Below are 57,671 nucleotides of genomic sequence, written 5' to 3'. Positions count from 1 at the left end.
CTTAGAAATTTTGCAACCTGCTATTTGGAAGCAATTATTTAAGAAAGAAGCACCGATCTTTACGAAAGTAAAAGATGAACCACCAACTCGTTACCTGAAGGGTGCAGCCGTGAAAAATACAATGATTGCAAACGGCAGTATTATTGAAGGAGAAGTAGAAAATAGTGTTATCTCCCGTTCTGTTAAAATTGGAAAAGGCTCAATTGTTCGTAATAGCATTATTATGCAAAAGAGCAAAATTGGAGATAATTGTATAATAGACGGTGTTATTATTGATAAAGACGTGAAAATTGGTGACGGTGTTGTACTAAAAGGAAACGCCGATGAGCCATATGTTGTAGAAAAAGGAAGCATTCAAAACAGTACGATTAATAGTTATTCTTAAAAGAATCAGTGGGGGTTTTTCCTCCACTGATTAAAGCATTCATTCAAATGAAAACTCGAAGGGAGGAAGCTGCAAGGGAAGTCGTATAAGCTTTTCGTGCAGTGGGACAACAAGTGAATATTTTATTTGCAGTATCAGAATGTGTACCATTTGTTAAATCGGGAGGATTAGCTGATGTAGCAGGTGCGCTCCCAAAAGAGCTAAAAAAACTAGGCGTGGACGTTCGCATTATACTTCCAAATTATAGTCTTATTCCGCAAAAATTAAGGGATGGATGTACGTTACATAAAGTAATTAACGTCCCGCTTGGGTGGAGAAATCAATATTGCGGAATTTTAAAAGGTGAGCAAGACGGGATTACGTATTACTTAATAGATAATGAATATTATTTTAAGAGAGATTCTCTATATGGTCATTATGATGACGGAGAGCGTTTTTCTTATTTTTCGAAAGCAGTTTTAGAGTGTATTCCGCATCTTGATTTTGAAGTGGATGTTCTTCATAGCCACGATTGGCATACAGCTATGGTGAATTTCTTACTGCGTGAAAAGTATCAAGATAATCCATTATATGAGCATATTAAAACGGTGTATACGATTCATAATTTGCAGTTCCAAGGTGTATTTCCTCCTGAAGTGATGTACGACTTGTTAGAACTTGGTGATGAATATTTTCATAGTGAGCAGCTAGAGTTTTATGGAAATGTGAACTTTATGAAGGGCGGAATTATTGCTTCTGATCAAATTACAGCGGTTAGCCCGACATACAAAGAGGAAATTCAATATGAGTTTTTCGGTGAGAAGTTAGATGGGTTGTTACGAAAAAATAATGGTAAGCTTAGCGGCATCGTAAATGGAATTGATACGAGCGTATATAATCCAGAAACAGATTCGTATATTACTGCTCAGTATGAGGCAGAGTCATTAGAGGAAAAGAATGAAAATAAACGCGCCTTGCAGCGTTATTTTGGTTTGCCAGAAAAAGAAGATACGCCAATTATTTCGATGGTAACGAGATTAACGAAGCAAAAAGGTCTTGATTTAGTACGTACTGTATTCCGCGAAATAATGGAGGAAGATGTGCAATGTATTATTTTAGGATCAGGTGATTCTGAATATGAACAATTCTTTGAGTGGATGGCATACGAGTATCCTGAGAAGGTAAAAGTGTATATCGGATTTAATGAAGAACTAGCCCACCAAGTGTATGCGGGAAGTGATTTATTCTTAATGCCATCACTATTTGAACCGTGTGGACTTGGACAACTTATCGCATTAGCGTACGGTACAATCCCGATTGTAAGAGAGACAGGCGGATTAAATGATACTGTACAATCTTATGACGAAGAAACTGGAGAAGGAAATGGTTTCAGTTTCACGAACTTTAATGCGCATGACATGTTGCACACGGTTCTTCGTGCGATTGAATTTTATCATGATAAACCGGTATGGGAGCAGCTTGTAAAACAAGCGATGACTGAAGATTATAGCTGGGAGAAATCAGCTCTTGCCTATAAGAAATTGTATAAAAGTCTCATGGAATAACATGTAGGTGGTGAAGAAATGTTTACTCATGTTGAAAGTTTCAAATCAGCTTTTCTAGAAAAGTTAGAGACGATGTATGGTAAAAGTTTTAAAGACTCTACAACTCGTGATCAATACAATACGCTTGGGTACATGGTACGTGAGTATATGAATAGTCAATGGATTGCAACGAACGAAAGTTATCGGTCTGGAGAGCAAAAGCAAATGTATTACTTATCCATTGAGTTTTTACTTGGGCGTTTGCTTGGAAGTAACATATTAAATTTAGGCATCAGGGATGTATGTGAGCAAGGACTTTCTGAGCTTGGGATTTCTTTGCAACAGTTAGAAGAGGTGGAAGCAGATGCAGGTCTTGGAAATGGTGGACTTGGACGATTAGCAGCCTGTTTCCTTGATTCACTTGCATCTTTAAACTTACCAGGTCATGGCTGTGGAATTCGTTACAAGCACGGCTTATTTGATCAAAAAATTGTTGATGGTTATCAAGTTGAATTTCCAGAGCAGTGGCTTCTTCATGAAAACGTATGGGAAGTAAGGAGGCATGATCAAGCTGTAGAAGTAAGTTATTTCGGCAATGTTGAACCGCTATACATTGACGGGCGTTTAGAGTTCAGGCATACGAATGCAGAAGTGATTATGGCAGTACCATATGACGTTCCAGTAGTAGGTTATGAGACGAGTACTGTAAATACACTCAGACTTTGGAATGCTGAACCAGTTCCTTTCCCGCAAAATTGCAAAGATATTTTGAAATATAAGCGTGAAACAGAGGCGGTATCGGAGTTTTTATATCCAGATGATACGCATGATGAGGGGAAAATACTTCGTTTGAAGCAACAGTATTTCCTCGTATCAGCAAGTTTGCAAAATATCGTTCGTATGCATAGAGAAAGATATGGTGACCTTCGTCAATTACATGAGAAAATTGCGATTCATATTAATGATACACATCCAGTTTTGGCGATTCCAGAACTAATGCGTATTTTATTAGATGAAGAAAAACTAGCATGGGAAGAAGCTTGGCACATAATAACACAAACGATTTCTTATACGAATCATACGACGTTATCAGAAGCGCTTGAGAAGTGGCCAATTCACATTTTTAAACCGTTATTACCGAGAATTTATATGATTATTGAAGAGATTAATGAACGTTTCTGTCATGAACTTTGGGAACGTTATCCATATGAATGGCATCGTATTGAAGAGATGGCGATTATTGCGCATGATCTTGTGAAAATGGCTCATTTAGCAATTGTCGGTAGCCATAGCGTAAATGGTGTAGCAAAAATTCATACGGAAATTTTAAAGCAACGCGAAATGCGATTGTTTTATGAGTTTTATCCAGATAAGTTTAATAATAAAACGAATGGAATCGCTCATAGACGCTGGTTAATGAAGGCGAATCCGCAGCTGACGAACCTTATTTCGGAGGCGATTGGAACAGAGTGGAAGAAAGAACCGATTAAGCTTCAAGAGCTACAATTAGTTCAATATGATGCGAGTTTTCAAGAGAAATTTGCAGAGGTAAAACAAGAGCGTAAAGAGATTTTAGCGGAGCGTATTCATAATAAAATGGGGATTACAATTGATCCTAATTCTATTTTTGATGTGCAAGTAAAAAGACTACATGCTTACAAACGACAACTATTAAACGTTCTTCATATTTTATATTTGTATAACCGTTTGAAAGAGGATGCTAGTTTTACATTTTATCCGCGTACTTTTATCTTTGGAGCGAAAGCATCACCTGGCTATTACTATGCGAAAAAAATTATTAAATTAATCAATGAACTCGCAAGGAAAGTGAATAATGATCCGTACGTAAGCCAATATATGAAAGTTATCTTTCTAGAAAACTATCGAGTGTCTTTAGCGGAAGATATATTCCCAGCTGCGGATGTGAGTGAGCAAATTTCAACTGCGAGTAAAGAAGCATCAGGAACAGGGAATATGAAATTTATGATGAATGGTGCGATTACACTCGGAACGTTAGACGGAGCTAATGTTGAAATAAAAGACCGGGTCGGTGATGATAACTGTTTCATTTTTGGCTTAACAGCGGAAGAGGTTCTTCATTACTATCAAAATGGTGGATATCGTGCAAGTGATTATTATCACCACAATATGCATATTAAAAAAGTAGTAGATCAGTTAACGAATGGTTTCTTTGCACAGTCGGGAGCTGAATTTGAAGCGATTTATGATTCTCTCGTAATTCAAAATGATGAATACTTCGTTCTGCGAGATTTTGGTCCATATGCGGAAAGGCAAGAAGCTGTTGGTAGAGCGTATGAAAACCGAACGAAGTGGCTAGAAATGTCGATTTTAAATATTGCACAGTCTGGTCATTTTGCGAGTGATCGAACGATTTTACAGTATAGTAATGAGATTTGGAGTATTGGTAATGCGGTTACACAGTATTAAGTGAAAGTCCCTTTTGAAGGGACTTTTATTCATGGAGACAAAGTGTATTCACTTTTAAAAGAGGAATATAAACGTTTGAAAAACCGAGCTTAATCTTATTAAGCTCGGTTTTCTTTTTTGGCTTAAGAAAGAAATGGGATGGCAGTATACATGATACCTGTTCCATCATATTCTCCAGTCGCAAAGTATGAAAATGTAAAGAAACCCGTAAACGTAAAAATTACAATGAGAAAAAGTGCAAAGATAAATTTTAGCATGTAAGGTCCCCTCATCCCAAAATAACTTCATATATTATTATAGTATAAGGATATATGATTTCCAAATGTTTACTGGTTAAAAATGAGAAGTCAGACATGTTTTGTATGTTGTCATGGCATGATTATTTGTAATAGATTTTGTGTTTTTTGTAAAAGTCATGTTGTGATGAACATGTGCATATTCCCAGTCTTGTTCATTAAAATGGACATTGCGCGGAGGGAGAAGAGGAACGACATCAAATAAATTAACGAAGCGAAAGCTACTAGCTACTTGTAGTTTATAATAATTACGAAATGCAATATCGCCCACTTTGGGAGAGGCAAATGTATAAAGACCGTACTGTGCGAAGGCGGTGTTGATACGCGCATCGAGTATATGTAGTGTGGCGAGCGCGCCACCTAAGCTATGACCTGTTGCAAGAAGTTTTTTATGGGCTGGTAGTGATACGAGCATATCCATAATAGAATCTCGACAAGATTCATAAATGGAAAGAAAGCCGTTATGGACATTCCCGCTGTTTAAAGCATATGGGTATGGTTTTTGGTTAACGAGTAAATCGATAATCCAGTCTGTATCTGTTTGTGTCCCGCGAAAAGCTACAATAATCGTATCCTCAGATTCTAGTATGAATCCGAACCATTCTGTCGTTTGAATGGTTTTTCCTTGAAAGCCTTGTACATATTGAAAACCATCCGGTATTTCGAAAATCCCATTTTGTTTATATTGTTCATACGTTAACTCACAACAAGAAGCTAACAATATGGCAGTATCTTTATCGAAGGATAAAGGAGTACGCATTAAGGAAGCCCTCCTTAAGAAAAGGTATAGTTCAATATATGCAGTGAGGGACTTGATTCATTCTTTTGGATAGGGCAAATAGTTTGTATCGCGTATTTAAATTAGTGGATGAAATTATAGTGACTTATGGACGAATCATGCCAAAATAAAACAGCACCCCATAAGGGCACTGTTTACTCTTTTCCATCTAATAAACGTCCAAGTCCGCCTAAAACGCTGCCTTCACCGCTGTTTTGAGCTGCTGGGCTTGTAAGGCGTGCTGCTAAACGGCTAAGTGTTAAGGACTGAATCCAAACCGTTCCAGGACCTTCTAACGTTGCGAAGAATAAACCTTCGCCGCCAAATAGAGCTGTTTTTACTTTTCCAACGAACTCGATATCGTAGTTAACGTCTTTTGTCATGGCAACGAGACAACCTGTATCGATGCGAAGTCTTTCGCCAGGTTTTAATTCACGCTTATATACAGTTCCTCCTGCATGCATGAAAGCGAGTCCATCACCTTCAAGTTTCTGCATGATGAAACCTTCACCACCGAAGAAACCAGTTCCAATTTTTTTCGTAAACTCAATTCCGATAGAAACGCCCTTTGCTGCACAAAGAAACGCGTCTTTTTGACAAACGACTTTCCCTTGATATTGTGTTAAATCAACAGGGATGATTTTTCCTGGATAAGGAGCGGCGAATGATACGTGGCGCTTGCCATGACCTGTATTTGTAAAGACAGTCATAAACATACTTTCACCTGTAACAAGACGCTTACCAGCGCCCATTAATTTACCGAATAGACCACTAGATGGGCCAGAACCATCACCGAAAATGGTTTCCATCTCGATATGATCTTCCATCATCATCATTGCGCCAGCCTCTGCGATAACGCTTTCTTCTGGATCTAATTCAATTTCAACAAACTGCATATCATCGCCATATAATTTATATTCGATTTCATGTGCTTGCATTTTTTCACCTCATCATATGTAGTAATTATATTGTACAGAAATCAAAGGAATTAGAATACTGTAGATTTGTTAATTTTTTAATAAAAATAGAATGAAAATTTAAGGTTATACTAGGATTATAAAAAACGATGGGTTGAAAGTGTTCTCATTTGACGTTTTCGACATAGCATGATATAGTGAAAACACTATTGAGCTACATAATGTGGTACGGAAATAAAGCACGTTGTATTAAAGGCTGTAAGCTTGTTATACATTCATGTCCTTTATATCCACCTTTTCATGTGGATTCATAGTTTCATTTTTATTTAGGAGGTACATGACATGCAAACAGGTAAAGTTAAATGGTTTAACGGCGAAAAAGGTTTTGGCTTCATCGAAGTTGAAGGCGGAGAAGACGTATTCGTACATTTCTCAGCTATCCAAGGCGACGGCTTCAAAACTTTAGAAGAAGGTCAAGAAGTTTCTTTCGAAATCGTTGAAGGAAACCGCGGACCACAAGCAGCTAACGTTACAAAAAACTAATTAGCTAGCGAAAAAAAGCATTCCGAATTTCGGAATGCTTTTTTTATTCTTTGGAGCTAGATTCATTTGAAGATAACTCGCCTTTGAAAGTACGCTCTTCAAAGTCATCAAGCATTTGTTCATACTCTTCATGTTCTTCTGTGGCGAAAACTTGAGGATTTTTGCCATACATGTCTGTTCCTATAAAATTTTCGAAATCCTCTACATACCCAACATTTTCTTCACTATTTACGTACATGCCATTATAGTTTTTGGAATCCTGTCTTTCTAAATCGGACGGTGTTTCTGATGTCCCATAATTTGCGACATCTTGCCATGCATCTTCAGCATCGTATTCTACAGAATGATCTTCGTCGTGCTTGTGAAAAGAAGGAGCCAACACCTCTTCTTCAACTGGTCGCGTGTTCATATTTAATTTATTTGTAGTGTGCTGAATACATGTTGTAGCGGTTGGCATTGCCTCTAATCTTTCAAACGGAATTTCTTCGCCAGATACTTCGCAAATTCCATACGTACCTTCTTCAATTTTTTGCAGGGCATGTTTTGTATCTTCTAGCTGCTTATGCCAAAATTCGATGAGCCCGAAATCTTTCTCACGTTCGTACAATTCTGTAGCCATATCACCTGGATGATTGTCATAGCTAGATAATTCTCCAACAGAATCGCGTTCAGAAGCACGATCTGTATTCTCATGAGTTTGTATTGCTTGTTCAACTTCTTGCTGTTGTTTTTCTAAAATAGATTTAAATTGATTTATTTGTTGTGGAGTTAACATAGTCGTCCACCTTCCTACAATTCAGTTTCTTTACATAGTATGAGCGTTGAGAGTAGGAATTATGAGCTGAAATTGGTATATGAAAAAGGAGCCACGTCAGCAGCTCCTTTTTATCCCGCATTAACGGGCAGTTGATTAAAGTTTCACTTTATAGGAAATATCCAAGCAATAATCCGATTCCCATGAGGAGACCGAAGATTGTATTTGTTTTTGCTGTTGCAATCATCGCAGGTACCATTTCCATTGGAATACTTTTGCCGATAAAGCCTTTCGTCGCTTTCAATGCTTTCGGTGCACTTAAAAATACGATAAGCATCCATGGTGATACGATGTTAACGATAATCAGAGCGATTGTCCAAATATAAGAAACGATGAACATAGAAGCAAGTACACCAACGGCTCTTTCGCGTCCAACGAGAATTGCTAACGTTTTACGACCGTTTTCTTTATCGCCATCTAAGTCACGAATGTTATTAGCTAGTAAAATGGCACCAATTAAAATGGAGCTTGGAATAGATAATAAAATGACTTCTGATGTTACAGTTCCAGTTTGAATAAAGAATGAAATCCCAATAATAATGACACCCATAAATAATCCGGCTGTTAACTCTCCAAATGGTGTATAGGGAATTGGAAGTGGGCCACCTGTATAAAGGTAAGCAACGGCCATACAAACAAGACCGATTGCAGCAAGCCACCAGCTAGAATTCATACAAATATAAACACCTAATAGTATTGCGATCCCGAAAAATCCAAATGCTAAGTTAAGCACCGTTTTTGGCTGAATGCCATCGCGAACGATAGCGCCGCCGATACCAACTGACCCTTCGTGATCGAGTCCTCTTTTATAATCAAAGTATTCATTAAACATGTTTGTTGCTGCTTGAATGAGAAGACAAGCGAGAAGCATCATAAGGAAAAGAGGGAGATGTATTTGATTTATACCTCCGACCTGCATCGCATAGGCTGTTCCGATGAAAACAGGAACGAAAGCTGCTGTTAATGTATGGGGACGTAGTAAACTCCACCAAATGCGCCAGCCGGTTTGCTTACTTGGCTTTGGCGCCGTAGGAGAGGAATTCGTTTCGACGTTCATTTCCATGTTGAATCCTCCTTTGGTCACATATTGTACACAACTAAGTGTAGAAAAAGCATCATTTAGTGTCAACGTTTATTTTCTAGGAAGAGAAGGTGAATTTCTCAGAAATGCTAAACGTTGACAGGCCTTTCGTTTGAGGTGTATCTTAAAATCAAGCGTAATTATGACTATTTTTCGCCCATAGGGGGGAGACAATTGTGATTCAAACGAAACAAATAGGCTTGCAAGAAGTTCTTAGTGCAGCCATTAAGCGTGCAACTGATGAAAAAATATTGGTTAGCTTCGTAAAACAAATAGACTGGATAGATCCGCTTCTGTTTTATGCAGCAGGAAAAAGGATTTCATTCGAAAATAGATGTTATTTTGCAGACCCAGCTCAGCATGTAATATTTGCTGGAATTGGCTCTGTTTTCACTATAGCAACTTCTTCTAACAAACGCTTTCAAACGGCCCGTGACGAGTGGGATAAAGTAAAAGAGAAAGCATTTGTACAAAGAGAAAGATACGAATTTGGAACAGGTCCTCTTTTATTTGGTGGATTTTCATTTGACCAAGAAAAAGAGAAAACCGACTTATGGAAAGAATTTGATGATACGACATTTTCACTACCAGCATTTTTATTAACTGTAAAAAATGAAAAAGCATGGTTAACAATGAATACATTCGTTTCAGCAACTGATTGTGCAGAAACTCTTTATAACGAAATTGTTTCTTTAGAAGAGAAAATTTTTGGGGAGAGTAAACGTGCACTCGAAGGATTGAAATTAACAGTTACTTCTAAAGTAGAAGTAGATCCGAAAGGCTGGATGAAGGCCATTGAGAAAGTGCAAGATGAGATGAAGCAGGGGAACGTGCAGAAGGTTGTATTAGCGAGGGAGCTAAAAGTAGAAATGGATCATCATATTGATTCTGCTCTTGTTTTAGAAGCACTTCGCATTGGGCAACCAGATTGTTACGTATTTTCTTTTGATTATAAAGGAGCATGCTTCTTAGGAGCCACGCCAGAGAGATTAATTCGCAAAGAAGATGAGAAGTTTACTTCGATGTGTCTTGCTGGTTCAACTGGTCATGGTCAATCTATAGAAGAAAGTAAACGAAATAGTAATGCGCTTCTTCATGATGAAAAGAATTTAGCTGAACACGGTTATGTTGTGAACATGATTCGAGGAGTACTAAATGAGCACTGCGAATCTGTTAATATTCCGGAAAGTCCGGGCTTATTAACAACGAAAAACTTAATTCATTTATATACGCCTGTAGAGGCAAAAGGCGATGCAAGTCTTTTAACAATGGTAGAAGAATTACACCCAACACCAGCTCTTGGCGGGACACCTCGTTTGGAAGCGATGAAACTGATTCGTGATGTTGAATTGTTAGACAGAGGGTTATATGGTGCACCGATTGGCTGGATAGATGATGAAGGAAATGGTGAATTTGCGGTTGCACTTCGCTGCGGATTATTAAATGGCGCGAAAGCATCCTTATTTGCTGGGTGCGGGATTGTAATTGATTCAGTACCGCAACTTGAATATGAAGAAACAAGCTTGAAGTTTAGACCGATGCTTGGTGCTTTGGAGGAATTAATGAAATGAACAATCATATAGAAGCATTATCATATTATTTAGGCGCGTTCGTGGATGAACTGACGCGTCTAAATGTATGTGATGTTGTCATTAGTCCAGGCTCACGGTCAACACCGATTGCTCTACTAATGGAACAACATGAAGGAATGAACACATATTTACATGTAGATGAAAGATCAGCGGGATTTTTTGCGCTCGGTATCGCAAAAGCAAAAAAACGCCCTGTTGCATTATTATGTACGTCAGGAACGGCAGCAGCAAACTATTATCCAGCTGTATGTGAAGCTTTTCATTCACGAGTGCCGCTTATCGTCTTAACGGCAGATAGACCGCATGAATTAAGAGATGTTGGTGCGCCACAAGCGATGAATCAATTCAATTTATACGGTACATTTGTGAAGCAATTTACAGAGATGGCACTTCCAGAAGCGAGTGAAGCGATGTATCATTATGCTCGCATGACGACGCAGCGCACGATAGCAAGCGCACTTCTAGCGCCGCAAGGACCTGTTCATCTTAATTTTCCAGTTCGCGAGCCGCTTATCCCAGATTTCTCATTAGAAAGTTTATGGGATAAAGGACGCGGGGAATATACAGGAGTAGTTCAGCAAGGGAACGTGATGATGCCGAGTGAATATGTAGATTCTCTTGTAGGGCGCCTTTCACATATGGAAAAGGGGCTTATTATTTGTGGAGATGATAGTCATTCAGAAATCGCAGCGTTTGCGGCAGAACTAGCTGAGAAAACGGGATATCCAATATTAGCGGATCCACTTTCTAAAATTCGTAGCGGACATCACGATAAAACGATGGTAATCGACTGTTACGATACATTTTTACGAAATGAGCTGTTAAAAGAAACGTGGAAGCCAGAAGTTATGATTCGTTTTGGTGGGATGCCTGTTTCGAAAGCATTAACGCAATTCATCAAAAAACAGACGAAAGCTGTTCATATCGTTGTTGACGAATCTGGACAATGGAGAGATCCAGCTCTCGTTGCGACAGAAGTTGTCCAAGCAAGTGATATTGCATTTTGCAGTGCATTAATAGAAAAACTGCCAGTTATGAAAAAGAATGATTGGTTCGGAATGTGGCAACATATAAACGAAAAAACGAAGGAAACGCTTCGTGAAATGGAAACATATGAAACTGCATTTGAAGGGAAAGTTATTACGGATATCGTCCGCGTACTACCAGAAGGGGCAACATTATTTGCGAGTAATAGTATGCCAATTCGTGATACAGATTCATTCTTCTTCACATCGGATAAAAATATCCAAGTGATGGCAAACCGTGGTGTAAATGGGATTGATGGCATCATTTCGACAGCTTTAGGAGCGAGTATTATTTGCGATCCGCTCGTATTAGTTATTGGTGATTTATCATTCTATCACGATTTAAACGGATTATTAGCCGCAAAATTACATGAATTAAATATAACGATTGTCGTTGTAAACAATGATGGTGGCGGTATTTTCTCATTCTTACCACAATATGAGAAAAAGGAACATTTCGAATCATTATTTGGAACGCCAATTGGACTTGATTATGAGCATGTTGTCAAAATGTACGGCGGTTCATTTAGCCGTGTAAATGGTTGGGAGCAATTCCGAGAAGAGGTACAAAAAGGAACGACGACGGAAGGTTTACACGTTGTAGAAATTTGTACGAACCGTGATGAAAACTTAACATTGCACCGTAAATTATGGGCAAAAACGCAGGACGTAATTACTACATCGTTGCAAGGTGAATCAAAATGAACGTAACGCTGCAAGGTGTATCGTATGAATATGAAGTAGTCGGAAGCGGGGAACCACTTCTACTTCTTCATGGTTTTACGGGAAGCATGGAAACGTGGCGTTCCTTCGTTCCTTCTTGGAGTGAGCAGTTTCAAGTCATTTTAGTAGACATTGTGGGGCACGGAAAAACGGAAAGTCCTGAAGATGTAACTCACTATGATATTCGAAATGTAGCATTGCAAATGAAAGAACTATTAGATTACCTTCATATTGAAAGAGCGCACATACTTGGCTATTCAATGGGTGGTAGACTGGCGATTACGATGGCATGTCTATATCCAGAATATGTACATTCTCTTTTATTAGAAAATTGTACAGCTGGGCTCAAAAGGGAAGATGAGAGAGAAGAACGTCGTGAAAAAGATGAGCGACTTGCCGATAAAATTGAGCGAGAAGGCATCAATAGTTTTGTAACGATGTGGGAAAATATTCCGCTGTTTGAAACGCAAAAACGTTTAGCACAAAACGTACAAGAAGCAGTGCGAAAAGAAAGACTTGCTAACAATCCAAAAGGAATTGCAAATAGCTTGCGCGGCATGGGAACAGGGGCTCAGCCTTCATGGTGGAACGAGCTGCAAAACTTAAAAATACCTGTTCTTTTAATGAACGGGGAGCATGATGAAAAGTTCTTTCGCATATTAAAAAACATCGAAAAATGCATCTCTGACGCGAAATTTGTGAAAATTGATGGTGCTGGCCATGCAATTCATGTGGAACAACCGGAAAAGTTTGATACAATAGTAAAGGGATTTCTAAAAACTATGCAGTGATGCTTGTTCATCTAAGAAGGAAGCTACACTTATAGAGGAGATCAGAAATATACAAGGAGGTAGTTGTAATGGCTATTGAATGGGTAAAAGAAGGCAATTACGAAGATATTATTTATTCAACATACAATGGTATCGCAAAGATTTCGATTAACCGTCCTGAAGTACATAACGCATTCCGTCCTAAAACGGTAATGGAGTTAATCAACGCTTTTGCACACGCTCGTGATGATGCAAATGTTGGCGTTATCATTTTAACAGGTGAAGGTGGACGTGCATTCTGTTCTGGCGGCGACCAAAAAGTTCGCGGTCATGGTGGATATGTAGGTGACGACCAAATCCCTCGTTTAAACGTATTAGACTTACAACGTCTAATTCGCGCAATTCCTAAACCAGTTATCGCAATGGTAGCAGGTTATGCAATCGGTGGTGGACACGTACTTCATATCGTATGTGACTTAACAATCGCTGCAGACAACGCTGTATTCGGACAAACAGGTCCTAAAGTAGGAAGCTTTGACGGTGGATACGGAGCTGGTTACTTAGCTCGTATGGTAGGCCACAAGAAAGCTCGCGAAATTTGGTACCTATGCCGTCAATACAGCGCACAGGAAGCGCTTGATATGGGCTTAGTAAACACAGTAGTACCATTAGAAGAGCTTGAAGCAGAAACAGTACAATGGGCACAAGAAATCTTAGCAAACAGCCCAATGGCACTTCGTTTCCTAAAAGCTGCATTCAACGCAGACACAGACGGTCTAGCTGGTATTCAACAACTAGCTGGAGATGCAACGTTATTGTACTACACAACTGACGAAGCAAAAGAAGGTCGTGACGCGTTCAAAGAAAAACGCAGTCCGGACTTCGGTCAATTCCCTCGTTTCCCTTGATCAAACCAAAAGCGGAGCCGACTGTTTAGCCTCGTAGGCTAAGGTTCTTTCGCACAGAAAGTGTTTTTTACTTTCTCGTGCGGAAGGTTCTTAGACGGAAGGGGCTAGGAGGCACAGCTAGATGAGATCAACCGGAAACAAAACAACTAAGAGACTTGATGTCATATCAAGTCTCTTTCTTTCATGAAAGGAGAATGTATGATGGAGACGATGCCAAATTGGTTAAAGCAACGTGCATTTTTAACACCAGATCGCACTGCAATTGAAATAGAGGAAGAGAAAGTTACTTTTATGCAGCTGCATGAAAAAGTAGTATCTGTTTGTGAACACCTCACGCATGTAGGAGTGAAGCGTGGGCAAAAGGTGGCTGTTCTGATGAAAAATGGTATGGAGATGATTACAGTTATTCACGCCCTATCTTACGTAGGTGCAGTAGCTGTGCTTTTAAATACGCGTCTTTCAAGAGAAGAGCTACTTTGGCAAATGGATGATGCTGAAGTTGTTTGTTTAGTGACGGATCAAGATTTTGAGGCTAAAGATGTTCCTGTATATTCGTTCACCGAAGTGATGAATGGACCGAAGGCGGAAGCCTCTATACAAGAAGAATTCTTTTTAGAAGAAGCGATGACAATTATTTATACGTCTGGGACGACAGGGAAACCGAAAGGCGTTATTTTAACGTACGGCAATCACTGGGCAAGCGCGGTTGGCTCTTCGCTTAATTTAGGGCTTCGTGATGATGATTGCTGGTTAGCTTGTATGCCGATGTTCCACGTTGGTGGGTTATCTCTTCTAATGAAAAATATTATGTACGGCATGCGCATTTTACTTGTTCCGAAATATGATGCTGATTTTATTCATAAAGCACTTCAAACGAGAGGCGTAACGATTATTTCTGTCGTTTCTAAAATGTTAACAGATCTATTAGAGAGACTAGGAGAAGAGACATATCCATCTTCTTTACGATGCATGTTACTTGGCGGAGGACCAGCGCCGAAACCGTTACTTGAAATATGTGTAGAAAAAGGAATTCCTGTGTATCAAACGTACGGTATGACAGAAACGTCGTCGCAAATTTGTACGTTATCAGCAGATTACATGTTAACGAAAGTAGGATCAGCCGGGAAACCACTATTTCAGTGCCAACTTCGTATTGAAAAAGATGGCGTAGTAGTGCCGCCGTTTGCAGAAGGCGAGATCGTAGTAAAAGGACCAAACGTAACAGGCGGTTATTTTAACCGTGAAGATGCGACGCGCGAAACAATTCAAAACGGATGGCTTCATACTGGTGACCTCGGTTATTTAGACGAAGAAGGATTTTTATATGTATTAGATCGCCGCAGTGATTTAATTATTTCTGGCGGAGAGAATATATATCCGGCTCAAATTGAAGAAGTGTTGCTTTCTCATCCGATGGTAGCAGAAGCCGGTGTTGTCGGTATGACTGACGATAAATGGGGACAAGTACCCGCTGCTTTTGTTGTAAAAAGTGGAGAGGTAACAGAAGAAGAAATCCTTCATTTTTGCGAGGAGAAATTAGCGAAATATAAAGTGCCGAAGAAAGCGTATTTCTTAGAGGAATTACCACGAAATGCTTCGAAAAAATTGTTAAGACGAGAGTTAAGACAATTAGTGGAGGAGATGTAAGTGGAAATAAAAAAAGCGACACTTCATATAACGGAAATGCCACTCGTAATCCCGTTTGCTGCAAGCTACGGAACGTATGAAAAGCGTGAGAGTATCGTCATTGAATTAGAAGATACAGACGGGCACATTGGATTTGGCGAAGTCGTTGCATTCTCTGAGCCATGGTATACGGAAGAAACGGTGAAGACAGCGCTGCATGTGTTACCGGATTTTTTAATACCGGATTTATTAAAGGCGGAAATTTCTCATCCGAATGAAATACCAAATTTGTTCAAGCATATAAAGAGAAACAGAATGGCAAAGGCCGGAATTGAAGGGGCTGTTTGGGACTTATATGCAAAGCGTCAAAAGAAGTCATTAGCGACATTACTTGGCGGAACTAGGACTGAAATTGAAGTAGGCGTTGTGATTGGAATTAATACAATTCCGGTTATGTTAAAACAAATCGAGAAGTATGCAGAAGAAGGATATGAGCGTTTTAAAGTGAAAATAAAGCCAGAGCACGACTACGAGTTATTGAAAGAAATTCGTAAAGAGTTTCCAAGCATCCCGTTAATGGCTGATGCAAATTCAGCGTATACATTAGCGGATACGGAGAAACTGAAACGATTAGATGAATTTCAATTGATGATGATTGAACAACCGCTAGCGGATTACGATTTTCTTGATCATGCACAACTGCAAAAGAAAATGGAAACGCCGATTTGTTTAGACGAAAGCATCCATAGTTTAGAAGACGCGCGTGTTGCGATTACGCTTGGCAGTTGCCGCATCGTTAATATTAAACCAGGGCGAGTGGGCGGATTAACAGAATCTATTCAAATCCATAATTATTGTATGGAGCACAACATACCCGTTTGGTGCGGCGGTATGGTAGAGATGGGGATTTCACGAGCGCAAAATGTCGCGCTTGCTTCGTTACCGAACTTTACGATTCCAGGAGATATATCTGCCTCTAGTAGACATTGGGAGAGGGATATTATTTCACCGGAAGTAATGCTTGAGAGCGGAAAAGTGATTGTACCGCAAAGTGTTGAAGCTGGGTGTGAAGTAGACCGCGGAAGGCTGGCGGAAATCACGAAGCAGCGGATAGTTTTGGAGCGGTGAATTTAATCAGGATGCCCGCAAATAGCGGTAGGATTTTGTTGTTAATTGTCGGTAAGTCGATATATTGCAATAATCGTCGATATAATTTCATTTACAAAGGTTACTCCTGTGAGTAACCTTTTCGTATTGTACAAATTGGATAGACTAGTTTACAATCGAGCGTATACAAGGGGGAGTAAAATGAAGAACATTTCAATTTTAATAGCGGATGATGAGGCAGAAATTGCTGATTTAATTGAGATACATTTAGAAAAAGAAGGTTACCACGTCGTGAAAGCAGCTGATGGAGAAGAGGCAATTCATGTTATTGAAACGCAGCCAATCGATTTAGTGGTTTTAGATATTATGATGCCAAAAATGGATGGTTATGAAGTGACGCGCCAAATTCGCGCGAAGCATCACATGCCAATCATTTTCTTAAGTGCGAAAACGTCTGATTTTGATAAGGTGACAGGTTTAGTATTAGGTGCAGATGATTATATGACGAAACCATTTACACCGATTGAATTAGTCGCACGTGTAAATGCACAATTACGCCGATTTCTTACACTAAATCAGCCGAAGGTAGCGGAGAATAAATCTGCTTTAGAGGTAGGTGGAGTCGTTATCGATCCTGAGCGAAGAACAGTAAATGTGTACGGAGAACAAGTTGAATTAACACCGAAAGAGTTTGATATTTTATATTTATTAGCGAGCCATCCGAAGAAAGTGTACAATGTGGAAAATATTTTTCAGCAAGTATGGGCAGATGATTATTATGAAGGCGGAAATACGGTTATGGTACATATTCGTACGTTGCGGAAAAAACTTGGGGAAGATAAAAGAAAGAATAAGTTAATAAAAACAGTTTGGGGAGTAGGGTATACTTTCAATGGCTAAAAAGATGAGAAGCTTTCGCTCGAAGATGGTTATGCTATTTGCGTTAAGTATGATATTTGCTGGTGGCGTAACGTATATCATTTATGAAGGATTACGGATTTATTATAAATTAGTCGTTCGTTTTGAGGATCCGTTAGCTCAATTTCGTTCCATGGTAAGACAAATTGGGGATGTTAATTTCTTTTTGATTATTTTCATTCCTCTATCCATTATGTTTTTCTTCTTCCTTACTAGGCCGTATTTAAAATATTTTGATGAGATTTCAAACGGAATTCATCATTTGGCAAACGGTGATTTTACAAATGAAGTGCGCGTTTCATCTAATGATGAGTTTGGATATATCGCACGTGAAATAAATGTGGCGAGTGAAAAATTAAAGGAAGCGGTTGAACGAGGAGACTTTGCGGAAAGTAGTAAAGACCAGCTCATTGTTAATTTAGCTCACGATTTAAGAACGCCGTTAACATCTGTTTTAGGTTATTTAGATTTAATTCTTAAAGATGAGAATTTGACGAAAGAACAAATTAAACATTTTTCCACAATTGCTTTTACGAAATCCGAAAGGCTGGAAAGTTTAATTGATGAATTATTTGAAATTACGAGAATGAATTATGGGATGTTGCAGCTGGACAAAAGACCAATTGATATAAGTGAATTGCTTATACAGTTAGAGGAAGAATTGTATCCGTTATTAGAGAAAAAGGGTTTAGAAGCGAGATTGAACATGGATTCTTATTTACCTATTAGCGGTGATGGAAAATTATTAGCGAGGGTATTTGAAAATCTTTTAACGAACGCGATTCGTTACGGGTATGATGGAAAGTTTGTCGATGTGAACGGATATATTGAGAGTGAAGAGGTAGTCGTACAAATTATTAATTACGGAGATAGCATTCCGGAAGAAGATTTACCGTATCTTTTTGATATGTTTTATACAGGTGATAAAGCAAGGTCAGAGCAACAAGGTAGTACAGGCCTTGGTTTATTTATCGCGAAAAATATTGTTGAACAGCATGATGGGAAGATTTCTGCTGAAAGTAATGTAATTAGAACGATATTTGAAGTGAGATTGCCAAAAGAAGAGAGCGAAGCAATTTAATAAAAATTTAAACTTTACCCCACTTTTTATTTTAATAGTTTTTTCTATTCTATACGTAAGTTACGTTAAGGAGGAACTAGAAATGAAAAAGTGGGTATTTATTTCTCTATTTATAGCATGCACAATCTGCGTAGGCGTTTATATATCACCATTATTTCAAAAAGAGATCGATGTTAAAATTGCAGACAAAGATAATACGGTCAGAGCTGCGAATACGGAAAAGATAGAAGTTACAAAAGAAGAAATTTATAAAGGGGACCTATTATTAGTTAATAAAGATTACCCAGTTAAAAAAGATAGTATTAGGTCTGATATTATAAATGTAAATCATAGTAGTGAATTAGTAAGAGGTTACGTCATATTTGATAGAAATCTTCGTTTATCTAAGGATGTTGTAAAAAAGTTTTTAAACGTTGTCGATGCAGCTGGAAAAGATGGCGTACAGCATTTCTTAATGAGTAGCGGATATCGAGGTTTTAAAGAGCAAAGTAAATTGTATAAAGAAATGGGATCTGATTATGCACTTCCAGCAGGATATAGTGAACATAATTTAGGATTATCACTCGACATTGGATCTACGCAAAAGAAAATGGAGAGAGCCCCTGAAGGAAAGTGGATTGAAGATAACGTATGGAAGCATGGCTTTGTGTTACGTTATCCAAAAAATAAAAGTCATATTACAGGCATTCAATATGAGCCGTGGCACATACGTTATGTAGGCTTACCGCATAGTGCCATTATGCAAAAGGAGAAAATTACATTAGAGGAATATTTGGACTTCTTAAAAGAGAAAAAAGAAATCACAACCGATGTGGAAGGTAAGAAATATACGGTTTCTTATCATAAAGTGTCTGGGAACAGGAACGTGAATGTTCCAGCGAATAAGCAGTATGAAATTTCGGGGAATAATATGGATGGGGTTATTGTGACGGTGCAGGAATAGAAAAAGAGGTTGTTCCGTTTTGGAGCAGCCTTTTCTTATATAAGAAAGGGATCGACGTTTTTTGTCGGTAAATCGATATTCCTTGTCGAATCGTTGATATAATTTCCTGTACTATTAGCATTTTGAGTAGCATCTTTTTATTTACTTTTAAACATTATAACGTTATATTTACTTCTCCCTTTTTTTGTGTTACGCTAAACGTGTGAAAGACATATAAAATGAAATTTTAATGTAAGCGTATTCTTATGGCTTCTTATAGAAAAGGGTGGAAGTACAATGACAGAACGATTCGTACTACGTAATGTGAAACGTGTGAACGGGGAAGAGATTGACATTGTAATTGAAAATAATAAAATCGCACAGGTGACGAAAGCTGGTGCTGGCGAGGGTGGAAAGGTTCTTGATTACTCAGGTACTTACGTATCGAGTGGCTGGATTGATTTACACGTTCATGCTTTTCCAGAGTTTGATCCGTATGGCGATGAGGTGGATGAAATTGGCGTTAAGCAAGGGGTAACGACAATTGTTGATGCGGGTAGCTGCGGAGCTGATCGTATTGCAGATTTAGTAAAAAGTAGAGAGCAGGCGAAAACGAATTTATTTGCCTTTTTAAATATTTCTCGCATCGGTTTGAAACGAATTGATGAATTATCCAACATGGGATGGATAGATAAAGAGAAAGTAATAGAAGCAGTAGAAAAGTATAAAGATGTAATCGTTGGGTTAAAGGCGAGAATGAGTAAAAGTGTCGTTTGTGATAGTGGAATTGAACCGCTTCATGTTGCACGCTCTTTATCTCGTGAAACATCATTACCGATTATGGTACATATCGGTTCAGCACCTCCTCGCATTGAGGAAGTTGTACCTCTTTTAGAAAAAGATGATGTCATTACACATTACTTAAACGGGAAAGAAAATAATTTATTTGATGAAGAAGGCAAACCGCTACCTGTGTTACTAGATGCAGTGAATCGCGGTGTGCATTTAGATGTTGGGCATGGTAATGCTAGTTTTTCTTTTAAAGTAGCAGAAGCGGCGAAGCGTCACGATATTGCTTTTAATACAATTAGTACAGACATTTACCGGAAGAATCGTATACACGGTCCAGTGTATAGTATGGCTCACGTTCTTTCGAAATTCCTTTACTTAGGGTATCCGCTAGAAGAAGTAATAAATGCGGTGACGAAAAATGCGGCAGAGTGGCTGAAAAAACCAGAGCTTGGCCGTATTCAAGAAGGCGATATTGCAAATTTAACTTTATTTACGGTGAAAGATGAACCGATTACGTTAATTGATTCAGAAGGGGATCAGCGCATTGCTGAAAGAAGAATTGATACGAAAGGGGTTGTAATTAATGGGTCATTCATTGAATGCTAAGTACGGATTAAAAAGAGTAATTAATGCGAGCGGTAGAATGAGTATTTTAGGTGTATCCGCTCCTACAGATACAGTTATGGATGCGATGAAACATGGTGGACAAAATTATGTGGAAATTGCTGATTTAGTAGATAAAGCAGGAGACCATATTGCGAGAATTCTAGATTCAGAGGCAGCGGTCGTTGTGAATTCAGCATCGAGCGGAATTGCACTTTCTATCGCTGGTATCGTGACAGAAGGAAATCGCCGTAAAAGTGAAAGACTTCATCAAGAGGTCATCGCGAAAAACGAAGTGATTATGTTAAAAGGTCATAACGTTCAATACGGTGCTCCTGTTGAAACGATGATTTATTTAGGCGGCGGTAAGCTTGTTGAAGTGGGTTACGCAAATGAAGGGAAAGCAGAGCATATTGAAGATGCGATTGGTGAAAATACAGCAGCAATTCTATATGTGAAATCCCATCATGCCGTGCAAAAAAATATGATTTCTGTTGAAGAAGCATGGGAAGTTGCGCAGCGAAATAACGTACCACTTATCGTCGATGCGGCAGCTGAAGAAGATATTCAAAAATATGTGAAGTATTCAGACCTTGCCATTTATAGCGGTTCAAAGGCAATTGAAGGACCAACTTCTGGTATTGTCGGCGGGAAACGAAAATATATCGAGTGGCTGAAAGTGCAATTACATTGCATCGGAAGAAGTATGAAAGTTGGGAAAGAAACAACTTTCGGTTTACTTCAAGCACTTGATGAGTACGGAGTAAAAGAAGATAAGAGTGAGCAAGAAAAAGAGTTATTACAAGTACTTATGCCGCTAAAAGAATTAAACGGTGTAAATGTAACGATCGTTCAAGATGAAGCAGGAAGAGCAATCTTTAGAGCACGTATTCATATTAACGAGAATGAGTTAAATAAATCAGCAAAAGACGTTGTAACAGCATTACGCGAAGGGGAAATCGCAATTTATACACGTGATTACGGAGTAAGACAAGGATTCTTTGATATTGATCCACGTCCACTTCAAGGTGATGACATACATGTAATTGAAGAAAAAATGAGAGAAATTGTAGGGGGAAACTAAAATGACAAACATTCAAAAACGTTTTTATAAAGGCCGCGTAGCATTAAATGTATTAGCGAACAATATCGAAAATGCGAAAGACATTTTTGAGGCAGCAGAAGGTTATGTAGTTGTTGGAGTGTTATCAAAAGATTATCCAACAGTAGAAGAAGCAGTTACAGCGATGAAAGCATACGGAAAAGAAATTGATGACGCTGTATCGATCGGATTAGGCGCAGGAGATAATCGCCAAGCAGCAGTTGTAGCTGAAATTGCGAAGCATTATCCTGGTAGCCATGTTAACCAAGTGTTCCCTTCAGTTGGAGCGACACGTGCAAATCTTGGCGGAAAAGATAGCTGGATTAATAGTTTAGTATCACCAACAGGAAAAGTAGGTTACGTAAACATTTCTACTGGTCCAATTAGTGCAGCTGGGGAAGAAAAAGCAATCGTTCCAATTAAAACAGCAATTGCACTTGTACGTGATATGGGCGGAAATTCATTGAAATACTTCCCAATGAAAGGTTTAGCTCATGAAGAAGAATATCGCGCAGTTGCGAAAGCATGTGCGGAAGAAGGCTTTGCATTAGAGCCAACAGGCGGAATTGATAAAGAAAACTTTGAAACAATTTTACGTATCGCATTAGAGGTAAATGTAGAGCAAGTTATTCCGCACGTGTACTCTTCTATTATTGATAAAGAAACTGGTAATACGAAAACAGAAGATGTGCGTGAGTTATTAGCGGTAGTGAAGAAGCTAGTTGATCAATATGCGTAAGAAAATTGCAGCATTTGGCGAAGTAATGATGCGCCTGCAAGTACCAGGATATGAATTGTTGTCACAAGCTAACACATTAAATTACTCATTTTCTGGTACAGGTGTGAACGTTGCAGCAGCACTTTCTCATCTCGGGCATGAAGGCTTTTTTATTTCAACTTTACCGGAAAATTCGGTTGGAGATGCTGCGGTATCGCACATTCAAAAGTTAGGCATTCGGGCACCGTTTATTTCAAGAGGCGGTAAATATGTCGGCATGTACTTTTTAGAAAATGGATTTGGAGCACGTGCAAGCCGCGTTACATATTCAAATCGATTAGAAAGTAGCTTCAATACGGCATGTGAAGACATGTACCAATTTGAAGAAATCGCAAAGGAAATTGATATCGTTCATTTTTGCGGAATTACACTTGCGATGAATGATACGGTGCGCCATCATATGAAATCTTTAGCGAAAGCAGTTAAAGAAAACGGAGGTACTGTTGTTTTTGATTGCAACTATCGTCCATCTCTTTGGGGAGAAGACGGGTATGAGCAGGCGAAACCACATTACGAAGAAATGCTAGCTCTTGCTGATATCGTTATGATGAACGAAAAAGATGCAATGTTCGTTCTTGGAATGAAAACAGAGGAGACAGAGCGAGAGGCGCAACTTGTTGATCTTATTCCAAAGGTTGCTGAAACATATCATATCGCTACAATTGCTGGTACACATCGCTCTATTAATAGCGATAATACACACTCGCTTCGCGGGTTTATATGTAAAGATGGTGCGTTCACTTTTGCAAAAACACTTACGTTTTCTGTATATGATAGAATAGGTGCTGGAGATGCTTATACGAGCGGGATTATTCATGGCGAGATAGAAGAGTTTGCACCAGAGAAAGCTGTTTCATTTGCGTCAGCAGCTGGAATGCTTGCACATACAATCGTCGGTGATACGCCAATGTCATCAGAGAAGGATATACTTCGGGCAATGACGGCATCAGTAGGTGATGTAGAAAGGTAGTGGGTGTAACGGTGAACGTAACGAGGAAAAAAGGACCATTATATTTACAAATAAAAAATATTATTCGTGATCGAATATTGCATGGTGTATATGCGATTCATACGAATATTCCTTCTGAACCGCAGTTAGAAGAAGAGTTCAAAGTGAGCAAAATTACAGTGCGTAATGCGATTAAAGAACTTGCTCAAGAAGGATATTTGGAAAAGAAAAGCGGTAAAGGAACGAAAGTGATCCGTAATACTTCTGCGACAAAGTTGTCAAAGGGTAAGAAATTTACAGAAGTGTTAGTGGAAGAAGGATATAAAGTACAAAAGAAACTGCTAAAAGCAGAAATCGTTCATAATGAAGAAGGAACAGTGCCATTTCGATTATTCGGTAAGGAAAGTTTTCGTATCGAACGTTTATATACGTTAAATGATGCACCGTACATTCATTATACGCACTATTTCTCAGCACACATGGCAAGTACAGATTTATCGGACTTTGACTTGCAATCGCTTTACGATTTAGTTGAAGACCGAGGTATACATTTAGAAAACTTCAGAGATGAATTCGCTGTTGGACTTGCGCCTAGTTTTGTTGCAGAAGCGTTAGGTGAAAAAGAGGGGACAGCGTTATTAAAACGTATGCGCTATTCTTACGATGAAGTTGGCGAAGTAATTGAATATAGCGAAGGCTACTACAACACAGAAATGCAGCATTATGTAGTGAATTATGACGTATAAAAGGAGGGTATTCGCCCTCTTTTTTTATAAAGTGTTTCATTAGATTCATCCCGCACCAATTAGGTGTTTATTGCCTGCAAATACGGGATAAAAGTAAGGGGAATGAGAGATGGATATATACTTATTAATCGTCACGTTATTTGCAATCGCGATTGTTATTTTAGGGGTATCATGGTGGAAATGGCATGCATTTATTAGTTTAACAGTTGCGAGTTTATTTTTAGCTATCATGTCTGGATTGAATTTGACGAAAATAGTGACTGCCTATGAAACTGGTGTCGGTAGTGTACTAGGACATCTAGTTGGTATTTTAGCTCTCGGAACAATTTTAGGAAAAATGATGTCTGATTCAGGGGCCGGCATGCAAGTGGCAGACTTCTTTATCCGATTTTTCGGTGTAAAGAAACTACCTTGGGCTATGTTATTTGCAGGATTTGTTATAGGGATTCCAGTGTTTTTTGAAGTGGGGATCGTCATTTTATTACCACTTGTTATTTCTATTCGAAAAACGACGAAGCAAAATATATTATTAATTGCGTTACCTGTTATTGCTGGATTATCTATTGTGCATGGGCTAGTGCCACCACATCCAGGGGCGATGACAGCAATCGGTATTTATAACGCGAACTTAGGAAAGGTACTTTTATATTCATTAATTATCGCGTTACCAACAGCCATTATCGCAGGACCGATATTTGCAAAGTGGGTATATAAAAGGGTTATACCTGAAAATGAACCAGAGCTTGTTCGAGTTACGACTGTATCAACAGATTTACCAAGTCGTAAAGTTTCATTTTTTATTATTTTATTACCAGTTGTATTGATGATTTTATCAGTAGTTGCACCATATATTTCATTACCGAAAAAGATAACTGAATTTTTCGTATTTATAGGGAGCCCAGTAATTGCTTTACTTATTTCATGTTTCGCAGCATTTTATTTACTTGGAATAAGACAAGGTATTAATAAAAAGGTGATTAAAAAATTAACGGATGAAAGTTTATTACCGGTCGGTTCCATTATTTTAATTATCGGTGCAGGCGGTGGGTTTAAACAAATATTAATTGAAAGCGGCGTTGGAACAGCGATTGCGCAAATGGCAGAGCATATATCGTTATCGCCAATTGTATTAGCTTTTATGGTAGCTGGATTAATTCGAATTGCAACAGGTTCAGCGACAGTAGCATTAACGACAGCAGCAGGAATTGTTTCACCAGTTATTCAGCACATGTCTGGTGTAAATTTAGAATTGCTCGTTATTGCAACGGGCGCGGGATCATTAATGTTTTCTCACGTAAATGATGCAGGGTTCTGGCTTGTAAAAGAGTATTTAGGTTTGACGGTGAAGGAAACGTTTAAAACGTGGACAGTACTCGAGACATTGTTATCATTTATTGCATTTGGCTTTGCACTTTTATTGAATATGTTTATTTAGGAGAGGAGATCAGATTTAAACGAATAAAACCTACAGAGGAAATGTAATTTCTCTGTAGGTTTTATTCGTTTTTTGTGCTTTCTACTACTTAATGGAACGTACATACTGATCTTCTCCATCGTCTTTGACAAAGACTCCTAGCTCATTCAAATCTTTGCGTAAATGCTTCTTTTTTTTCGAGTTTCCTTCTCGAAGAGCATTTCGTCTTTCATACAAAATAGTATTTATGCTTTTATTAAATCGCTCATCCTCTAATTTCCATAAGCTATACTCATGTTTATAAGGATCTTGTTCCACCCAGGGGAAGCCGTGCATTACGAAAGTATCTTTAATTTTGCTTGGGTTAATGTCAGATGTTTCACGTAACCATTCTCGGTCTTCTTGATCAATGATAATCACTTGACGCTTATCTACAAAAACGGCTTTTACATTTGACCTGGTGATTTGTTTCTTGTGATCGTCCTTATTCACGTGAATGCTTTCCGAAGTAATGTTCATTTTTAAAGCGTCACTATAAATAATTAAAGAAAATAAAATCCCTGCAATAGTGCCAATTAACATGAGGATAATTGGAAGCCAAAAAGGGTTAATAGAATTTAAAAGTTCTATAATTTTCGAGTCAGAAAAAAGAGGAATCTTTTTTATAATCTCTATTAATTTAGGTGAAAAATATCCAATAACGCCTAAAAGGATTGGACTTACTATAGCAAGTAATTTTTCTAAAAAACCTAATCCAATGACAGATACCTTTTTCATTTGTAGTTCATCCTTTCTTAATATATATTTTTTCAAAATCAGGGCATTTAAATAGTGAGTTTCTTCACCATTTTTATGAGCTCATCTGAGTAATTTTCTATAGATATCGATGAATTCGCCTTTAGCATTCTTTCTTCGATTGCTCCTAAAATAAATGAAGCCAATGTGTCAATTCGGAAAGAGTTAGAAAACACTCCATTTTGTTGACCAGTCTTCAAAATATCTAATAACATCGTTCTAAGAGCATCATCTTCGTCGTCGTCTTCGATTCTGTAATAAGGAACATTCTCTTCATTTCTTGCATTAAAGACAATCTCAATTAAGGCAATATTATTTTTGTAATGAGTTTCTTGATAAGCCAAATGTGCTTCAATAAAAGCCTCTAGTTTGTTTATTTCAGATTGGGCTAATAGTACTCGATTGCTAATAAATTCATGTTGTTTCTCAACTAAAAATTGTAATGTTCGATTCATAAGATAAAGCTTATCGTTAAAATGATAAGAAATAAGTCCAGTGCTAATCTTAGCTTTTTTTGCTACCTTCGTTAAGCTTAAGTTGTTATATCCAACCTCTTCTAATGTATCGATACATGCAAGAATAATTTGTTCACGTCTAGCCTCTGCAATAAAAGAATCAGTCATGCTATTCAACTCCTGATTTATATAATTTGAATGTATAATTAAAAAATTGATTGATCATTCAATTAAATATTAGTAAGAAATTATTAGTATGTCAAATGTTTTTATACCTACATCTTGATAAGGCTAATTCATTTTTTAATGAGGCTCATTTTCTGAAACAAGCCCGTTTTTAAGTAAGCCAAGCTTCCTATTCGCCCTGAAAACATACTATAAATGGAATCCCCTCATTTAGAGCAAGGTGAACTTGTTATGAATGATACTAAAGGAGGAATAGAGTAATGAGCGAAAAGTGTGAACACAGACATGATGATTGTAACCGCAGACACCATGGTTGCGGAGGCGGTTTTGCGCTTCTAATCGTATTGTTTATTTTATTAATCATCATCGGTGCTAGCTGCTTCGGCGGAGGCGGCGGTTGTGGTTATGGTGGTTACGGCGGTTATGGCGGCGGCTATGGTGGATATTGCTGCTAATTAAAAACTATTGAAAATAGCCTTGTGCATACTGCACAAGGCTATTTTATTCATACTTTAATATGCTGTGATAATTTATTAATGTACAGAGAACGGATTAAGAAGAAGAAAATGATCTCGATAATCCCGAAAAAGGTGAGTATAATTAATAACTCTTTTAGTAATGAGAAAGAAAACATGCTTTGTAAAAATTTAACCGCAAATAATGTGTGAACACCAGCAACGATATAAGGAACGAAAAATAAAATTCCTAACTGAATCGTTGCAGAGCGAAACATTTCTGATTCAGTTAAGCCTAGTTTTGTAATCGTAATGTATTTTTGTTTTTCATTCGTTAAGTCGTTATACATACGGAAGTATAAAACGCTAGCCGCACCGATAAAGAAGATAAAGCCAAGAAATGCCCAAATAAAGAATTGAGCAACTGCATTTTCTTTATTATGGAGTAACTCATCAGTAGCGGTATAAATATTAAAAGGAACGGGAGATGCATGCTTATCGTCTTTATGTGCCTCATAATATTTTTCGGTGTCATTACTAATACTTTTTAATATATTTTTTGTTGGAATAATTGCATTTTCCCAATTATCCACGAAGTAGTTATAAACTGTAATGGTTTCAATATGAGGAATCATAGTATCGATTGCATAATCTTGCATAATAACTAAATTTGCTAATGCAAATGGTGGTGCTATTCCTTTGTTAATAAATCCCTTTATATAAAACTCCTTTTTATTGGATTCAAGCGTAATTGTATTTTGTTTTACAAATGGATTTGATACAAGGTTTAATAGCTCTGGTGAATAGCCAGAAATAATGTAAACTTCTTTTGAATCAAGGGTGATTGTAGGTCTCTTTAACTGTTTAGCAATTTCGTTATAATCACTCATTTTCATAATTGCAATCTCTTCTTTTGAAGCAGTATCTTTTAAAAGCGTAAATTTATATTTTTTATATTGAAAATGAGCATTGGAAAGTTCGGATTCAATAGTATTAACGTGCTTTCGTTCAAGGGAATGATCCCCTTCTAATTTGTATGTGAAGGGAATAGGATATCGCTCTAGTATCGACGCTTTTGTATTATTATTCGCAGCAAATAGTCCGATAATAATCGTAAATGCAAGCGCAGATAGCATAGAAACGATAAAGAGTACATTAATATTACTACGGGTACGAGCAACTAAATCTGAAATCCATAACATGTTTATTTGTTTCAAATAAAACTTTCTACGCTTCTTTAAAATATAGATAAAAAGAAGAAATGTTTGTGAAAAGAAAAAATATGTTCCGATTACTACGAGTGGCAAAATAGATAATATAATAAAGAAGACAGATCCGTTTTGCACATTTTTTTCGGTTACGTAGCCTTGTGGATAACCAGCAATATAATAACATAACCCTAAACAAGTTAAAGCAAATATCGAAATGAGTATAGACGGCCTTTTTTCGGCTGTCACTTTCTTGTTCCCTTTAATAAGATGGACTGTTTTACGCGTACGAATAAACATCGGTGTAAACGTAGAAACGATTAAAAATAAAATGATAAACGTTACGGTTGTCACGATTATCGCTTCTGTTGGCCAATATAAATAGAGACCTTTCGCACTTGTTAATTTCGAAGTGACTAATAAGAAAAAGTTAGAAAATACAAGGCCACCTTGAATGCCGATAAAGATAGACAATATCCCGATGATCATGTTTTCAGTAAATAAAAGTCTTTTTAATTGTCTCTGTGAGATACCGAGAATCGTGAGTATCCCGAATTGCTGCTTCCGTACATTTAAAAATGTTCCAATTGAATATAAGAGAAAGAAGAACGAGAACATAACGATAACAAGCTGTGCTGTACTTGCTAAGTTCATTAGAGGATCACGTTCTTGAAAGCTTTGTACATTTTGTAAGCGCGGGTGATACGCGTATACAGTAAATGAAAAGAAAACCATGATAGAAAAAGCACTACTTACAAAATAAGCGAAATATGCTTTAGAATTACGTGAGACATTTTTAAATGCAAATTGCCAAAATGTCATCCACGTCTTCCTCCTAATAATGCTAAAACATCTAATATTTCTTGATAAAACTTCTCGCGATATAGCCCGCGGTGTAGTTCGTTGTAAAGCTCGCCATCTTTAATGAAAATGACACGGTTACAATAACTTGCTGCAAATGGATCGTGCGTAACCATTAAAATTGTTGCATCTTCTTCTTTATTTAACTTCGTAAATAACTCCATTACATCGATTGCAGCTTTCGAATCTAAGTTTCCTGTTGGTTCATCGGCAAGTAGAAGTGACGGATGATGAATAACAGCACGTGCTACTGCGGTACGCTGCGCTTGTCCGCCAGAAACTTCAAAAATACGCTTGTCTAAAATATGATCAATGCCAAGCTTTTTTGAAATGTTATCAAGCTTTTCGTCCATTTCTTTTAATGGAACATTATCTAATGTTAAAGGTAGTACGATATTTTCACCGATCGTTAGTGTATCTAGTAGGTTAAAGTTTTGGAAAACAAATCCTAACTCTTGTCGGCGGAAAATAGCTAACTTCTCTCTACGAAATGTGTGCGGCTTTTTTCCGTTAATAACGACATCACCAGAAGTGGGTGAATCAATTGTAGAGATAACGTTTAAAAATGTAGATTTACCACTACCAGATGGTCCCATGATAGCGACAAATTCACCTTTATCTACATGTAAATTTATATTTTTTAAAGCAGTATGAGGGACTTTTCCTTCATACACTTTTGATACGTTTTTTATGTGTAAAACTTCTTCCATAGTAATCACCTTTCTATTCGTTAAAACTTAATATGTTGTGATAATTTTTGCATATAGAAGGAACGAATTAAAAGGAAAAATATCACTTCAACTGTTCCAAAAATCATCAGTACGACTGTAATCTCAGCGAAGAACGAGAGATGTAAAACTTCTTGTAGCATCTTTGTCGCAAACATCGTATGGATCGATGCCATAATGTATGGAACAAAGAACAGAATCGCAAGTTGAATTGTAGCAGATCGTTTCATCTCGGCTTCTGTTAAACCGATTTTTGTAATCGTCACATACTTTTCTTGCTCACTTGTTAAATCTGTATACATCCGGAAGTAAAGAACACTGCCAGCACCGATAAAGAAAATAACACCTAAGAAAGTACCAATTAAGAAGAAGGAAGCGACATTGAGTTTAGTTGTGTATAGAGAATCACTTGCTTCACTTGCATGGAAAGGTGGGTGCTCTGCTTGAATTTTTATTTCGTCGTTATCAATCTTTTCTACAAATGCCGAACCGATGTTATTAGCTTTTTCCCAATCGTTAACTTTAAAGCTATATACACTCATCTGTTTTGAAGCTGATGATAATGCCTCTACATTTTCATCAGATAATACGAGTAATTGTGATATTAACCTATTTGGGAATGGGTTATAACTTTTATATTCTTTTATGTGTAACTGCAAAGAATTTTGATTTAAAGTAAGAGCATTTCTCGTTTTTTGATCATGAAGTGTTTCAAAAACTTGATTATCTAAATCTTTAATAAGGATATAAGATTCATTATTCTTCACGTGGAGATTTTCCCAGTTTAATGCTTTAGCAAGTATATTATAGTCACTTTGTTTAATTGCATAATAGAGCTGCGGTGTTTCTTCCGCCGAAGATACTTCATATATATCCGTTTTAAATTGTTTATAAGTAAATTGTTCTTCATTGAACTTTTGTTTTAACCAATTTAAATGTTCATCCGCTAACGTGTTTTCAGTATGTGATAAATATGTAAAAGGAAAAGGATTTTCTCTTACTGCATCAAACTTTGTAAATTTCCCAAAACCGTATAAGAACGTAATCATAGTGAAAGCGAGTGTTGATAGCATCGCTACAATAAAGAGCATGTTAATATTTGTCCGAATGCGAGCTGCTAAATCAGAAATCCAAAGCATATTAATACGTTTCATATAAAATTTTCTTCTCGTTTTTAATATACGAATGAGTAAAAAACTAATTTGTGAAAAGAAAAAATATGTTCCAGCCGCAACGAGTGAAGGAATGACAAATATACTGGTGACGGCGTACAAAATTCCAATTACGTCGCCAAGCGATATGAAATATAGCGGATTTGCTGCTAGTACGTATCCAGATATTAAACATGTCGCACCAAATAGAGAGATGAGCACGGATGCTTTTCTTTCTTTTTGCTTTGTTCCTTCTTTTAAAAGACGTACAGCCTTTCTCGTCCGAATGAGCATCGGCGTAAAAGATGAAACGAGAATGAAGAGTCCAAGAAAGATGATCATAGTTAAAATAATAGCACTCGTTGGCCAATATAAATATAAACCAGGTACATGTGTAATTTTGGCGGTAACTAGTAGAAAGAACTGTGAAAAGACAAGTCCAAGTTGAATGCCGAAAAATATGGAAAGAACACCAATTAACATGTTTTCTAGAAATACAAGTCTTTTTAATTGTTTTTGAGATATACCAAGTACTGTTAAAATCCCAAATTGTTTTTTTCGTACTTTTAAGAAAGTACCGATTGAATATAGTAAAAAGAAAAAAGAAAAGAATACAATGACAACTTCTGAAATTGTCATTAATATGTTCAGAGCAGCATTCACGCCTGTCATATGCAATTTAGGATGAAATAAATAAACCGCAAACGAGAAAAAAATTGCAATGGAAAACGCACTACTTACAAAATAGGCGAAATAAGCTCTGGCGTTCCGGGTTACGTTTTTGAATGCAAACTGCCAAAATGTCATTCACCTGAACCTCCTAATAAAGTGAAGATAAAAAGAGTATGAAAGATACTCCTTTCATCACGTTTGTCTTAAATAATTTGTCCATTCGTATATTGTGATAATTTTTGCATGTAAAGTGAACGAATGAATAAGAAAAATACAATTTCAACGACTCCAAAAATAATAAGAACGGCTGCAACTTCTTTGAACAAAGATAGATCAATTACATCTTGTAGCATTTTCGTTGCAAACATTGTATGAATGGATGCCATAATGTAAGGAACGAAAAATAAAATACTAAGCTGAATGGTTGCAGATCGTTTCATCTCTTTATCTGTCACACCGATCTTAGAGATTGTTATATACTTCTCTTGTTCATTCGTCAAATCTGTATACATTCTAAAGTAAAGAACGCTACCAGCTCCAATGAAGAAAATAACTCCTAAAAATGTTCCGATTAGGAAGAATGCGGCACTACCAGACGTTATTTTATATAACGTTCCTGCTGATTCAAAGGATCGAATAAGAGGCCCTTCATACTGGGAATTATTTCGATCTTTTTGCACCTTTTCTATAAAATCATCCGCAATTTTATATGTCTGTTCCCAGTTTTGAATTTTGTAATTGTATGCTGATATATGTTTTACCGTGTTGGGTAAGTTATTTACGAGAATATCAGGTAAAACTATCGTTTGATATGAAAAGCCAGATGGAATTGCATTAACATGCTCATAGCCTTTTACTTTTAATTTCGTATTTGTACTAGAGAGTGTAATGTAATCTCTTTTGTAGCTTTGCTCAAATTCATTAAATATAGTGATATAAGAGGTCCCCGTTAACACGTATGCTTCGTTATCATCCATAAATAGTTGTTTCATTCGTAAAGAAGCAGCAAGTTTGTTATAGTCACTTTGCTTAATTGCGTATACGTCATTATAAATAGCTACATCTTTATCTTCTCTTAGTGGTGTTTCATATATATCAGTTTTGATTTTCTCATAAGGAAAATGCTCTTTTTGTAACTGTTGTTCAAGCCAATTTAAATGCTCAGTAACAAAAGGATTTGCATCATAAGAAAAATAAGAAATTGGGAAAGGAGAAATTCTATTAACCTCTAGTTTAATAAACTTCCCAGATCCATATAGGAACGTAATCATTGTGAAAGCAATTGTAGAGAGCATCGCTACAATAAAAAGCATATTAATATTCGTTCGAATACGGTTTGCTAAATCAGAAATCCAAAGCATATTCACCCGCTTCATATAAAACTTTCTTCTTTTCTTTAAAATATAAATGAGTAAGAAACTAATTTGTGAAAAGAAAAAATATGTCCCGATTGTAACAAGCATTGGGATAACGAAAATACTCGAAACCATATATATAACACCTATTTGCGGGCTTACTGATACGAAATATTTAGGATTTCCAGCTAAAGCATAACCACCTAATAAACAAATCGCACCAAATAAAGAAATAAGTATGGATGGTTTTTTTTCTTTTTGTTTTCCGCCATTTGTTTTTAAAAGTTGTACCGTTTGTTTTGTACGGATAAGCATTGGTGTGAATGTAGATACAATGATAAAAAGACTAAGGAAAACGATAGTCGTTAAAATAAACGCGTTAATAGGCAAGTATAAATATATGCCTGGTACATGCGTAATTTTTGCTGTCACTAATAAGAAAAATTGTGAAAATACAAGTCCAAACTGCATACCGAAAAAGATAGATAAAATACCGATTAACATATTTTCCATAAAAACAAGACGATGTAATTGCTTTCTCGATATTCCTAAAACGGTCAAAACTCCAAATTGTTTTTTTCGAACTTTTAAAAACGTACCAATGGAATATAGTAAAAAGAAGAAAGAGAAAAATACAATTACAACTTCTGAAAATATCATTAATCCTGAAATTTCAGCGGTCATGCTAACGTTTTGTAATTTCGGATGGAATAAGTAAACAGCAAACGAAAAGAAAACAGCAATGGAAAAGGAACTACTTACAAAGTAAGCAAAATAAGCTCTCGAGTTGCGCGTTACATTTTTAAATGCAAATTGCCAAAATGTCATAATATGTACCTCTCGCTAGAAGGCAAATATGTAGTTTTATTGCAAAAAATGTATGAGAGTAAGTTCTCATACATTTTGCTAGCATATGTTCCGATCATGCTTCGGTCACCTTCTCCGTAGTTTCTGCTTGATTATTTGCAGCGTTGTGGAAGATGATTTTAATCGTCGTTCCTTTACCAACTTCAGAATCTAGTTTGACAGAGTGACCTAAATAATCACAAATTTTACTTACAATATAAAGTCCCATACCAGTAGATTCTCCGAATGCACGACCATTTTTCCCAGTGTAAAACGGTTCAAATACTCTTCGAATATCTTCTTGCGGAATACCAACACCTTCATCGCGAACTTCTAAAATAATATCTTTTCCGTTTCGGTAAGCAGATAGGAATACTTTCTTTCCGCGCTCACCAGAGTAACGAACTGCATTTGTCATTAACTGATAAATGATGAACTTTAGCCATTTCGCATCAGAAGCAACTTTTAAATCGGAATGAACTTCTAAAACAGGGAAGACCCCGTTTCGAATGAATAGTTCTTTTAATCCGTTAATATTTTTTGTTACCGCATCTTTTAATGAAATCGTCTCAACATGGAAATCTTCATGGAAGTTATTTAACCTTGCCATATATAAAGCCATATCGAGCCCTTGATTTAATCGTTCTAATTCTTTTTTGAATTTCGGAATCAAATGTTCATCTTCCATTTCGAGCACCATAAGCTGCATAACAGAAACAGGTGTCTTCATTTGATGCACCCAGTGGTTAATGAATAATTGATGTTCTTGTTGTTTTACTTCATACGATTGTAGTTCTTTTTGGAATAGACGATACTGCGTGCGCACGAGTTCATTTACACCGTGAGGCATCGGAGCAGTTGCTCTTTCAATAAACGCATCTTCCATTTTCTCTGGTTGCTCACTTAATCTATGGTACATTCTACGATTGCGGACGTAACGATAAGCGAGGAAACAAATGAATAAATATAAACTTAAAACGACGAAGTAAAATTTATTATTTTGAAATCCATCTACTGCATCATAAAGAACGAAAATGATGCCGAAGTTTAATACATATAGTAGAAAAAATGCAAAATGATCCCGTAAAAATAGCTTCATGCTTATTCACTCCAAGTTGCGTTAAAACGATACCCAAGTCCACGTACTGTTTCAATAGCATTTTCAATACCAAGCTCATTGAACTTTTTACGAAGACGCGTAATGTTTACGTTTAATGTATTTTCCTCAACGAAGCTTTCGTCATCCCATAGGGCAGCTAGTAAATCTTCACGGCTCGCTGTGCGAGGGAATTTAGATAATAACATTTCTGCTAAAATTGCCTCTTTCTTCGTTAAAAGAACTTGCTCAGCACCGAAATGAATTTCTGGGCGTTCTGGGAATAATTTTAGTCCTTCTACTTCAACGATACGTTCAGAAATGTTTGGTGCATAATCACCGTAAATACGGCGTAATTGACCTTTAATTTTCGCCATTACAACGTCATAGTGGAACGGTTTTGTAATATAATCATCTGCACCGCTTTCAATCGCCATAATTTGTTCCATCTCACCAGCACGAGCTGAAATGAAAATAATAGGACAAGTAGATTCATGACGAATTTGACGGCACCAGTAGAATCCATCGAATTTCGGTAAGTTTACATCAAGTAAAACAAGGTGTGGTTTCACTGCGTTAAACGATTCCATAATATCATCGAAGTTCTCCGCAACAACAGCTTCATAGCCGTATTTTTGAATGTGAGATTGTAGTAATGATGAAATATTTGGATCGTCTTCAACGATTAAAATTTTATACATATGTATACTCCTCCTAAAAAAACAATTGTAGCTATAGTGTATCATGTGTTTCAAGTCTTTTCATTATGTTGAAAGATAAGCTAGTAAACAGTATAGGTTAAAAGTGAGAAAAGTAAAAAGGGCTTATGTATAATTGACAATTAATTGGAAGTTATTTAATATTTAGATAAATATCTAAATGTCTAATTAGTGAAAGGAAGAAAGACATTGAATCAAGCATTCAAAGCATTAGCAGATCCAACAAGGCGAAAAATTTTGGACTTATTGAAAGAAGATGATTTAACTGCTGGTGAGATTGCTGAACATTTCAATATGACGAAGCCAAGTATTTCACACCACTTAAACGCACTTAAAAATGCTGAACTTATTCAAGATGAAAAAAAAGGGCAATTCGTTATGTACTCTTTAAATACAACTGTATTTCAAGATTTATTGACTTGGGTGTTTACATTTACGAATAAGGGGGAAGAGGGGAAATGAGGAAGCATATATTTCCGTTATTATTAATTGCTTTAACGATTATTGCATGGTGTGCCGCGTGGCCGCATTTACCGGAGGAGGTTCCGAGTCATTGGAATCTTGCTGGTGAGGTAGATGGACATATGTCAAAAATGGGCATGATGATTTTGGATGTTGCAGTTATGGTTTTTATATATGTGTTATTGACTTTATTGCCTAAGATAGATCCGAAGCATGGGAATTATAAGAAATTTTCTAAAGGATATAATGTAATGAATTATAGCGTATTAGTCCTATTATTTTTAGTAAGTATCATTGGAATTGGTGCTGGATTAGGTTATGACATTCCCATGAATAGTACACCGCATATTCTTGTTGGTCTTTTATTTATAGTCATCGGCAACTATTTACCACAATGTAAACCAAACTACTTTGTAGGTATAAAAACACCGTGGACATTAAGTAACGAGGAAGTGTGGAGGAAGACACACCGTTTTAGTGGAAAGGTGTTTGTTGTATTAGGAATTATTATGATGTTAAGTATTTTTGCCCCAGTAGTATGGAAAGCTTTCTTAATAATTGGGATTATTATCGGTGCAGTAGGACTAACGATGGGATATTCTTATGTTGCTTATAAAAAAGAACTAAAAATGTAAATAAAAGCTGCTTTTCCTTCTAAGGAAGAGCAGCTTTATTTCTTATTTCTTCAAAATCGGTATCCAAATTTCACTTTTAAAGTTTGGAGAAGATACATCTTTCTGTTCATTCCACAATATTTCCGGTCCTACCGCTAATTCATAGTTGGAAGAAGGAAACCATTCGGAATAAATGCGTCCCCATACATTTTGTAATGTTTCAGGAAATGGACCGACAGCTTCAAAGATAGCCCACGTTGAGGCTGTGACTTCAAGTTGCGCGAATTGCGCTGGACAATCCTTCGTTGTGGCTACTCCAATGTAGTGATCAAGTTCTCCCTTTTCCTCCATCCTTCCTTCAGAAAAGTTAGTAGAAGCACTAATAATTCCATTCGGTTCCATGTTTGAAAGGGACTTTAACGTTTGAATGGACTCTGGATTTAAACTCTTCCACATAGAAGCAATTTCTTCATTTACACCATTAAACACAATCGGTACTCGTTTCGTAATACCAATAATTCGAAATGGTTCTTTTTCTTTAATTCGATAATTCATTTCATTTCCTCCTTGAATCGATAACTGGAAGGTCATTGGTGAATAAGCTTTCAAAGAACGAATTGTACTTCGAGCTTCTGAAGGCGTTATACCGTGCAAGTTTTGAAAGGCACGTGTAAAGGAATCGGGTGAGTTGTATCCATATTTGATAGCGACATCAATGACTTTTGCATTGCTATCTTTTAGTTCAAAAGCAGCAAGAGTAAGACGTCTACAGCGAATATATTCTGACAGTGATATGCCGGCTAGGAAAGAAAACATTCTTTTAAAATGATATTCGGAGCAGAAAGCTATTTTTGCGACTTCTTTAAAATCAATTTCGTTTGTTAAGTTGTTTTCAATATATTGCATTGCCGCATTCATGTTTTTAAGTGAATCCATACGATGACCTCCTTGTTAAATAGAATAGCAGGAACAAAATAGCTCCATCCGACATTTCATGCACAACTTTGTAGGGGACATTTTTAACCTTACAAAATTGTAATGTTCCTGTAAGGAGAATGAATGGATGGCATGATATCCCAATGTTATAGTAACAAAGTACTTTTGTTCAGTAGGTTAAATTTTGATTTCTCTACTTACCGGCCTTACATAACTGTCATGTTTGTGTAAGAAACATCGATAGTGGTAAGAGTAGAGAGTGTATATAGTTGAAAATAGAGAATAGAAGAAATGAGGGATGTCGAGATGAAAACAGTGTTAGAAGCAAAAAATATTGAAAAAGTGTATGACACGGGTGGTAATAAATTTGCAGCGTTAAAAGGTATTAACTTACAAGTAAAAGAAGGTGAGTTCGTTGGAATTATGGGACCTTCTGGTTCGGGTAAGACGACTTTGCTAAACGTTCTTTCTACAATTGATAATGCGACGAACGGTGAAATTTTAATTGATGGAAAAGATATCGTGAAGATGAACGATGATAAATTAGCGTTATTCCGCCGCGATCATTTAGGGTTCATTTTCCAAGATTATAATTTATTAGATACGTTAACGGTAAAAGAGAACATTGCGTTACCTCTTGCGTTATCAAAGGTGAAAGCAAGTGAGATTGATCGCCGCGTTCTTGAAATCTCAAAGAAATTCGGTATTGATCATATTTTAAGTCAGTTCCCATATCAAGTGTCGGGCGGACAGAAGCAGCGCTGCGCAGCATCGCGTGCGATCGTTACAAGTCCTAGTATGATTTTCGGGGACGAGCCGACTGGAGCGCTTGATTCTAAATCAGCGACAGATTTACTTGAAAGTATGAAGTCGTTAAATGAATATGATAATTCTACAATTTTAATGGTAACGCACGATGCGTTTGCGGCGAGTTACTGTAAACGAGTTATTTTCATTAAAGATGGTGAGTTATATAAAGAATTGCACCGCGGTGAATCAACACGTAAACAGTTCTTCCAAAAAGTCGTTGACGTAATGTCTTCTATTTCTGGAGGTATGGCTGATGACCTTATCTAGCATTGCCCTCCGCAACATACAGCGGAATTTTAAAGACTACTTTGTATATTTTGCATCTATGATCTTTAGTATCGTCATTTATTTTACATTTAAGGCGTTGCAGTATAATTCACAAATGGAAAAAGCTGCGGAAGCTTCTAAAAAAATTAGCGGTGCATTTCAAGTTTCAAGTGTCATGCTAATTATTTTCGTAGCGGTGTTCATTATATATTCGAACGGTTTCTTTACACGAAAACGTAAAAAAGAAGTTGGGCTATATTCCTTATTAGGAATTCGTAAAAGACAAATTGGTAAAATGCTGTTTTATGAAAATATGTTAATGGGATTAATGTCTTTAATTATCGGAATTGCGATCGGTAGCGTTCTTTCAAAACTATTCCTTGAACTACTAATAAGTATGATGGGAATAAACTTAAACGTTCATTTTGAAATACCGATGGCCGCAGTTATTGATACAGCACTTATTTTCTTTGTGATTATTTTGTATACATCACTTCAAGGATATCGTTTAATTTATCGCTTTAAGCTAATTGAACTTTTCCGAGCGGAACGCGAAGGAGAAGCAATGCCAAAAGGATCCGTAGTGATGGCGTTAATTTCAGTTTTCTTAATCGGTTCAGGTTATTTCTTAGCGTTAATGTACATGAAAGCAGTTATGTATGCAGACTTTATGGTCGTTGCATTATACATTTTACTAGCGACAGTAGCAGGAACTTATTTATTGTTTATGTTCTTCACAGTATTTGTATTGAAGCGAGCAAGAAATAATAAGTCAGCATTTTATAACGGTATGAATATGGTAACGACATCGCAACTACTATATCGCATTAAAGGAAACTCGAAATCACTAGCAACAATTGCTATTTTAAGTGCAGTGACATTAACAGCGGTTGGTACGTCAGTTACGATGTATTACAACACATTTACGCAATCAAAAGTTGCAGCACCGTATAGTTATTCTTATGAGAAAAAAGATGAAGCACTAGATAAAAAGGTAAAAGAAATACTTGCTGGAGAGAAGAGCAATCATCCAGTGACATATGAGTCAGAAGTTGAAATGATTCCTGTGAAGGGAACATTTAAAGGTGAAAGAGCAGATCAAGTGCTGAACACACACTATAATGTTACGAAGCAGTACCAGCTTATTTCTCAATCAAGCTTTAATACAATTGCGAAACGTTTAGATGTAGAACCTGTAAATTTAAGTGCGAATGAAGCTTTTGTATATGATAGCCTCTATATTGAAAAACTCGATTTTGGTCCTCTTTATACAGGAAATAAAGCTGTATTTCCTGTTGGGAATGAATCGAAAGAGCTAAACATTAAAGGTGTAAATAGTAGAAGTCTTACAAACTTAAATGAACTATTTGTAATCGTTCCAGATCAAACATATGAGCAGGCGAAACAAGTATATGAAACACGCGCTGTAAAAAATATTGATGTAAAAGGTGAGCGAAATAGTAAAGAGTTAACAGCGAAATTAGCAAACGTTATGCCAGCAGGCGAATCGGAAGTTTTAAAACCATTTAACGATTTCTATACAGGATTCCAAATGGGAATTGAAACGACAGGTTTAATGATGTTCATTGGGCTATTCTTAGGATTAGTTTTCCTATTAGCGACAGGCTCAATCATTTACTTTAAGCAGCTTACAGAAGCAAGTGCTGACCATGATCGTTACGTTGTTCTTCATAAAATTGGTGTAACGAAGCAAGAGATGAAGAGAGCTATCGCAAAACAAGTGAGCTTTATCTTTGCTATTCCGTTAATTATTGGTATTTTACACAGTTTATTTGCACTAAAAGGTTTATCAAATATATTACCATTCGAAATTATGATCCCGCTCCTAATTAGTATTGGAGTATATGGCATCATTTATATCGGATATTACTTCCTAACAGTTCGTTCTTATTATAAGATTGTGAGTGCGAAATAATAAGTGAAGCTGCGAGAAAATAAGAAAGCCATTTACCTAATTTTTTATGAGGTGAATGGCTTTTTTTACGTTCTAATTATAATGAGGAGATAATTAACGCGCATCGATTATGTCGATGAAACTAAAAGTATGCTTTCGGTCAAAGGCATCTATGCAAAGTAAAGAACGCTTCAAAGGATTTAATTCCATTACAGTCATATAACTTGTAGGGAAATAACCATCTTTATAATAAGTGATCAATATTTCTTTTTCTGAAATGTAAGAGCGTAATAAAGTATCTTCAATTTTGTCTCTATCATCATAGGGTGATACTATTTGCGATTCTTTCATATCAGTCGATTTTGATATATTTGTACTACTCATGCTTTCTATTCTCCTAACAATATATTTTCTATATGGGAAGGCTAATTACTATGGAAGTACCTTGTGTGATAGAACGAAGTAAGTATGGATGATTGGGAGCAGGATTGGCTTCGTACTAAAAAATTATCAAATTCATTCACTTATTTATAGTAATTATTTGTCATTCTTGTACTTTTTTGAATGGGATTCAAACTTTATTAAGGGGAATAAATCGATGTGATGAAGGTGAGCTAGTATGACAACTATCTCACCTTCTATATTAAGTAAGCATTTTTATATAACGGTATGATTTTCACGATATTGTCTAGGCGTCATACCCGCAATTTTTTTGAAGACTCTTGTGAAATAACTTTGATCATTAAAATTAAGCCAGGCACAAATATCTGATAATGGATAAGTCGTTAATGTTAATAATTTTTTAGCTTCTTCTACTCGTTCTCTCTGGATGTATTCAATTAAAGGAATTCCCACTTCTTTTTTAAATAGTTTTGATAAATAAGTAGGGGAAATATGTAAAAGGTTAGCAAGATCATTCAAAGATATTTCATCGTAAATATGCTTGTTAATATAATTGAGGCACGTAGTAATGGAATTAGAATATGCTTGATTATGATATTCTTTTACACGTTCTGCAAAAGTACATAATGCATCTTCAATTAACCTATTTACGGAATACATGTTATCTAGTTTCTCAATCGTTTGTATATATAAAGTACCGAGTGAAAAAGCAATATGCGATGGAAGATTACCGTCTATCGCATATCGAATAGCTAGCGTAATGGCGATAATGCCATTATTTTTTTGGTTTCTAAGCTGATCTCCTTTAGACCAAATTGTCGCATCTTCTTGGGGGAATGAATACGCATATTGTATGACCTTTTCTGTATTGCCTTCTTTAATGGCTGAAAAAAATTTGCGTTCCAATGATATGTCATAATTTTGCGGATCATGCCGGCGACGTTTTGAAATGTATAAATCAGGATTTACGATTTTATAAGAAACATCTTCGAGTAATTTATTCTCTTTCCAGACAATATCTCTATCTAATTTTTCATTAAAAATGACGTAATGTAACCAAATACTTATATCAATTAACGTGCTTTTTTTAATCTCGGGTAGAAATTGATAGTAATCTACTCCTTGTTGCATTTTATTATTACAGTTGAAATACTTCATCAGTTTAATCGCCATTTCATCTGATACTTTTGGATAGGTAGTCGGGCCGATTATAATTGTACCTTTTATATGTTCATGATTTGTTATATGGATGCTAATGAAATTTTCAAGATACTTATTTCCTTTGAAAATTGGAAAATTGCAAGGTACGTTTTCTTGATAAATTTCATTAAGATGTTCTTCTTTAGAAGAATAAAATGGACTACCAATTGTATGAGAAGTAGATTCATATACAATTTTTTTATCAGTAGATAGAAATTGAACAGGAACATGGAATGTTCTATGTACAAGGTCACATAAGTGCTGTAGGTCGATGGAATTATTCATTATCTTCTCCTTTTAAATAGTTTTGGAATACCACATATTCAGACTCAAATCTATATTTCTTATTATTTGCCTTTGTTTGCTTATATGAAAATAATTACATATATTGGATAATGATGAAAGTTGATTTACAAATTAATTTCCGCAGATAGTGCATGAAAATAAACGTAGTGATGGTACCTTCCATAAAAGTTCTTTTTATATCTATTATACCAAATTAATGAATATAAAAGAGGTAATTATATATGGAATAAGAAATGTTTCATTCTTCATAAAATCTTAAGAAATCTCCTTAATTTTTGTTAAGAAACGATAGTTATACTTAGAAACAAGTTGAAAACTATCGAACGAATGGGGAGAGGGTTACATGCAACTCATAACATTCTTGCATGAATTTATAAAACATCCGAAACATACTGGTGCGATTGCGCCAAGTTCAAAAATATTAGCAAGGAAAATGGTAGATGTAATTGATTTTAATAGAGCGAAATACATCGTAGAGCTAGGGCCTGGTACAGGGGTTTTCACGAAAGAAGTTATGAAGAGAAAGAAGAAGGAAACGATATTTCTTCTTATTGAAATTAATGAAGTGTTTTGCAAAGAATTACAGAGAAAGTTTAAAAATGAGCAGAACGTCATTGTTGTACACGGCTCAGCTGAAAATATAAAGAAGTATATGGAAGAGTTCAATATAGAATGCGTTGATTACGTCTTATCGGGATTACCTTTTGCTTCTTTACCAGAAGAAGTTTCAAAGCGCATTTTAAACAATGTAATGGAGGCGATACATGAGAATGGTGAATTTATTACATTTCAATATTCACTTGTGAAAAAAGGATTTATACAGCATTTCTTTCCTGAAATTACGCTCGAAAAAGTGTGGCTCAATTTCCCACCAGCGTACATCTTTAGCTGTAAAAAAGAGCTAAGGAGAGCGTATGCATAATGGAATTACATGAATTATTATCTTATATTGAACAGTACGGTTATTGGGCACTATTTTTCTGTTTATGGTTAGGTATTATCGGTATGCCAATTCCAGACGAAATGATCGTAATGAGTGGTGGTTTTGTCTCTTCATTAGGGATATTAAATGTCATTCCAGCATTTTTATTAACATATTTAGGCGTTGTATCTGGACTATCTTTAGGTTATATATTAGGAAAAATATTTGGTACGAAAGTACTTGATAAGCTAATGAAAAAGAAAAAGGCGAAATATCTTTTGAAATCTCAACAAATGGTAGAGAAGTATGGCCATTATGCGTTAGTCACAAGTTACTTCATACCAGTTGTAAGACATATCGTACCGTATTTAGTTGGAATGAATAACATGTCATTTAAGGTGTATGCTTTGTATTCTTATACGACAGGATTTGTTTGGACACTCGTTTACTTTGTACTCGGTTCTTTATTTGGACAACATATTGAAAGTATTGTAGCAATCGCGATAGAGTATGGCGTGTATTTTGGCGGGATTGTTTTTGTTGTTGTGAGTGGTGCTTATTTGTATAAGCAAAGAAGAAGTACGGTGATGAGTAAGTAAATAAATAGAATGAGGGCTTACGCTTATTGAGAGTAGTATAAAAGGGAGAGTTATTTTGTAGAATAACTCTCCCTTTTAATGTAATAGCTTTTCATTATTTACATTAGGTGTTGTTTGAAATACAGTTATATAAATTGTTAATATGATTGTATTGATTAGATTAGCTAGTATAGTCATAAAATCACTTGATGGAGTGATAAGAACAAAGATTGAAAATATGGCAGAAGCAAGTGGAATAAACTTTTGTAGTGTAGTTAACTTTCCGTCTTTATGAAGCTTCGAAGATTGAAAGAAGCAAAGTAAGAAAATAAAGGACGTAAATAATAATCCTAGATAGCCCCATCCATCTTCAATATACCAAGGTAAAAAGCTCATTCTTGATGTGAAAATAAATAAATTGAATACTAACGTGCTAATGATTAGCGTATTTAAAATCGTGATATTTGTTTGTTTTTCCATTTGAATTATACTCCGAAATTTATTTTATCCCGTATTAAAGGGCAGTAAAATCCCCACTGATTAAAGTTTTACTTTATTGAGATGTTTTTGCCATTTCCATAAATCGCTGTTCAATTTCATCGAAATCGAATGAATGGCATATTCTGCGGTCTTCTTTATCTAAAATTCGATAATGTTGAGATAAAATATTTTGTTGTATTTGATAACCGTTTAATTCTTTTATTTGTCGCCACCACACTTTTCCGCCTAACGTCTTCGGGAAGTTCGTATTGTAATGTGTAAAGGCGATTGTTTTTATAATTTCATTCACATCATCTCCAAATGTCATTTGGACTGTATCGCTCTGTTCGAAGAGTGTTACGACACAAACTGCACCTGACCATGTTAGCGTGCGTCTTCCTTTTTCGATTTCGACTAATGTTTTCTTTGATAAACCAATAATTTCTGACATTTTATCTTGTGATAAATCATTTTCAACACGGATGAGTTTTAATTTTGAATTAACGAGTTCAATAAATTTTTGTTTATCCATAATGCAGCTCCTTTTTCTTATAGTGTAAAATTACACTAAAGGTGTAATTTTGTCAATTGGAGTGTAAAAAGTTATTTTTTGTCTATTTCAATCTTTTTAATTAATATTTCACTTTTAGTTTAAGAAAATGTTAAGAAATCGAACGAGTTTCTATTAAGAAATAAGCTCTATACTTAGAAAAACCTTAAAGAAAACATAATGAAAGGCGGAATATAGATGAAAAGATTTATTTTTGGATCACTACTTGTTATCGTCGCAGGAGCGGCATATTTATTAAATGGGAGCGCTGGGTTTGATAGAATGAATCCATTTCTTGATATAGAGCACCATTATGCAATAATTGATAACGATGGTAAAGAATTAGATGGAAATAAAGGTCGTGAATATAAAGTGAAAGCTTATGATGAAAATGGTAAGAAAAAGACGTTACAATTGACGGAGTAGATGAATTACCAAAAGATTCATACTGGCATGTGCTTACGAGAGGTAAGTTTTTATATGATAAAGTGCAAGTAACACTAGATAAAATTCCTGATGGAGCGAAGGTGAAGTTAGGATTATAAGTATAAAACCGATTCTCAATGAGAGAATCGGTTTTATTATTGTATGGTAAAATTTAGTTGATGGAGGCGAGAGTGATGCTACTTATTGTTAGTCTTATTTTAATTGGATTTATGTGTAGTATGAGAATAGTATCATTACATATGATAGAACGAGAAAAGATAGAAGAGCGATATGTATATTGCCCAAAATGTAATGCGAAAATTAGGAGAGGCAATTCTGCTCCTTTTTGTTCGAAATGTAATTTAATATTTTAACTATAGGAAATCCAAAATCATTTTGTATGGTTTTGGATTTTTTACACGAAAGCGTAAGAAAGAAATAGGTCTTTACTCTTTACTAGGTATTGGAAAAAAAGAAATAGGCAAAATGCTGTTTTATGAAAATACGTTAATGGTTTTACTATCGATTAGTAATCGGCATTGTAATTGGTAGTTTACTTTCAAAATCATTCCTTCAGTTATTAGTAAGCATGATGGAATTAGGCGTAAACGTTCATTTTGAAGTACCGATTGGAGCGGTTATTGATACAGCATGTATTTTTTTGTTTCATTTTTCTTTATACATCTTTTAAAGGATATAGCGTTATTTATATTAGTTATTATTTCTTAACGGTTCATTCTTATTTTCGGATTGTGAGTAAATGAAAATAGTGATAAAGTCTTTCGTTTTTTATTAGCTAAAATGAGGTGTGCATAACTAAGGTTTGATAAGGGGAATTTGAAACAGAAAAGAGATGGGAAAACCATCTCTTTTCTGTTTCAATGTTTTACGCTATTATCTATTTTCTTTCTATTCACATATAGGAAATGCATCTTGTAGATAAGGAGAAAGATAATCCTTTATTCTAATATTTAAAGTGGAGAAAAGCAGAAGTTAGAGCTTTTGTAATAAACGCTCGCTACTATTCATATCATTTTTGCATAATGGACATTTTGGTTCTTCTTCTAATGAAAAATTTTTACGCATCCATCCACGGCAGTCTTTTGCCGTGCATTCCCATATAGCTATCGCTTCGGGATCTTCTACAGGCTTATCATTTTTTCTCCAATACATGTGATCGCTCCTCTAAAGTGAAAAGTTTTTTTGAAAAAATAAAAAGGTTGTTAACATTTTTTGTTAACAACCTTTTACTTATTAATTATACTGTATTTTTCGCAAAAATGCGAAGTTTAGTAATTATTAAAGTATAATAAAGTATTGATTACACAACCGCAGGATTATAAATCATCGTAAAGTGTCCTTGTAATAGTTCAATATGACAAGGTGTATGAAGCGAGCTTTCTCCATCTGTATCTACTTCTTTTTCTTCTTCTGTTTCAATATGAATGGATTTCGCTTTTACATGGAAGATGTCATTTTCATTTGAGTCTTCAAATAGTTTCTTCCCGATATAATCTTTAAACGCTTGAATACCGGTTGATTTTACGACGAAAATATCAAGTGTTCCGTCGTCGCACTTTACGTTTGGAATAAAGGACGGGATACCGCCAAGATATTCACCGTTTCCAACCATAACAAGGACGGCTTCGTCTTCATATACTTGTCCATCGTACGTAATTTTTACGGGGAATGTTTCAGCATTTTTGACAGTTCGAATGGTGCTTAAATAGTAACCAATTTTCCCAAGCTTTGCTTTCTCTTCCGCATCGATATTGTTTGATACTTCAGAGACAAGTCCAATGCCCCAGAAGTTTAAGAAGTGTAGGTCATTTGCTTTTGCGACGTCAACTGGTTTTACATGTCCTTGTGTAATAAGTTTTGCTGCTTCTGCGATGTTTTGCGGAACGCCAAGTGTGCGAGAGAAGTCATTGCAAGTTCCGCCTGGAATGATTGCAAGTGTAGGTCTAGTTTCAAGAGGTGCTAAGCCATTTGTGCATTCAAATACAGTGCCGTCACCACCAAAGACGATAATTAAATCTACTTTACTAGCAAACTCCTGACAATATTTTGTTGCATCACCTTGCTTTTTCGTATGAAGGATATGTAAGTCAGGAAAAGCTGCCGCAAGAGGTGGTACAATTTTCGTTAAATTCGTATGTAAATCGCCTTGCCCTGCTTTTGGATTTACGATGAGGAGTACTTTTTCAAATTTTGTTTTTGTCATTTTTATTCTCTCCCTTTGTCTTTTACGAATCGTGATAGAAAATAAACTTCCACCAGTAATTGATGGTGGAAGTTTATTCTATTATATTATTCCGTTACAACTGAAGCGATAAATGGTAAGTTACGATATTTTTCTGCGCAGTCGATACCGTAGCCAACGATAAATTCGTCTGGAATTTGGAAGCCAACATATTCAGCTTTTAAGTCCACTTTACGACGCTCAGGTTTATCAAGTAACGTACAGAATTTCAATGCTTTCGGTTTATGCATAAAGAAGTGATCTTTTAAGAAGTGAAGTGTTAAACCAGAATCGATAATATCTTCTACGACAATTACGTTTTTTCCAGTAATGTTTACATCGATATCTTTTAATAGTTTTACTTTGCCAGTTGTTTCTGTTTGATTTCCGTAGCTAGATGCAGAAATAAAGTCGATTGTTACATCGTTTTTAATGTGACGAATTAAATCGGCAGCGAATACGAAAGATCCTTTTAATACAGCGATTACTACGATTTCTTCTCCTTCAAAGTCACGTTCGATTTGAAGTGCTAGTTCTTTTACTTTTTCTTGTAATTGTTCTTCAGAAATTAAAGTATCTTTTATTTCAAGATTCATTGGAGTCCTCCTACAGTGTAAAACTTGTGAACATTTCGACTGTAAAGGAAAGAAGGGGAAAAGTCAAAGAAGATATAAGTTTTTTACAGAAATCCCCACAAAATAGTCAGATGATATGATATACTGATCATATAAAGAAAACGCTTCCAAAAGGGTGATTATGATGAGAAAGAAAGAGTATACAAGTACAACATTTATAAAAGCATTACTTTTAACAATTGTTCTTGGTAGTTTGGCTTACATAATTGATGTACCAGCGATTCGAATTTCACTAATTGGAATGACTTTAGTATTAGGCGCAATTTCCCACGGTATGATGTCACAGCTACAAGAAGCTGGAGTGGATCATATGAAAGATCATATAGATAAGAAATGAGAAACCTTCACGTATAGAGAGTGAAGGTTTTTTGTTTCTTACAAAAATGTAAGGTAGTTGTAAGGCAAATCGATAGTTGCATAGTATTGTTTTGGATAAACTATAGGTGTAAGGTAAAAGGCAAGCATATTTTAGGTAAATTAAGTTTTAGGCACTCTATATGTGAAAAAGGAGTAGGAGGGCATGGAGAAACGTTGGACGACCTTTTCTTTTTTAGCAACTAGCAACACCGTAATGCTAGCTGGCGAAATGGATTTTTTGCACTTGTTTGATCGAGAAGACGATCATTCTTCTTCTAAATTTACAATGAAATGGAATAAATGGAGCGAAAGTTGTAGGTTTGAAGAAGAGGCCCCTAACGAAGAGCAAAAGATTATTTTGACAAACCCTATTAAAGCGTGGGTTGTTCAACGTCGTAAGTGTAACGTCAAAAATCACTTAAAGAAAACTGAGCCGAGACAATTAGTTATCGCTCCGGCCCGTTCTACTTCTAAATCACGCGAAAGTAACATGTAAATATTGAGACACACACCCGAAAAAACATCGTATATATTGCGATGTTTTTTTATTTTTCTACAATGAAATCTTTAAATGAAATATATTTCATCTGCATCTTATATTTATATCTCTTGTTTATTCTAGTGATACATCCGATGCGAAGTGATGTAAAACGTATAAAAGGGGAGAAATAAAATGAAAAAGAAACTATTACCAATTTGTGCAATGGTACTTTTAACAGTGGGATATTCTTCAGTAGCAAGCGCGGATACTGGAACAGTAACAAAGGAAGAACAGGCGCAACTGCAACAAGATAAAGCGAAAAAAGAAGCAGCGATTAAAGAACAGCAAAAAGGTGAAGAAGAGAAAAAGAGAATAGCGCAAGAGCAGTTGAAAAACGATAAGGCGAAAAAAGAAGCAGTGATTAAGGAACAGCAAAAAAGTGAAGAAGAGAAAAAGAGAATAGCACAAGAACAGTTAAAAAATGATATGGCAAAAAAAGAAGCGGCACAAGTACAACAAAAAAATGGTGCGGTAAAAAAAGAAGTAGCGAAGCCAGCTGTACAAGGTGAAAAATTACCAAACACAGCATCCAATAATGTAGCAATGATGGCACTAAGCGCATGCCTTGTAGGGATAGGGACATTATTTGGTTTGAATCGTCGCAATAAAGTTAAGGCGTAAATAAAATATTGTCCTATAAAGAATGGAATAATTTCATATATTAAAAATGGTAGGTTATTCCTACCATTTTTGGCATGGAGGGATGAAACATGAAGTTACTCAATTATATCGGTATCATATTGATGGCTATAGGGCTATTTATGGGAGCATATTACGCTATGGAATGGTATAAAGGAAAAAGCTCTGCTCAACAATTAACGAAAGAAGAATTAAAGAGCCTTGAAAATATACAACATAATCAACTTTCTTACGAAACACCTGTAACTTCCCAAGTACCTTCTTCTCAAACAGAACATAAAGAAGGAGAAAAGGTTGCACTATTAAATATACCGAAAATAAAGAAGAAGTTTTCTATATACTGGGGAGCGGATGATGCAACGTTGAAGAAAGGAGTTGGAATGTTCGTTAGTGATTTAACGACAACGCCATCTGGAGGGGGACATACTGTACTGAGTGGACACCGGGATACTGTATTTACAGATTTAGGAGAGTTAAAAGAAAAAGACACTCTTGTTTTAGAGTATGATAATAAAACTTACACATACGAAATTCAAAAGATATGGATTACCCATGCGGATGATCGTACTGTTATTATAAAAAAAGAAGAACCGATATTAACACTAACGACTTGCTATCCATTTGATTATATAGGGGATGCACCAGATAGATATATTATCGAGGCGAAGTTAAAGGCTAGTTATTCAAAATGAAGTGATAGTTTCTGAAAGCGGAAGGGGGATACATAAGTTATGTCAAAAAACATTTTAATTGTGGAAGATGAAGATATTTTGCGTGAAATATTAAAAGATTATTTTTTGAGCGAGCAATATGTGGTGTTTGAAGCAAGAGATGGGAAAGAAGCTTTAGTTGTATTTGAGGAAGAAGAGGTTGATTTAGTTATTTTAGATATTATGTTGCCAGAACTTGATGGATGGTCTGTTTGCCGCAGAATTCGTAAAACATCTGAGGTTCCTATTATTATGCTGACGGCACGTGTAGATGAAGATGATACGTTACTTGGATTTGAACTTGGGGCGGATGACTATGTGACGAAGCCGTATAGCCCACCAATTTTATTAGCAAGAGCGAAAAGGCTGTTAGAAAGTAGAAAAGTAACGAAGCAACTTCTAGAGAATGAAGATGATACATTATCCATCCACGGTATTCACGTCCACTTCCCATCGCGCACTGTTACGGTAGATAGGACAGACATTAATTTAACACATACTGAATTTGAAATATTAGCGTATTTCATGAAAAATCAAGGGATTGTTTTAACGCGAGAGCAACTCATTTCAAGAATTTGGGGATATGAATTTGCTGGTGACGATCGAACGGTTAATAGTCATATTCGTAATTTAAGAAATAAATTAGGAGAGAAAGCAAAGTGCATTACAACTGTAGTACGAACAGGTTATAAATTTGAGGGGAATGTATGAGAAAGGGGATTGTACTAAAATTATTTGCCCTCACAACAGCATTATGTATGTTAATTTTAGCGACGATATTTATTGGACAAACGATATTTTTTAAACAATATTATGCGAATCGAAAAGTAGAAGATATTAAAGTGAATTTAAATTCCTTTGAGAAGAGTTATTTGAATTATGCAGGAAGTGCAGAAGGAATTCAGAAGCTGGAGCAAGACTTTTTAAGAGAAAATAATACGTGGATTACAACGTTAGATCAGAATGGGAATTTAAAACATGCGGATGATTTTTATTTTGAAGTAACGATAGATCGTAGGCAACAAAAGAGCTTTGGACAACAAATATTCAAAATTCCTTTATACAATCTCGTCAATATAGAAGAGATTGATAATAAATCATACGATCAGTTTCTAGGCCAAGGAATTTCTTTTTCTGGAGTGAAAAAAGAAGATAGTTTTATTCCATTCTCTTTCTCGTTATCTAAGCAGAATTTAAGCGGATCTAATAAACCGTTAGAAAAAGCATTTAAGGAGAAAATGAGTAAATTAGATGAGGAGAAAAAGAAAGCAGCTGAGGAACAAGTAGGTAAGGAAAAGAAGCCGGCTGTTCAGGAGCAAGCTGCCCAAGAACCAGATGTTTACATAGGTGGGTTTGTTACAAAAGTACAGTTTCCAGATGTAAAAGGTCTTGTAAATCCAATTTATAAAAATAGTCTATTCTTAGATAGCATAAAAGAGTTTCAAACGGATGTATTACTAAATGAAAGTAATCAAATAGAATATTCAATAAAGACAATGGACTATGAAAAAAATGATATTAAATATAAATTATTAATCAAACCAATGGAAGAAAGAGACGGATCGGTAACATATATTTATGCAATGGCCTCTTTACAGCCTGTAGATGAAGCTGTACAAATGGTGCAAGATTACTACATTTACATCATTGCATTTGTAGTCGTTCTTATTTTTCTAGCTTCGTTCTATTATTCAAAACAAATTGCAAAGCCGTTATTAAAAATAAATGATACGACGAAGAAAATAGCACACTTAGATTTCACAGAACAAATACCGATTACTTCAAAAGATGAAATTGGTGATTTATCGAAAAATATTAATGTATTATCTAATAAGCTCCATTCGCATATTGGACAGCTAGAACAAGATATTGAAAAGGAAAGAAAGTTAGAAAATACGCGGAAAGAATTTATTTCTGGTGTTTCGCATGAATTAAAAACACCGCTGAGTATTATGAAAAGCTGTATTTCTATTTTAAAAGATGGAGTAGCTGAGCATAAAAAAGAATACTATTTTCAGGCAATGGAACGAGAAGTAGATAAAATGGATACTTTAATTTTGGATATGCTTGAGTTAGCTAAATTTGAGTCAGGTACATATAAAATGAAAAAGGATGTATTTTATATCGATACAGTAATTGAAGATATATGTGAACACCTTTCTGTGGACATAGAGAAAAAAGAACTTCATGTGCATAAAAATCTATGTTCATTTGAAGTAGTCGCAAATCAAAGTCGGATTGAACAAGTAATCGTGAACTTCATTACGAATGCCATACGTTATACACCGAATAAAGAGGATATTGTTATTTCTACAATAGATGAGAAAGATCGTATAAAAGTGTGTATTGAAAATAAAGGTACTCACATTGAAGAAGAGCAATTAGATAAAATTTGGGACCGTTTTTATCGCGTGGATGCAGCTCGCCAGCGTTCACAAGGTGGAACTGGGCTTGGTCTAGCTATTTCTAAAAATATTTTAGAACTGCACGATGCTGGATATGGGGCAGAAAATACAGAAGACGGTGTATTATTTTACTTTTATTTACCGAAAAAAGCGTAGATGATGGATGCTACGCTTTTTTAATTTATTTTCATATTATCTTTACCTAATCTTTATTTTTAAGCGATATAATCTGGTTAGAAAATGAGGTTATGTAAGGAGTCGATGAACCGTGCATAGCAAGTGGCTAAGTATAATGGTATTTATTTTCTTTTGTGCATTTATTGTATTTTTAATTGATATTACGATATAACAAAAAGAGCGCTTATTAAGCGCTCTTTTTGTTTGAATTTATTTGATAAGCATTGATGCTTTTGAATAAGCGTGGTGAAGTGAGGAATAAAAATATAAGTAAAACTGTACATAAAATAAAAGAACCGAGCATTGTACTGCCGTTTACGATTAATGAATATAACACAGCTGATTGACCTTTCGGTGCATATTGTCCCCAGAAAATAATGCCGGCAATAAAGTGGCAGAAATAGCGAGCAAAGCTACCGATAAATGTAGCAAGGATAATATAAGCAAGGACTTTCTTACCTTTGTTTTGTTTTGATGAAGGTTTATCTTTACGGCTACCTAAATTTGATTGTTCTAAGTTATTTTCATTAGACGTTAAAAGTGCTTTTTGAATTGGACGATAGAATAAGCCAGCAAATCCGATAAAAGCAAAGGCAATGAAGTACTCAATGAATGCTTGAACAGGTGTTAAAATGTAAGCATCTCCCACGACAATTTGTAATAGTCCCCAAACTAAACCACCTAAGAAAGCTGATTTAAAGCCCCAGCGGTATGCGATAATAAAAATAGGAATCATAGCAAATGAGATGGAACCGCCTGTTGGAAGTTTAATTGATAATGGTAAAATATCGATGACCAAGGCGAAGGCTGCAAGAATTGCAGATTCGATCATCGCTTGTAAATTGGTGTTACGCATGTTGTCTCCCCCTAAATCCAAGTTGTACAAAAAAGAATAGATATCATAGGAGGATACGAAATACGTAAATAAAAAAGAGGTATGTATTTCGGACGTTTGCACAATCCCTGCGTTAGCATTAACTAACAGGTTCGAAGGGTCGGAACGAAGTGTTCCCTCTCAGCGGCATGGCTCCCCCAGTGATAACGAGATTCTTTATTTGCTATTGTTTATTGTAAGCGAAATGGATGAGAATGGCAAATAAATACGGTATGACAATTATTGAAATAGAATTGTAGTGAAATGTTAATAAATATGAAGCAAAAGGGTATAGTACAAGAGAAATAGATTGTGCTATAATTTTTTTGAAAATAATTATCATTCTCTTCTGAGGGGGAAGGTTATGAGCTTAGTAGATATTAAAATTGGTGAGAAAGTTTTAGTGAAAAGTGTTCAGTCTTTAGATCAGTTATTAAAGCGTAGACTAGCTGCTTTCGGTCTAGCTGAAGGAAGCGAACTTCGCATGAAGCAGAAAGCGATGTTCAAAGGTCCTTGTACATTGGAGTGTCGTGGACAATTAATTAGTATTCGTCATTGTGACGCGAAAATGATAAAGGTGGAATTAGCGTGAATAAGGTAGCTTTGCTAGGGAATCCGAATACAGGGAAGACATCATTATTTAATGCACTTACTGGTTCTTATGAATACGTAGGAAACTGGAGCGGTGTAACAGTAGAAAAGAAGGTTGGTAAATTAAAAGATAAGCAAGGAACATTAATTGATTTACCAGGTGTTTATGATTTGAATCCAGTTTCGCGTGATGAAGGTGTCGTTACAAATTTTCTACTAACAGACGAATTTCATCATATGTTAAATATAGTGGATTCTTCGCAATTCGAGAGAAATATGCATTTAACGTTGCAATTACTTGAATTTGGAAAGCCGGTTTCAATTGGATTAAATATGGTCGATGTGGCAAAGCAACGAGGAATTATAATTGATGTAAAACGGTTATCAGAACTATTAGGTGTAACAGTCGTTCCTGTCGTTGCAAGAAGCGGAAAAGGCTGTGAAGAACTACTTGCGACTCTTAAAGAAAATGACAAAAACGAGAAAAAACCATTCATTATTTCATATGGTGTACAGATGGATGAAGGAATTGGAGAGGTAATAGCTCTTTTAGAGACAGCGAATTATAAGCATCCAAGATGGTTAGCCCTTCAATTTTTAAGCAATAACGAAGTAGTAGAAAAAGAAATGAAAGCATTACCAATTTATAAGGAACTTGTAGCCATTCGATCTCGCTTAGAAGGAAAACTTGATTGTACGTTGGAAGAGCACATTTACAAAATTCGTGAAGCGTATATTGAAAAGTTAAAAACAAATGTTATGAAGCATGAGAAAGAAGGAAAAATCCCTTTTTCGGAAAAAATTGATAGATTAATTACACATAAAATTTTAGGACTTCCAATCTTTTTAGCAGTTATGTTTTTTATTTTTCAGGTTACGTTTACGTGGATTGGTACACCTTTATCGGATATGTTAGATGAATTTTTTGGTGGACAGCTTACGGATTGGGTAACGGCTGGGCTCACAAGTGTTGGAGCTTCTGATTTTATTCAAGCGCTCGTTACAGAAGGTATTATTGCCGGTGTTGGTGCGGTATTAGTATTCGTTCCACAAATCTTTGCACTATTCTTTTTCATTTCATTATTAGAAGACTCAGGATATATGGCGCGAATTGCAGTTGTTATGGATAGAATTATGGAGTTCTTCGGTTTAAATGGAAAAGCATTCATTCCGATGATTATCGGTTTTGGATGTAACGTTCCAGGTATTATGGCAGCGAGAACGATTGAACAAGAAAAAGAACGTTTACTTACAGTTCTTGTAACACCATTTATGTCTTGTTCGGCACGTTTACCTGTATACGCATTATTTGCGGGAGTATTCTTCCCTCATAGTCAGGCAACTGTTGTGTTTTCTTTATATGTTGCAGGTATTGTTCTTGCATTATTAGTTACAAAAATTATGTCTCTTACAATTTTAAAAGCGGAAAAGTCTATTTTCGTCATTGAACTACCTCCTTACCGCGTGCCACAAGCGAAAACGTTATGGCTAAGCACGTGGGAGAAAGGTAAGGGATTTGTTCGTAAAGCAGGTACATTCATCTTCGGTGGTTCTGTTGTCATTTGGTTATTAAACTATGCAGGTCCATCAGGATTTGGTGTTGATATGGGAGATAGTTACTTAGCGATGATTGGTGGATTTATTGCGCCACTATTTGCACCGCTCGGCTTTGGAACGTGGCAAGCTGCAGCATCTCTTTTAACAGGATTTTTAGCGAAAGAAGTTGTCGTTTCTACAATGGCAATTATTTATGCGGTGAAAGAAGATGTGCTTGGAAATGTAATGGGAGCACATTATACTGCGTTATCAGCATATGCATTTATGTTCTTTATTTTATTATATGTTCCGTGTTTAGCGACAGTAGCTGTTATTAAACGTGAAACAGGATCAACGAAGTGGACGATTTTCTCTGTCGTTTATCCACTCGTTGTTGCTTATGTATTAACGTTCATTATATACCAAGTTGGATCCTTACTCGGATTCTAGAAGGAGATGTATTAGAGTGATGGTCAATATTATAATCGGAGCTATCATTTTTGGTTATGCAGCATACACGTTAGCTAATTTTGTAAAGAGAAGTAAAAAGGGAAAATGCGCAGCATGTTCTTTAAATAAATCATGTCAGTCGCAAACTTGTAGTCCGGATATGGAGCAAGTTGCTCATAAATAGAAAAAAGCTTTGCGCATTTGAACTGCACCCCAATTGTTAGACACAGTCTAACAATTGGAGGTGCAGTTTTTTGTATGACAAAATTTACGAAGGA

General features: G+C 36.0%; 58 protein-coding genes, 2 pseudogenes and 1 riboswitch (1 of these 61 running past the window's edge). Of the genes and pseudogenes, 38 read left to right on the top strand and 22 right to left on the bottom strand.

The annotated features are described in order from the left end of the window. From glgD to glgP, 3 genes are all read left to right on the top strand, one after another. On the top strand, positions 1-385 hold the 3' portion of the coding sequence (gene glgD, locus JDS99_RS19835; protein ID WP_000504142.1) for a glucose-1-phosphate adenylyltransferase subunit GlgD. The gene continues 650 nt to the left of window position 1, outside the view; only the last 385 of its 1,035 coding nucleotides appear in the window; its start codon lies off the left edge, out of view; its stop codon occupies positions 383-385. Between the two features lie 113 nt (positions 386-498). Continuing rightward, positions 499-1,929 carry a glycogen synthase GlgA gene (glgA, locus tag JDS99_RS19830; protein WP_199695580.1) on the top strand — a complete coding sequence of 477 codons (1,431 nt, stop codon included), beginning with the start codon at positions 499-501 and terminating at the stop codon, positions 1,927-1,929. An 18-nt stretch (positions 1,930-1,947) separates the two neighbouring features. Further along, a complete protein-coding gene (gene glgP, locus JDS99_RS19825; protein WP_199695579.1) occupies positions 1,948-4,356 on the top strand; it encodes a glycogen phosphorylase in 2,409 nt (802 codons plus the stop codon). Positions 4,357-4,478: 122 nt separating this feature from the next. Here the strand turns inward: glgP and JDS99_RS32415 are convergent, their stop codons facing one another. The 3 genes from JDS99_RS32415 to JDS99_RS19815 form a co-directional block, all read right to left on the bottom strand. Continuing rightward, positions 4,479-4,613: a hypothetical protein gene (locus tag JDS99_RS32415; protein ID WP_255543213.1), complete on the bottom strand. Its 135-nt coding sequence runs from the start codon at positions 4,611-4,613 to the stop codon at positions 4,479-4,481. A gap of 76 nt (positions 4,614-4,689) precedes the next feature. Further along, the gene (locus JDS99_RS19820; RefSeq protein ID WP_199695578.1) at positions 4,690-5,412 is read right to left on the bottom strand and encodes a lipase family protein; all 723 of its coding nucleotides are present in this window, start codon (positions 5,410-5,412) and stop codon (positions 4,690-4,692) included. A 173-nt stretch (positions 5,413-5,585) separates the two neighbouring features. Continuing rightward, on the bottom strand, positions 5,586-6,368 hold the full coding sequence (locus JDS99_RS19815; RefSeq protein WP_001147830.1) for a TIGR00266 family protein: 783 nt from the start codon (positions 6,366-6,368) through the stop codon (positions 5,586-5,588). Positions 6,369-6,689: 321 nt separating this feature from the next. Between JDS99_RS19815 and cspD the strand changes: the two genes are divergently transcribed. Continuing rightward, complete coding sequence (cspD, locus tag JDS99_RS19810) at positions 6,690-6,890, top strand: cold-shock protein CspD (RefSeq protein ID WP_001193052.1); 201 nt, start codon at positions 6,690-6,692, stop codon at positions 6,888-6,890. A 43-nt stretch (positions 6,891-6,933) separates the two neighbouring features. On the opposite strand, the gene JDS99_RS19805 is transcribed toward cspD, so the two are convergent. Beyond that, on the bottom strand, positions 6,934-7,665 hold the full coding sequence (locus JDS99_RS19805; RefSeq protein WP_199695577.1) for a yteA family sporulation protein: 732 nt from the start codon (positions 7,663-7,665) through the stop codon (positions 6,934-6,936). A 148-nt stretch (positions 7,666-7,813) separates the two neighbouring features. Beyond that, positions 7,814-8,767, bottom strand: a complete 954-nt coding sequence (locus JDS99_RS19800; protein ID WP_199695576.1) for a 1,4-dihydroxy-2-naphthoate polyprenyltransferase — start codon at positions 8,765-8,767, stop codon at positions 7,814-7,816. A gap of 194 nt (positions 8,768-8,961) precedes the next feature. On the opposite strand from JDS99_RS19800, the gene JDS99_RS19795 reads away from it, so the two are divergent. The 15 genes from JDS99_RS19795 to gntP all read left to right on the top strand — a co-directional run bounded on the left by JDS99_RS19795 (position 8,962) and on the right by gntP (position 25,862). After that, positions 8,962-10,356 carry an isochorismate synthase gene (locus JDS99_RS19795; protein WP_199695575.1) on the top strand — a complete coding sequence of 465 codons (1,395 nt, stop codon included), beginning with the start codon at positions 8,962-8,964 and terminating at the stop codon, positions 10,354-10,356. Beyond that, the gene (gene menD / locus JDS99_RS19790; RefSeq protein ID WP_199695574.1) at positions 10,353-12,107 is read left to right on the top strand and encodes a 2-succinyl-5-enolpyruvyl-6-hydroxy-3-cyclohexene-1-carboxylic-acid synthase; all 1,755 of its coding nucleotides are present in this window, start codon (positions 10,353-10,355) and stop codon (positions 12,105-12,107) included. Before JDS99_RS19795 ends, menD begins: the two co-directional genes overlap by 4 nt. Then, complete coding sequence (gene menH, locus JDS99_RS19785; RefSeq protein ID WP_199695573.1) at positions 12,104-12,916, top strand: 2-succinyl-6-hydroxy-2,4-cyclohexadiene-1-carboxylate synthase; 813 nt, start codon at positions 12,104-12,106, stop codon at positions 12,914-12,916. Before menD ends, menH begins: the two co-directional genes overlap by 4 nt. 68 nt (positions 12,917-12,984) lie before the next feature. Continuing rightward, the gene (gene menB / locus JDS99_RS19780) at positions 12,985-13,803 is read left to right on the top strand and encodes a 1,4-dihydroxy-2-naphthoyl-CoA synthase (RefSeq protein WP_000963888.1); all 819 of its coding nucleotides are present in this window, start codon (positions 12,985-12,987) and stop codon (positions 13,801-13,803) included. A gap of 201 nt (positions 13,804-14,004) precedes the next feature. Continuing rightward, positions 14,005-15,450, top strand: coding sequence for an o-succinylbenzoate--CoA ligase (locus JDS99_RS19775; protein ID WP_199695582.1), 1,446 nt, complete (start codon positions 14,005-14,007; stop codon positions 15,448-15,450). Further along, complete coding sequence (menC, locus tag JDS99_RS19770) at positions 15,451-16,557, top strand: o-succinylbenzoate synthase (RefSeq protein ID WP_199695572.1); 1,107 nt, start codon at positions 15,451-15,453, stop codon at positions 16,555-16,557. Between the two features lie 180 nt (positions 16,558-16,737). After that, entirely contained in the window at positions 16,738-17,436 is a 699-nt protein-coding gene (locus JDS99_RS19765; RefSeq protein ID WP_097908149.1) for a response regulator transcription factor, read from the top strand. Next, complete coding sequence (locus JDS99_RS19760) at positions 17,429-18,535, top strand: HAMP domain-containing sensor histidine kinase (protein ID WP_088609428.1); 1,107 nt, start codon at positions 17,429-17,431, stop codon at positions 18,533-18,535. The genes JDS99_RS19765 and JDS99_RS19760 overlap by 8 nt, the downstream gene beginning before the upstream one ends. 82 nt (positions 18,536-18,617) lie before the next feature. Further along, entirely contained in the window at positions 18,618-19,478 is an 861-nt protein-coding gene (locus tag JDS99_RS19755) for a M15 family metallopeptidase (RefSeq protein ID WP_199695571.1), read from the top strand. A gap of 276 nt (positions 19,479-19,754) precedes the next feature. Continuing rightward, on the top strand, positions 19,755-20,855 hold the full coding sequence (locus tag JDS99_RS19750) for an amidohydrolase/deacetylase family metallohydrolase (protein WP_097908151.1): 1,101 nt from the start codon (positions 19,755-19,757) through the stop codon (positions 20,853-20,855). Then, a complete protein-coding gene (locus tag JDS99_RS19745) occupies positions 20,833-21,936 on the top strand; it encodes a DgaE family pyridoxal phosphate-dependent ammonia lyase (RefSeq protein ID WP_016077169.1) in 1,104 nt (367 codons plus the stop codon). The genes JDS99_RS19750 and JDS99_RS19745 overlap by 23 nt, the downstream gene beginning before the upstream one ends. 1 nt (position 21,937) lies before the next feature. Next, positions 21,938-22,693: a 2-dehydro-3-deoxy-phosphogluconate aldolase gene (gene dagF, locus JDS99_RS19740; RefSeq protein ID WP_199695570.1), complete on the top strand. Its 756-nt coding sequence runs from the start codon at positions 21,938-21,940 to the stop codon at positions 22,691-22,693. Continuing rightward, a complete protein-coding gene (locus tag JDS99_RS19735) occupies positions 22,686-23,702 on the top strand; it encodes a sugar kinase (RefSeq protein ID WP_199695569.1) in 1,017 nt (338 codons plus the stop codon). The genes dagF and JDS99_RS19735 overlap by 8 nt, the downstream gene beginning before the upstream one ends. Then, a complete protein-coding gene (locus JDS99_RS19730; protein ID WP_000539264.1) occupies positions 23,702-24,427 on the top strand; it encodes a GntR family transcriptional regulator in 726 nt (241 codons plus the stop codon). The genes JDS99_RS19735 and JDS99_RS19730 overlap by 1 nt, the downstream gene beginning before the upstream one ends. Positions 24,428-24,536: 109 nt before the next feature. Beyond that, positions 24,537-25,862: a gluconate permease GntP gene (gene gntP, locus JDS99_RS19725; RefSeq protein WP_199695568.1), complete on the top strand. Its 1,326-nt coding sequence runs from the start codon at positions 24,537-24,539 to the stop codon at positions 25,860-25,862. A gap of 84 nt (positions 25,863-25,946) precedes the next feature. Here the strand turns inward: gntP and JDS99_RS19720 are convergent, their stop codons facing one another. Continuing rightward, positions 25,947-26,618, bottom strand: coding sequence for a YqeB family protein (locus JDS99_RS19720; RefSeq protein ID WP_097953561.1), 672 nt, complete (start codon positions 26,616-26,618; stop codon positions 25,947-25,949). Positions 26,619-26,665: 47 nt separating this feature from the next. Further along, positions 26,666-27,259: a TetR/AcrR family transcriptional regulator gene (locus JDS99_RS19715; RefSeq protein ID WP_199695567.1), complete on the bottom strand. Its 594-nt coding sequence runs from the start codon at positions 27,257-27,259 to the stop codon at positions 26,666-26,668. Between the two features lie 278 nt (positions 27,260-27,537). On the opposite strand from JDS99_RS19715, the gene JDS99_RS19710 reads away from it, so the two are divergent. Next, positions 27,538-27,732, top strand: coding sequence for a YjcZ family sporulation protein (locus JDS99_RS19710; protein WP_029440268.1), 195 nt, complete (start codon positions 27,538-27,540; stop codon positions 27,730-27,732). 50 nt (positions 27,733-27,782) lie between these two features. Here JDS99_RS19710 and JDS99_RS19705 read toward each other — a convergent pair whose 3' ends face one another. The 6 genes from JDS99_RS19705 to JDS99_RS19680 form a co-directional block, all read right to left on the bottom strand. After that, positions 27,783-29,762, bottom strand: a complete 1,980-nt coding sequence (locus JDS99_RS19705; protein WP_097889143.1) for an FtsX-like permease family protein — start codon at positions 29,760-29,762, stop codon at positions 27,783-27,785. Continuing rightward, entirely contained in the window at positions 29,759-30,511 is a 753-nt protein-coding gene (locus tag JDS99_RS19700; protein WP_000393250.1) for an ABC transporter ATP-binding protein, read from the bottom strand. Before JDS99_RS19700 ends, JDS99_RS19705 begins: the two co-directional genes overlap by 4 nt. A gap of 20 nt (positions 30,512-30,531) precedes the next feature. Then, positions 30,532-32,487, bottom strand: a complete 1,956-nt coding sequence (locus JDS99_RS19695; RefSeq protein ID WP_199695566.1) for an ABC transporter permease — start codon at positions 32,485-32,487, stop codon at positions 30,532-30,534. A 68-nt stretch (positions 32,488-32,555) separates the two neighbouring features. After that, complete coding sequence (locus tag JDS99_RS19690) at positions 32,556-34,535, bottom strand: FtsX-like permease family protein (RefSeq protein ID WP_199695565.1); 1,980 nt, start codon at positions 34,533-34,535, stop codon at positions 32,556-32,558. 94 nt (positions 34,536-34,629) lie between these two features. Next, positions 34,630-35,652, bottom strand: coding sequence for a sensor histidine kinase (locus JDS99_RS19685; protein WP_000765339.1), 1,023 nt, complete (start codon positions 35,650-35,652; stop codon positions 34,630-34,632). 2 nt (positions 35,653-35,654) lie between these two features. Beyond that, on the bottom strand, positions 35,655-36,350 hold the full coding sequence (locus JDS99_RS19680) for a response regulator transcription factor (protein ID WP_000276736.1): 696 nt from the start codon (positions 36,348-36,350) through the stop codon (positions 35,655-35,657). Positions 36,351-36,557: 207 nt separating this feature from the next. On the opposite strand from JDS99_RS19680, the gene JDS99_RS19675 reads away from it, so the two are divergent. Both JDS99_RS19675 and JDS99_RS19670 read left to right on the top strand, forming a co-directional pair. Next, positions 36,558-36,830: an autorepressor SdpR family transcription factor gene (locus tag JDS99_RS19675; protein ID WP_088064669.1), complete on the top strand. Its 273-nt coding sequence runs from the start codon at positions 36,558-36,560 to the stop codon at positions 36,828-36,830. Further along, positions 36,827-37,465, top strand: coding sequence for an SdpI family protein (locus JDS99_RS19670; RefSeq protein ID WP_088064668.1), 639 nt, complete (start codon positions 36,827-36,829; stop codon positions 37,463-37,465). Before JDS99_RS19675 ends, JDS99_RS19670 begins: the two co-directional genes overlap by 4 nt. A 42-nt stretch (positions 37,466-37,507) precedes the next feature. Here JDS99_RS19670 and JDS99_RS19665 read toward each other — a convergent pair whose 3' ends face one another. Next, positions 37,508-38,380: an AraC family transcriptional regulator gene (locus JDS99_RS19665; RefSeq protein ID WP_199695564.1), complete on the bottom strand. Its 873-nt coding sequence runs from the start codon at positions 38,378-38,380 to the stop codon at positions 37,508-37,510. A gap of 306 nt (positions 38,381-38,686) precedes the next feature. Here JDS99_RS19665 and JDS99_RS19660 point away from each other — a divergent pair, with 306 nt between their 5' ends. Continuing rightward, positions 38,687-39,457, top strand: a complete 771-nt coding sequence (locus JDS99_RS19660; RefSeq protein WP_000859659.1) for an ABC transporter ATP-binding protein — start codon at positions 38,687-38,689, stop codon at positions 39,455-39,457. Continuing rightward, the gene (locus JDS99_RS19655) at positions 39,444-41,393 is read left to right on the top strand and encodes an ABC transporter permease (protein ID WP_199695563.1); all 1,950 of its coding nucleotides are present in this window, start codon (positions 39,444-39,446) and stop codon (positions 41,391-41,393) included. Before JDS99_RS19660 ends, JDS99_RS19655 begins: the two co-directional genes overlap by 14 nt. Positions 41,394-41,486: 93 nt before the next feature. On the opposite strand, the gene JDS99_RS19650 is transcribed toward JDS99_RS19655, so the two are convergent. Both JDS99_RS19650 and JDS99_RS19645 read right to left on the bottom strand, forming a co-directional pair. Beyond that, a complete protein-coding gene (locus JDS99_RS19650) occupies positions 41,487-41,756 on the bottom strand; it encodes a YolD-like family protein (protein ID WP_097908087.1) in 270 nt (89 codons plus the stop codon). A gap of 273 nt (positions 41,757-42,029) precedes the next feature. Further along, positions 42,030-43,259, bottom strand: a complete 1,230-nt coding sequence (locus JDS99_RS19645; RefSeq protein ID WP_088609434.1) for a helix-turn-helix domain-containing protein — start codon at positions 43,257-43,259, stop codon at positions 42,030-42,032. Positions 43,260-43,623: 364 nt separating this feature from the next. Here JDS99_RS19645 and JDS99_RS19640 point away from each other — a divergent pair, with 364 nt between their 5' ends. Next, entirely contained in the window at positions 43,624-44,202 is a 579-nt protein-coding gene (locus tag JDS99_RS19640; RefSeq protein WP_097908086.1) for a class I SAM-dependent methyltransferase, read from the top strand. Further along, positions 44,202-44,801, top strand: coding sequence for a DedA family protein (locus tag JDS99_RS19635; protein ID WP_097908085.1), 600 nt, complete (start codon positions 44,202-44,204; stop codon positions 44,799-44,801). The genes JDS99_RS19640 and JDS99_RS19635 overlap by 1 nt, the downstream gene beginning before the upstream one ends. Positions 44,802-44,876: 75 nt before the next feature. On the opposite strand, the gene JDS99_RS19630 is transcribed toward JDS99_RS19635, so the two are convergent. Next, the gene (locus JDS99_RS19630; protein ID WP_199695562.1) at positions 44,877-45,260 is read right to left on the bottom strand and encodes a hypothetical protein; all 384 of its coding nucleotides are present in this window, start codon (positions 45,258-45,260) and stop codon (positions 44,877-44,879) included. A gap of 73 nt (positions 45,261-45,333) precedes the next feature. Beyond that, a complete protein-coding gene (locus JDS99_RS19625) occupies positions 45,334-45,792 on the bottom strand; it encodes a helix-turn-helix transcriptional regulator (protein WP_000360776.1) in 459 nt (152 codons plus the stop codon). A gap of 216 nt (positions 45,793-46,008) precedes the next feature. Here JDS99_RS19625 and JDS99_RS19620 point away from each other — a divergent pair. From JDS99_RS19620 to JDS99_RS19610, 3 genes and pseudogenes are all read left to right on the top strand, one after another. Next, a pseudogene (locus JDS99_RS19620) lies at positions 46,009-46,355 on the top strand (YxeA family protein). A 75-nt stretch (positions 46,356-46,430) separates the two neighbouring features. After that, positions 46,431-46,610 carry a hypothetical protein gene (locus JDS99_RS19615; RefSeq protein WP_088059977.1) on the top strand — a complete coding sequence of 60 codons (180 nt, stop codon included), beginning with the start codon at positions 46,431-46,433 and terminating at the stop codon, positions 46,608-46,610. A 19-nt stretch (positions 46,611-46,629) separates the two neighbouring features. After that, positions 46,630-46,946 (top strand): annotated as a pseudogene (locus tag JDS99_RS19610) (FtsX-like permease family protein); the annotation flags it as partial. A gap of 283 nt (positions 46,947-47,229) precedes the next feature. Here JDS99_RS19610 and JDS99_RS19605 read toward each other — a convergent pair. The 3 genes from JDS99_RS19605 to hpt form a co-directional block, all read right to left on the bottom strand. Then, positions 47,230-47,409 (bottom strand): cold-inducible protein YdjO-related protein, encoded by a 180-nt coding sequence (locus JDS99_RS19605; RefSeq protein ID WP_000289924.1) that lies wholly within the window; start codon positions 47,407-47,409, stop codon positions 47,230-47,232. Between the two features lie 148 nt (positions 47,410-47,557). Next, positions 47,558-48,460 carry a diacylglycerol/lipid kinase family protein gene (locus JDS99_RS19600; RefSeq protein WP_000167910.1) on the bottom strand — a complete coding sequence of 301 codons (903 nt, stop codon included), beginning with the start codon at positions 48,458-48,460 and terminating at the stop codon, positions 47,558-47,560. Between the two features lie 86 nt (positions 48,461-48,546). Beyond that, on the bottom strand, positions 48,547-49,074 hold the full coding sequence (gene hpt, locus JDS99_RS19595) for a hypoxanthine phosphoribosyltransferase (protein ID WP_001047287.1): 528 nt from the start codon (positions 49,072-49,074) through the stop codon (positions 48,547-48,549). 160 nt (positions 49,075-49,234) lie between these two features. On the opposite strand from hpt, the gene JDS99_RS19590 reads away from it, so the two are divergent. The 6 genes from JDS99_RS19590 (at position 49,235) to JDS99_RS19565 (ending at position 53,921) form a co-directional block, all read left to right on the top strand. Then, positions 49,235-49,450, top strand: a complete 216-nt coding sequence (locus JDS99_RS19590; protein ID WP_097908581.1) for a hypothetical protein — start codon at positions 49,235-49,237, stop codon at positions 49,448-49,450. A 183-nt stretch (positions 49,451-49,633) separates the two neighbouring features. Continuing rightward, complete coding sequence (locus JDS99_RS19585) at positions 49,634-49,966, top strand: hypothetical protein (protein WP_046199459.1); 333 nt, start codon at positions 49,634-49,636, stop codon at positions 49,964-49,966. 177 nt (positions 49,967-50,143) lie between these two features. After that, entirely contained in the window at positions 50,144-50,632 is a 489-nt protein-coding gene (locus tag JDS99_RS19580) for an LPXTG cell wall anchor domain-containing protein (RefSeq protein ID WP_097906933.1), read from the top strand. Positions 50,633-50,721: 89 nt separating this feature from the next. Continuing rightward, complete coding sequence (locus JDS99_RS19575) at positions 50,722-51,342, top strand: class D sortase (RefSeq protein WP_097906934.1); 621 nt, start codon at positions 50,722-50,724, stop codon at positions 51,340-51,342. Positions 51,343-51,381: 39 nt separating this feature from the next. Then, on the top strand, positions 51,382-52,071 hold the full coding sequence (locus JDS99_RS19570) for a response regulator transcription factor (protein WP_060486642.1): 690 nt from the start codon (positions 51,382-51,384) through the stop codon (positions 52,069-52,071). Further along, complete coding sequence (locus tag JDS99_RS19565; protein WP_097906935.1) at positions 52,068-53,921, top strand: sensor histidine kinase; 1,854 nt, start codon at positions 52,068-52,070, stop codon at positions 53,919-53,921. The genes JDS99_RS19570 and JDS99_RS19565 overlap by 4 nt, the downstream gene beginning before the upstream one ends. A gap of 208 nt (positions 53,922-54,129) precedes the next feature. Here JDS99_RS19565 and thiT read toward each other — a convergent pair whose 3' ends face one another. Beyond that, complete coding sequence (thiT, locus tag JDS99_RS19560; RefSeq protein ID WP_088609439.1) at positions 54,130-54,798, bottom strand: energy-coupled thiamine transporter ThiT; 669 nt, start codon at positions 54,796-54,798, stop codon at positions 54,130-54,132. Between the two features lie 86 nt (positions 54,799-54,884). Next, positions 54,885-54,986: riboswitch (TPP riboswitch) on the bottom strand. A 194-nt stretch (positions 54,987-55,180) separates the two neighbouring features. Between thiT and JDS99_RS19555 the strand changes: the two genes are divergently transcribed. From JDS99_RS19555 to JDS99_RS19545, 3 genes are read left to right on the top strand one after another with little or no spacing between them, the layout of a single operon-like run. Continuing rightward, a complete protein-coding gene (locus tag JDS99_RS19555) occupies positions 55,181-55,408 on the top strand; it encodes a FeoA family protein (RefSeq protein WP_088609440.1) in 228 nt (75 codons plus the stop codon). Next, on the top strand, positions 55,405-57,393 hold the full coding sequence (feoB, locus tag JDS99_RS19550) for a ferrous iron transport protein B (RefSeq protein ID WP_199695561.1): 1,989 nt from the start codon (positions 55,405-55,407) through the stop codon (positions 57,391-57,393). Before JDS99_RS19555 ends, feoB begins: the two co-directional genes overlap by 4 nt. 16 nt (positions 57,394-57,409) lie before the next feature. Then, positions 57,410-57,577, top strand: a complete 168-nt coding sequence (locus JDS99_RS19545; protein ID WP_199695560.1) for a FeoB-associated Cys-rich membrane protein — start codon at positions 57,410-57,412, stop codon at positions 57,575-57,577. The last annotated feature ends 94 nt before the right edge of the window (positions 57,578-57,671 follow it).

The sequence above is a fragment of the Bacillus cereus group sp. N6 genome, from assembly GCF_016483705.1.
Classification (GTDB): Bacteria; Bacillota; Bacilli; order Bacillales; family Bacillaceae_G; genus Bacillus_A; species Bacillus_A wiedmannii.
This window is presented reverse-complemented; position numbering and strand designations above follow the sequence as displayed.

Coding starts and splice junctions, on each gene's coding strand:
- glgP (WP_199695579.1), top strand. CDS start 1,948: ATGTTTACTCATGTTGAAAGTTTCAAATCAGCTTTTCTAGAAAAGTTA.
- JDS99_RS32415 (WP_255543213.1), bottom strand. CDS start 4,613: ATGCTAAAATTTATCTTTGCACTTTTTCTCATTGTAATTTTTACGTTT.
- JDS99_RS19820 (WP_199695578.1), bottom strand. CDS start 5,412: ATGCGTACTCCTTTATCCTTCGATAAAGATACTGCCATATTGTTAGCT.
- JDS99_RS19815 (WP_001147830.1), bottom strand. CDS start 6,368: ATGCAAGCACATGAAATCGAATATAAATTATATGGCGATGATATGCAG.
- cspD (WP_001193052.1), top strand. CDS start 6,690: ATGCAAACAGGTAAAGTTAAATGGTTTAACGGCGAAAAAGGTTTTGGC.
- JDS99_RS19805 (WP_199695577.1), bottom strand. CDS start 7,665: ATGTTAACTCCACAACAAATAAATCAATTTAAATCTATTTTAGAAAAA.
- JDS99_RS19800 (WP_199695576.1), bottom strand. CDS start 8,767: ATGGAAATGAACGTCGAAACGAATTCCTCTCCTACGGCGCCAAAGCCA.
- menD (WP_199695574.1), top strand. CDS start 10,353: ATGAACAATCATATAGAAGCATTATCATATTATTTAGGCGCGTTCGTG.
- menH (WP_199695573.1), top strand. CDS start 12,104: ATGAACGTAACGCTGCAAGGTGTATCGTATGAATATGAAGTAGTCGGA.
- menB (WP_000963888.1), top strand. CDS start 12,985: ATGGCTATTGAATGGGTAAAAGAAGGCAATTACGAAGATATTATTTAT.
- JDS99_RS19775 (WP_199695582.1), top strand. CDS start 14,005: ATGGAGACGATGCCAAATTGGTTAAAGCAACGTGCATTTTTAACACCA.
- JDS99_RS19765 (WP_097908149.1), top strand. CDS start 16,738: ATGAAGAACATTTCAATTTTAATAGCGGATGATGAGGCAGAAATTGCT.
- JDS99_RS19760 (WP_088609428.1), top strand. CDS start 17,429: ATGGCTAAAAAGATGAGAAGCTTTCGCTCGAAGATGGTTATGCTATTT.
- JDS99_RS19755 (WP_199695571.1), top strand. CDS start 18,618: ATGAAAAAGTGGGTATTTATTTCTCTATTTATAGCATGCACAATCTGC.
- JDS99_RS19750 (WP_097908151.1), top strand. CDS start 19,755: ATGACAGAACGATTCGTACTACGTAATGTGAAACGTGTGAACGGGGAA.
- JDS99_RS19745 (WP_016077169.1), top strand. CDS start 20,833: ATGGGTCATTCATTGAATGCTAAGTACGGATTAAAAAGAGTAATTAAT.
- dagF (WP_199695570.1), top strand. CDS start 21,938: ATGACAAACATTCAAAAACGTTTTTATAAAGGCCGCGTAGCATTAAAT.
- JDS99_RS19735 (WP_199695569.1), top strand. CDS start 22,686: ATGCGTAAGAAAATTGCAGCATTTGGCGAAGTAATGATGCGCCTGCAA.
- gntP (WP_199695568.1), top strand. CDS start 24,537: ATGGATATATACTTATTAATCGTCACGTTATTTGCAATCGCGATTGTT.
- JDS99_RS19720 (WP_097953561.1), bottom strand. CDS start 26,618: ATGAAAAAGGTATCTGTCATTGGATTAGGTTTTTTAGAAAAATTACTT.
- JDS99_RS19715 (WP_199695567.1), bottom strand. CDS start 27,259: ATGACTGATTCTTTTATTGCAGAGGCTAGACGTGAACAAATTATTCTT.
- JDS99_RS19710 (WP_029440268.1), top strand. CDS start 27,538: ATGAGCGAAAAGTGTGAACACAGACATGATGATTGTAACCGCAGACAC.
- JDS99_RS19705 (WP_097889143.1), bottom strand. CDS start 29,762: ATGACATTTTGGCAATTTGCATTTAAAAATGTCTCACGTAATTCTAAA.
- JDS99_RS19700 (WP_000393250.1), bottom strand. CDS start 30,511: ATGGAAGAAGTTTTACACATAAAAAACGTATCAAAAGTGTATGAAGGA.
- JDS99_RS19695 (WP_199695566.1), bottom strand. CDS start 32,487: ATGACATTTTGGCAGTTTGCATTCAAAAACGTAACCCGGAACGCCAGA.
- JDS99_RS19690 (WP_199695565.1), bottom strand. CDS start 34,535: ATGACATTTTGGCAATTTGCATTTAAAAATGTAACGCGCAACTCGAGA.
- JDS99_RS19685 (WP_000765339.1), bottom strand. CDS start 35,652: ATGAAGCTATTTTTACGGGATCATTTTGCATTTTTTCTACTATATGTA.
- JDS99_RS19680 (WP_000276736.1), bottom strand. CDS start 36,350: ATGTATAAAATTTTAATCGTTGAAGACGATCCAAATATTTCATCATTA.
- JDS99_RS19670 (WP_088064668.1), top strand. CDS start 36,827: ATGAGGAAGCATATATTTCCGTTATTATTAATTGCTTTAACGATTATT.
- JDS99_RS19665 (WP_199695564.1), bottom strand. CDS start 38,380: ATGGATTCACTTAAAAACATGAATGCGGCAATGCAATATATTGAAAAC.
- JDS99_RS19660 (WP_000859659.1), top strand. CDS start 38,687: ATGAAAACAGTGTTAGAAGCAAAAAATATTGAAAAAGTGTATGACACG.
- JDS99_RS19655 (WP_199695563.1), top strand. CDS start 39,444: ATGACCTTATCTAGCATTGCCCTCCGCAACATACAGCGGAATTTTAAA.
- JDS99_RS19650 (WP_097908087.1), bottom strand. CDS start 41,756: ATGAGTAGTACAAATATATCAAAATCGACTGATATGAAAGAATCGCAA.
- JDS99_RS19645 (WP_088609434.1), bottom strand. CDS start 43,259: ATGAATAATTCCATCGACCTACAGCACTTATGTGACCTTGTACATAGA.
- JDS99_RS19640 (WP_097908086.1), top strand. CDS start 43,624: ATGCAACTCATAACATTCTTGCATGAATTTATAAAACATCCGAAACAT.
- JDS99_RS19635 (WP_097908085.1), top strand. CDS start 44,202: ATGGAATTACATGAATTATTATCTTATATTGAACAGTACGGTTATTGG.
- JDS99_RS19630 (WP_199695562.1), bottom strand. CDS start 45,260: ATGGAAAAACAAACAAATATCACGATTTTAAATACGCTAATCATTAGC.
- JDS99_RS19625 (WP_000360776.1), bottom strand. CDS start 45,792: ATGGATAAACAAAAATTTATTGAACTCGTTAATTCAAAATTAAAACTC.
- JDS99_RS19615 (WP_088059977.1), top strand. CDS start 46,431: ATGCTACTTATTGTTAGTCTTATTTTAATTGGATTTATGTGTAGTATG.
- JDS99_RS19605 (WP_000289924.1), bottom strand. CDS start 47,409: ATGTATTGGAGAAAAAATGATAAGCCTGTAGAAGATCCCGAAGCGATA.
- JDS99_RS19600 (WP_000167910.1), bottom strand. CDS start 48,460: ATGACAAAAACAAAATTTGAAAAAGTACTCCTCATCGTAAATCCAAAA.
- hpt (WP_001047287.1), bottom strand. CDS start 49,074: ATGAATCTTGAAATAAAAGATACTTTAATTTCTGAAGAACAATTACAA.
- JDS99_RS19590 (WP_097908581.1), top strand. CDS start 49,235: ATGATGAGAAAGAAAGAGTATACAAGTACAACATTTATAAAAGCATTA.
- JDS99_RS19585 (WP_046199459.1), top strand. CDS start 49,634: ATGGAGAAACGTTGGACGACCTTTTCTTTTTTAGCAACTAGCAACACC.
- JDS99_RS19580 (WP_097906933.1), top strand. CDS start 50,144: ATGAAAAAGAAACTATTACCAATTTGTGCAATGGTACTTTTAACAGTG.
- JDS99_RS19575 (WP_097906934.1), top strand. CDS start 50,722: ATGAAGTTACTCAATTATATCGGTATCATATTGATGGCTATAGGGCTA.
- JDS99_RS19570 (WP_060486642.1), top strand. CDS start 51,382: ATGTCAAAAAACATTTTAATTGTGGAAGATGAAGATATTTTGCGTGAA.
- JDS99_RS19565 (WP_097906935.1), top strand. CDS start 52,068: ATGAGAAAGGGGATTGTACTAAAATTATTTGCCCTCACAACAGCATTA.
- thiT (WP_088609439.1), bottom strand. CDS start 54,798: ATGCGTAACACCAATTTACAAGCGATGATCGAATCTGCAATTCTTGCA.
- JDS99_RS19555 (WP_088609440.1), top strand. CDS start 55,181: ATGAGCTTAGTAGATATTAAAATTGGTGAGAAAGTTTTAGTGAAAAGT.